The organism is Diplocloster agilis (assembly GCF_019042275.1).
In the GTDB taxonomy this organism is placed as follows: Bacteria; Bacillota; Clostridia; order Lachnospirales; family Lachnospiraceae; genus Diplocloster; species Diplocloster agilis.
The window spans coordinates 1-57671 of record NZ_JAHQCW010000035.1 but is presented as its reverse complement, the minus strand read 5'-3'; the positions used below and the strand labels follow the sequence as shown (position 1 = coordinate 57671).

The window sequence follows — 57671 nt, the reverse complement described above, 5'->3', positions numbered from 1 at the left end:
CGCTGTCATTTTTTACATCCGGCGAAAACGAATGGATCAGGGAAGACAGCGGCATATCCAGATAGAAATTCATGCACATCAGGCCGATAATCCTGCCGCCCTCACCGCGGATCGCGATGGTGCTGGCTTTTATGGGCGCACCGTTTTTATTTTTCGCAAAATAAGTGGCGTAAGGCATCCGCTCGTCCTGACTGATATTAGCGAGCATAGTCAACGCCAGATCCGTAATCGGAGCTCCTTCTTTGCGGCCGGTATAATGGCCGTTGATGATTTTGATTACCGACTGGTCCAGGTTTTCCAGACTGTGCAGGACAATCTCATACCCCTCACCCAGATAATCAGAGAGCCCTTCCACATATGTTTTAAAAGCTTCCAGGATTGCATGGTCTGTCTCTGTCAACACCATATTCTGCTCATATTTCATTATGACCCCTCCTGCCAGATTATCCTAAGATTAACAATAAAATATTACAGCACGAAACGCCTTCTTGTCAATTCCGGACGGCAAAGGGCCGCTGCTCTGTAGATCTGTCATCTACTTTGCAGCAGCCCCTGTATTTAGTATGTTATGAGACGCCTTTGTGCTGTAGCCTCATTTTCACTCGATGGCATTCGCAATTACAAAGAGCATATCGCCCGGCTCCACACCGCCGTGCACCACCATATTCGTCATCAGGCCATTGCACGGACAGATATCCCGGTGTATGACATCACCGTTCCAGTCAATGGTGTAGCCTAACTCCTGGCCCTCATAGACCAGATCGCCGCTCTTGATATTGATGAAGTGAAGCCCGCCTTTCTGAGCGAAGAGCACATTGCCTCCGGAATACACCGTGGGCTCTACCACCACAGGTTCGCCTTCCAGCATACCGATGGATTTCATTACATTTCTCAGCGCGTCGCAGGCAAAATCCACATGCTCCTTTACCAGCTTGCCCTCTCCGCCGATCTCGAAGAACACGGAGGGAATCCCGCGGTGATTGGCTTCCGCAACGGCGCAGCCGCGGCCGGGATAGTTGGGCATCTGCGGGATCGTGCCCTGGGGTACTTCCCAGATCTTCTCGGACATGAACATTCTGGCCAGTTTTCTCGTCTTCTCATCCACCGGCTCTCCGATGGGCAGAATCTCGATATTCATATCCAGATCCTCATGCAGTTCACCGCCGTGCATATCCACATGCCAGTCAGCGATAGAGATAAAGGTATTAAAGATCCGTTCAGCAGCCTGCTTCGTGGGGGATATTCCCAGGTGCAGCTGATCCTTACCGGAGTCCTCGCCTTTCTGCTCACCCGTAGGGAATGCCGAGTTCATATTCACGCCGTCCAGCGGGGAACGGTTGGCATACTTGAACTGCAGCCCCATTACATTTTCTACGTGGACCAGGATCAGGGTTCCCGCCACGTCCTTCGGATCGATCTCGTTGGAGAGACGGAGCGTCGCCGCCATGCCGATCAGCTCATTGGGATGAACCCCCGCCGTGATCGTCAGGGTCGGACCGTCCTTCGCCCCGTTGATGACAGTGACCGGAACTTCGATCTTATTGACCGTCATTTCAGCGGCCAGGAAGTTCCATTTTAATTTTGTTCCCTTCGGTATTTCCCGATTATCAATTAACACGAACTATCATTCCTTTCTGATTTAAACTTTTTTATCCTGCGCTTATGCGCCAAAGATGGTGCCGATCAGGATTCCACAGATATTTCCGATCACGTTGCCCAGAGTACCTACCAGGATTCCGGGAACAACCAAGCTGTCCCATCCTTTCGCGATAGCCAGGGCCGCCGCGGTGGAAGCTCCGCCCACATTGGCATTGGAGGCAACCATAGCGTCCTCGATTCCGAATTTGAGCAGTTTTGTAAATACCAGCGTCACGATAATATTTACGCCGACGATGATGATACAGCACACGAAGAAGATAGGCGCGTCATTTACCAGCAGACGCAGGGAGACCGGCGCGCTCATGGTAGCGAAGAACATATAGATAAAATAGGTTCCGAATTCCTGCGCTCCCTTTATTTCATTCAGCTGTTTATGGAAAACAGTTGCCGCCACCACCGCAATGAGCGTGATGATCAGGTACTTGCTGCCCAGCAGCGCGTTACAGAAATTCAGGAAGAAATTGCCGGTGGGGATCGCCGCCGAGAAGAAATCCGCCAGGGGCGTGGACACCGCCACGATAACCACGGAAATGCCCAGTGCCAGCGCGATATCCTTCAGGGAGATTTCCTTACGGGACCAGTAATTCGCGGCGTTGGTTTTGCCGTTTGCGTTCTGTCCTTCAACGGTTGCCAGATGATCTTCGATGGGATGACGGAAATGCCGTTTAAAGAATGCCATGCTGGGAATCGTCATCAATGCAAAGAAGAAAAACATCATGGTGATCGCGTCCGCCACATTGGCTGTGGAAACCATAGTTCCGCTGGCGCCGTAATTTTCCGCCATAGCCACAAAGTTGATTCCTCCGCCTATGTAGGAACCGGTAATCATTGCCAGGAATTTGCCCACTTCAGGGATAAACCGGCCTACCGTGAAAAACGCAATGACAGAGCCCAGCATCGTGCCGCAGGCGCTGAGCAAAAACAGGATTAACAGCCGTCCGCTGTTTTTCGCAATTTCCCGGATATTCGCCCTGAACAGCAGCAGCGGCAGGGCCATGGGAACCAGATAGGTGCCCACAAATCCGTAAGCAGGCGCATCCTCCGGTATGATCCGCAGGTTGGATAAAATCAGTGTCGTCAGCAGCACCAGGATACAGCCGGTCAGCTTCGCGGCCCATTTGTACCTCTGCTCCAGACAGATTGCAAGGGCGACAATGCCACACAGCACCGCCATCAAACCAATATTGTTGTCTACTGAAATCAACGTACTTGTACTCATGCTTTCTCTCTCCTCCACTTCCTCATTTGCCTAAAAACTCATCTCATTGCTTAACTTCCCTTTCTCCGGCAATCCCGTTCAGAACCCCGGCGATACGCTTAAGGGCCTGACGGGCCGCTTCCTCGTCCCCAAGACAACCGTGGATAATCCGCAGACAGCCTGCACCCTGGCTTCCGTATGCTTTGCCGTCGTTGACCGCCACACCGGCCTCCTTAAGGATTCTGTCCACGATCTCGGTGGAATCCCCCAGGGCAGATACATCAAGCCAGCAGTAAAACGCCGATTCAGGCCGGTACATCCGAACGCCCGGAATACCGGACAGTTCTTCCCAGGCCATGTCTCTGCGCCGCTCAAAGGCCCGAATATTTTCCTGCAAAAACGCGGGATGCCGGAAAGCCTCCAGCGCCGCGATCTGAGAGAGGGTATTCGTCGCCCCGAGAACATTCACCGCCGCTCCGTGGAACACATCCATCACCCGGTCGTCCGCAACCAGATAACCCACACGGAACCCGCTCAGTCCCATTCCTTTGGAAATAGAGCATACGGTCACCGTCCGCTCCCACATTCCGGGAAGCGCGGCGGGGGAGACAAACTCTATCCCATCGAACACCGAATCCTCAAAGGCCTGATCCACAATAAGCGCCAGGTCTTTCTCCACCACAAGCCTGGCCAACTCTTCCAGCCCTTCCCTGCAAAAAACGGTGGTGGTCGGGTTGTTGGGATGGGTCAGGACGATAGCCTTTGTCTTCGCCGTTACCGCGCGGGCGAAGGCGTCCACATCCAGCTGATACCCATTTTCCCGGTCTAACGGTACCGGAACCGCCGTAGCGCCCAGCAGCTGTACGTTCAGAAAATTATTCGGATAGCTTGGATCCGGCACCAGCACTTCGTCCCCAGGACCTATAAACGCGCTCATGGCAAAAAACAGGCCGGAATCCGAACCAGGGGTGATAATAATATTCCGTCTGGGGTCCGCACAGATCCGGTTGAAATTCTTTAACTTCACCGCTAATTCCTGCCGCAGCTCCAGAGAACCGATGGGCATGGTATAGTGGGCGGGAAATCCGGTTTTTACAGCTTCCGTCAGAACCTTCTGAATGTGCGGCGGAATAGCCGGGTCCGGATAAAAAGGATCCGCCCATCCCATCAGCGTGACCTGTCCCTCCATGGAAGCAAAACTGTCGCCCACATCAGCCTTCGTCACTTTGGAAAACAGGCCGCCTTCCACTCCCCGGTACCGCTCCGCAATCTTAACTGACATAGCAGGACCTCAACAAAGTGCGATGGCGTCAATCTCCACCAGCGCGTCTTTCGGAAGTCTGGACACCTCTACCACAACCCGGGCCGGGGGTTCATCGGGGAAGAAACCGGCGTAAACTTCATTGATCGCGGAAAATTTATCCATGTCCCGGATAAACAGGCAGCATTTCAGAATCTTTGAACGATCTGAACCGCCGGCCTCCAAGATCGCCATAACATTTTTCATCGACTGGGCCACTTGTTCCTCCACCGTTTCCGGCATCACCCCGGTCACAGGATCCAGCGGCAGCTGCCCCGACACACACACAATGCCGGCTCCCTTCGTTGCCTGGGAATACGGCCCGATCGCTCCCGGAGCCTTCTCGGTGGATACAATTTCTTTTTCCATGATTTTCTCCTTTCGTGCGTTTTCCCGCACACAGGGATGGATGAACATTTTGTTCAGCCTTGGTCCCCTTCTTTTCCTCACTAAATCATTACAGTGTTACTATTTTCATTATAGGTCCCCCTGTACAAGATGTCAATTAAATACGTTATTATTTTTTATTCATTGTGCATTTTTTAAGATACATTTCCCTATCCGCTGAATTTTTTTGCAATGATGTGAATCTCTTGTATATTGACCGCCACTGTGCGGCCAATGAAGTTTTTACCCCATAGGCGCACTTTTCTACAGAATAAAACCCCCTAGAGGGCCAGGTGCAAACAACCGCATCCTGGCCCTCTAGGGGTTTCTTTATAAATTTATATCGTCAAAAAACTTATCTAACTAATTTGAACTGCGGGCCATAGGCTGCGCATGCTCTGAAATCCTGTCCTTCTTTGTCCATGCCGAATGCGTTCCAGCTGGCGGGACGGAAGATCTTGTCGTCCGGTACGTTGTGCATTGCTACCGGGATGCGGAGCATGGAGCACATGGTGATCAGATCCGCGCCGATATGTCCGTAGCTGATCGCACCATGGTTAGCGCCCCAGTTGTTCATTACATCATAAGCGGTCTTGAACGCGCCTTCTCCGGTCGTTCTGGGAGCGAACCAGGTACAAGGCCATGTATAGTCGGTTCTCTTCCATAAAATGTCGGTCACTTCTTCAGGAAGGGCTACGGTCCAGCCTTCTGCGATCTGAAGCATCGGCCCAAGGCCTTTAACAAGATTCAGACGGATCATGGTGGCAGGCATTTCTGCTTTGGTTACGAATCTGGAGGAGAAGCCGCCGCCACGGAAATATCCGTTGTCAGCCGGGTTCCAGGTAGTCGCTTCCATGATCGCTTTCTGGTCTGCTTCGGTTACATCCCACCACTGTTTCATAACTGCGTTGCCGTTCTCATCTTTTGCTTCTCCGCAGGCATCCAGGCAGGCTGCGCCGGAGTTGATCAGATGGATGAATCCGCCGGCATCTTTCGCAACGCCTTCCAGATCATATCCGGTAGCTTTCTTAACTGCCTCCGGGCTCCAGTAGGTACGCACGTCAGCGAAGATCTGAGGACGGTTGGTCAGAAGTTTCATGAACATCATGCCAAGGCCGTTGAGAACGTCATTCTCCGTAGCCAGTACGTAGGGCTCTCTCGCTCCCTCCCAGTCGAAGGAGGTATTTAACATCGCCTCTGCGAAATCGCAGTTGGGATAGAAGTCTGTCCACTGTCTCTGTCCCTGGAAACCGGCAGCCAGAGCGTTGTGTCCGCACATTTCTTCCTCGCGGCCTGCCGGAAGGTTCGGATTGCCGTTCATCAGGTCTTTGATGATCACCATCATCTTGACTACGAACTCCCATGCTTCGTCTTTCTCTTCTCTGGTCTTCTGCAGACCTTCCGGATTCTTGTCGAATCCTTCTTTGCAGTTAGCCTTTGTCCAGGCCAGAGCTTTCTGGAATTCCGCTTCGTCATAGATGCCTTCTGTCATACGGCGGATGATCTCCACCTCATCGACAGATTCCACACGCATGCCAAGATATTCCTCGATAAACGCAGGATCAATGATAGATCCGCCGATACCCATACAGATGGAACCGATCTGCAGATAGGACTTCCCTCTCATGGTAGCGCAGGCTACTGCCGCACGGCCGAATCTCAGTAATTTTTCTTCAACATCAGCAGGAATGCTGGTATCGTCTGCATCCTGAACATCATGTCCGTAGATGCCGAACGCCGGAAGGCCTTTCTGCGCGTGAGTTGCCAGAACGCTGGCCAGATATACGGCTCCGGGTCTCTCTGTTCCGTTGAATCCCCATACGCCTTTGATGGTATTGGGATCCATGTCCATCGTTTCCGCACCGTAGCACCAGCAAGGGGTTACGGTTAAGGTAATGTCAACGCCTGCTTTTTTAAATTTCTCAGCACATGCGGCGGTCTCGCCCACACGGCCGATGGTTGTATCGGCGATGATAACTTTTACCGGTTCGCCGTTGGAATATCTCAAGTTCTCTTCAAACAATTTCGCGGCAGCTTTTGCCATGTTCATGGTCTGATCTTCCAGAGATTCTCTGATCTTTAACGCACCTCTACGTCCGTCAATGGTGGGTCTGATACCAATCACAGGATAATCACCAATTAATCTGCTCTTTGCCATTTCTTCTTACCTCCATAATATTTTTCTTTCAACGTTTTCCACAATGGATATGTAGAAATCTTTAACCAGATATGCTAATTATACAACATGTCTGTCAAAAACACACGTAAAAAATTGTTCGGATATAGACAATTTTTGTGATGATTCTCTGGACTTTTCTATACACTCCTGCTATAATCAAGGAAATATCCCAGCAGGGGCGGGATACCCGCGCCCGGGAGGTGCATGATGAAAGCATTTCACGAAGTGCGCAGATACGCCACAGAATTCATGGTTTGGCACAAATCGTACAAAGACATCAGTTTTTTGGCGCATTGGCACAAAGAAATCGAAATGATCTATATTCGCTCCGGCAGCGCAAAGTTGAGCGTTACCGATCAGAGTTTTTATGCCAAAGCCGGGGATTTGGTCATCTGCGACAGCGGGGATATTCACTACAGCGATTCTTATCAGATGGACAATTGTTTGGATTTCTTGATATTTGATACAAATCTCATCAGTTCCCACTATACAAATTCACATTTTCAGCACCCGTGTGTGACCAGAGAACAGCTGGAAGCATACGGTTTATTTGACATGCTGGAACGTCTGCTGGATCTGATTGACGATGAAATGGAAAGCCAAAAGCCCTATTATCAGGATGTGGTAACCGCGTCGATCCGCCAGTTCTGGTATCTGCTGAAACGCAATGTCCCGACCAGCGACACAGCCATGCAGAGTCAGAACCGCCGGCTTGTCATGTTGGATGATCTGCAGCAGCTGCTCTCCTATATGGAAGAGCATTATATGGAGAACATCACCTTGGAATTCGCGGCGGCCAGGATGCATTTCAGCGAGAGCCATTTCTCGAAAATATTCAAGAAGCTGACCGGCATTAATTTTGTCATCTATCTGAATATGATCCGTGTGGAAAAAGCCGCGGATCTTCTCAGGACCTCCAACGATAAGATCACCGACATCGCGTTCAACTGCGGTTTTAACAACGTCAGGACCTTCAACCGTGTCTTCAAGGAAATGACAGGCTATACTCCCACCGAATTTTCCGCAATGCCCGATAAAGGCGCCTACAACCTGACCTACTATAAGCATAAATCAACGGAAAAGCAGTACATGGACAAAGAGCCCATGACCATCATCAAAAATACCGAAATCATGCAGTAAGGAGTGCTTATGGAAATGGAAACCCAACCGATTCTCTACCGGAAACGCCTCATCCCCTCTGAATGTTTCGAATTAAAAGACGATCAGATCCTCTACCGGGATGACCGGATTATCGTAACGAAATGGAATACCATCCGTCCCAAAAAGGACCTGGATCACGGGTATTCCTGCTATTTTATGAAAAAGGGATTCAAGGTCAGCCGCTTTTACGGCCATGAAAACCAGCACGTCTGCTGGTATTGCGACATCATCGACACCGCCTACGACGCGGAGCTGAACGCCTATACCTTCACCGATCTGCTGGTGGACGTCATCCTAACCCCTGACGGAAGCATCAAAGTCGTGGACGTGGACGAGCTGGCCGACGCCATGGAAAATAAATTAATCTCCCAGAGCATGCTGCTGCGCGCCCTGCGGCGGCTGGATTATCTGCTGTCCATCATCTACCAGGACCGCTTTGGCGATCTCCAGCGCGAGATCTTAACCCGGGAATAACCAAAAGGCCCAAAAGGGGACATGTCCATTTCGGTTTGGGACATGTCCATTCCAAAATAGACATGTCCCAAATTAATCAAACGCTTAAGGAATGCGAGTACCTATTATGAACTTCGAGCAATGTTTTAAAGAATCCCGGACTATGTTAATGGAAGCCGCTCTGGGAGAAAGACTAAAGAGAGAATACGGTCTGGCCATCGATGGCCCAGTTGCGATGGCAGATCTCATCTGTCACAAAACCGGCAAATCTGCCCTGTGTAAGTTATGGCTGGAATATTTATCCATTGCGGAAGAATACCATCTGCCTTTCTTAGCCACCACCCCGACCAGACGCGCCAATCAAACCCGGGTTCTCTCGGCCGGCTATGATTCTGCCCTCTTGTATGAAAATGTCAGTCTCCTGAAAGAGATTCAAAGTACTGCCGCAACTCCAATGTTTGCAGGCGGCCTGATGGGCTGCAAAGGAGACGCCTACACCGGCAAGGGCAGTCTTTCTGCTCAAGAAGCATATCGTTTCCACGCATGGCAGGCGGATGTCTTCGCCCGGGCCGGCGTGGACTTTTTATTTGCGGGAATTATGCCCGCATTGGAAGAGGCAAAAGGCATGGCGATGGCAATATCCGACACCGGACTTCCCTACATCATCAGCTTTACCATCACACCGGACGGGCGTCTGATCGACAATACAACGATCGACAGCGCCATTCGTTCCATCGATCAGCACGTGAAACGCCCCCCGCTCTGCTACATGACCAACTGCGTACATCCCGACATCCTGTCCCGCGCCTTATCCCACGACTTTAACCGTACATTAAATGTTCAGACACGTTTTCTGGGTATCCAGGCCAACGCCTCCCCCTTAACTTACGAGGAACTCGACGGCTCCCATGATTTAAAATGTTCGGACCCCGTCTCCCTGGCGCAAAGCATGATTCAGGCAAAACGTAAATTTGGCCTGCGCATATTAGGCGGCTGCTGCGGGACAGACGGGAATCACCTGCGGGAAATCGCGAAATCCTTGGGCGGATGACAGCTGCCAGCCCTTGCTCTCCCAAGGAGACACAAAAGAACCCCAGAGCCGGAAGCATCCCAGGATTCCATCCGCTGGCCCCAGCCGGTAACGGAGAGTTCCCTCATACCTGAGAATGAACCGCTCCTCTACCCTCTAAACGCTAAATCTTATCTCCCGGTTAGTCCTCTTATACTGGTAATACCGCACCCCCGCCGCATCCAGCATTCGTTTCGAAGCCAGTACGGAAGGCGTGTCGGCGTATTTATCACAATCATAGACGATCGTCTTGATCCCGCTTTGAATAATCGCCTTGGCGCATTCGTTGCAGGGAAACAAAGATACATAGAGTTTCGCCCCCTCGAGGCTGCCTCCCCGGTAATTGAGGATCGCATTCAGCTCGCTGTGGGTGGTATAGAAGTATTTGTTATCCAGCGGATCGCCTTCCCGGGCCCAGGGGAATTCGTCATCTGAGCAGCCAATGGGAAATCCGTTGTATCCCATGGAAAGGATCTTGTTGTCCGGGCTGACGATACAGGCCCCTACCTGGGTGCTTGGATCCTTGGAACGCATTCCCGACAGAATCGCAACTCCCATAAAATATTCATCCCAGCTTATATAATCTTCTCTTTTATTACTCATGCACCTGCTCCTTTATCCAAAACAAACATCAACGGACGGCTTGTTGCTTATTTCGTTCCGAATATGCGGTCTCCCGCGTCTCCCAGTCCCGGAACGATATATCCATGGTCATTCAGATGATCGTCCATGGCTCCAATGTAAACATCTACATCCGGATGGACTTCCTGCATCTTCTTCAGCCCCTCCGGCGCCGCGATGATACACATGAACCGGATATTATTCACACCCTTGTCTTTTAACATCTGGATCGCCGCCACAGAGGAACCTCCGGTGGCCAGCATCGGATCTACCACGAACACTTCTCTCTCGGAACAATCCGCAGGAAGCTTGCAGTAATATTCTACGGGATTTAACGTCTCCGGATCGCGGTACAAGCCGATATGTCCGACTTTAGCCGCAGGAATCATGGTCAGCATACCGTCAACCATACCCAATCCTGCACGGAGGATCGGCACAATCGCCAGCTTCTTTCCCTGAAGTTCCTTTACCGTAGTGGTACAGATCGGCGTTGTGATTTCCACATCCTGCAGTTTCAGGTCCCTGGTCGCCTCATAGCACATCAGCATGGCGATCTCGCTGATCATCTGGCGGAAGTCCTTCGAACCCGTATCGATCTTGCGGATTAAACCGATTTTGTGCTGGATCAGCGGGTGATCCATTATCATTACTTTTGACATGTGTCTCCTCCTGATTGTATATTTTTAATTTTTATCTACTTCTTATAATAACTCTCATCCGTACAAAATATCTTTCTCATTACATTCAGATATCTTCTTCTATCTGCCGGATTCTTCTCATATGCCGTTCGTCGCCGGAAAATTCCGTGTGCAAAAACGTATCCACGATTTTCACAGCAAGGCCGGGGCCGACGACCCGTCCTCCCATCGCCAGTATATTGGCATCGTTGTGAAGCCTGGTAGCTTCCGCGCTGAAACAGTCGGAGCAGAGCGCTGCCCGTATTCCCTTCACTTTATTTGCCGTAATGGAAATACCGATCCCGGTTCCGCAGATCAGGATTCCCTTTTCACACTCTCCGTCCGCCACCGCGTGTGCGACTGCTTTGGCGTAAACCGGGTAATCGCAGGCTTCCTCGTTGTAACTGCCGAAATCCTTATATTCCAGTTTTTGGTCCTCCAGATATTGCTTAATTTCCTGTTTCAGCTCATAGCCGCCATGGTCACTGCCCAATGCGATCATTATGGTTCCTCCTCATTCCAATTTTCTACCAACAGGGTAACCAGACGATACAGTTCCTCATAACATTCCCCGTAATCCGTAAGCGGTCCGCCGTAAGGGTCCGGGATTTCTCCTTCTTCTCCTACCAGAGATTTCAGTGTATATACATTTAACGCCTTCGTATAGCCCATTAGTACCTTCTGTTTCTGCTCTTCATCCATAGTGATGATCAAAGTATCCTCACCGAAGTCCTCTTCCTCCAGCGGCGAAGACATATGCTGTTCCATCTTAAGCCCGTTGCTGATCATCACGGCTTCCGCCTTCTGATTCAACGGTTCCGGGAACAGGACCACCAGCCCCTTGGACTGGATTACGACCGGAGCCGTCACATGCTTGCTCTTCATGATCGCCTCCGCCATTGGCGCCCTGCAGGTATCGCTGGCACAGACAAAGATTACCTTTCGATAATTCCTAAGTTTAATCTCATTTTTTACATTTATCACATGATAACCGGCGGCTTTTAACAGCCGGTTCATGACTGCCTGTCCCAGTTCGGGCAATTCAAAGGCCTCGGAATAGATGCTGCTTACTTCTTCCCGGTCAAACTCCCGCAGAATCCGGTACAGATTCCTGGATATGGAGATCTCTTCCCTGCGGCTCCCGATACTCTTTACATCCGCGCCGATATATCTGGCTTTGGTTTCATCTGTGGCAATGACGCCGATCTTCGCGCTCTTATCCTTGCGTATCAGCTCGTTGATCTTAGCGATCACAGCCGCCTCCGATCCCTCCACGATCATCATGTCCGCCTTGGGCGCGTAATGGCGGTATTTCATGCCTGGCGCCTTGGGTTTTATATCCGGATCATCGCCCAGCAGGGACTTGTCCTCTTCCACAGTGCCGATCACTGCTTCCAGCATGTCTCTGTTAATATAACCGGGCCTCAGGATCATAGGCGGCTCTACCGTCATATCCACGATGGTGGATTCGATACCGATACCCACCGGCCCGCCGTCTATAATCAGCTCAATCTTATCACCCAGGTCCTCCATGACGTGCTCCGCCATGGTGGGGCTTGGCCTGCCGGATGTGTTGGCGCTTGGCGCGGCAATATAGCCGCCCCCCTCCCGGATCAGGGTGAGGGCAACCGGGTGGTCCGGCATCCGGACCGCCACCGTATCCAGGCCGCCTGTGGTCTCATAGGGGATCTCCTGGTTTTTATTCAGAATCATGGTCAGCGGGCCAGGCCAGAACGTCTCGGCCAGCCGCACAGCCTTTTCCGGTACCTCACTGACGATGGCCCGCAGCGCCTGGAACTCTGCGATGTGGACGATCAGCGGATTGTCCGAAGGCCGTCCCTTGGCCGCATAAATCCGGGCAGCCGCATCCTTCTGTCTGGCATCAGCTCCCAGCCCGTAAACCGTCTCCGTCGGAAATGCCACCAGGCCGCCCATACGGATAATCGAACCCGCCTGCCGCATGACTTCCGGATCTATATTTTGTTTATCCACTTTTATTATCTTTGCTTCCATTCAATTACCTCAGTTTTTTGGCTTACGCCATCCTTCGTTATTATACCACTTCATTATCGAAAGGGAAACTATTGATTTCTTCCAAATTCTTTCCGCCGCCGGCCGTTTTAGTCAGTTCGCGGCTATGTACTGCATCACGGCCATATGGACCGCCCAGGCCAGTTTCTCCTGGTAATAATCGTCCTCCAGCTTTGCCGATTCCACCCAGTTTGACAAGAATCCGCATTCGACGATCACCACCGGCGTTTCCGTCCGTTTCAGCAGATAATAACTGTCATTCGCTTTGGCCACCCGGTGATTCTCAGGATCCACAGTCCCGATCAGAGACGCCTGTATCATCTCCGCCAGTTCCTTGCCCTCGGCCGAATGAGAATAATAGAACGCCTGCGCCCCGTGCACTCCCTCTTCATGATAACTGTTCTGGTGAATACTCACCGTACAGATCGGCTTCGCACTGTCAATCACCGAGCAGCGCCGCTGCATATCCTGCACCTTTTTATTGCTGGCGCTGGAATCATACAGTCCGCCGTCACTATCCCGGGTCATGACCACCTTGATGTCATTTTCCTCCAGAAATTCCTTTAGCTGAAACGCAATTTTCAGATTTATATCCTTTTCCAATGTTCCGCTGACGCCGACTTTGCCCGGGTCCGCCCCGCCGTGCCCTGCGTCAATCACCACTACCTTCTGCTGAGCCTGTGCCTGTTTCATATTTGATACCAGAACAGCGCCCTGTCTGGACAGAAACAATACTCCCGCCAGCATCAGAACTCCCATTCCGATCTCCAGAGTCTTTCTTTTCACAAAAGCAGCTCCCACACACATTTTATATAATATATGTGGGAGCCCGCCCGATTCATGACAACAGAACGGCTGCCGTCAGTTTACATATTTCAAAATCACATCCCAGGTACTGGGCCGCTCCAGTCCCAGCCGCCACGCGGCGATACCGGCCAGATTATATTCCTTCACCAGACTTGCCTTCAGATCGATGGACTGGTCATCCTCGATCCACATTTTATAAGTAGATCCGTCCTTTTCGTACTCCACATAGTTCTGACCGATATCCTCCTGCCAAACGGGCTCCAGACCATTGACACTGATGATATCCTGCTGCGCCTGCATCCCCATCGCCTCGCTGCTTAAGTGATACGGCACGTATTCCTCGGTCAGATCCTCCGCGGCGATCTCCTCCTCCGTCTTCGGCGTCTCCTTCCACAGCCGGCTGAAGAACGGAACCGCGTTAATTACCTTATCCGCCGGAACCTCCTCCAGCGTTTTCTCGATCCCTTCCCGGACAAACGACATCGAGGCCACGGATCCAGATTCCTTGGAACCGCTGTAGTGTTCATCATAGCCCATGATAATCACATAATCCGCCACAATCCCCTGCTCCCTGCGGTCATAATGAACCGTGTGAGCCTTGGGCACATAGTTATCGACCGACAACACGATCCCATTTGCCCTGCATTTGATGGATAATTCCCGGATAAATTCTATGAAATGTTCCCCGGTCTCACCGGACAGCTCTTCAAAATCAATATTCAGGCCGTCTAACTGATACTCGATGGCGGCCGCGATCAGCTGATTGATCAGCGTCTCCCTCCTGGACGTATGGGACAGCACCTCGAAAGTGCTCACTTCTTTATTAAAATTATCCACCAGTCCCCAGACCTCCACTCCGATCTGGTGGCACTGCGTCACATAATTCTTATCCGCCAGAGAAGAGATATTTCCCTCGTTGTCCGACAAAGAAAACCAGGTAGGGGAAATCGTATTCACTCCCTTGGTATTGGTAATCAGTTCTAAAAGCTTCCCGTTGGCCTGGGCGTTGGTCACCTGATGCCAGACCAGATTGATCGGATAATCTTTGGAAATATTCGTATAGACCGGCTCTTCAAATTCACGGCTGGTAGTCTCCGCGCGCGTCTCTCCGATCTTCTTATTCAAAACATAGCCGATATAACCGTCCCCGGTCCGCACCTTCGTCCATTCCTCGATCTGCGCTTCCTCCGGCAGAACAAAAAGCTTATCGCCCTTCAACACATCCGTCAGAATCGGGCTCTTATTCCCCGCTTTCACCCGGACCTGGGTATCCCCTTTGACGTCCGCCACCTGAACCTCGCCCCACTGATAAGTGATATGGACCCGGTTCGGCTCCTGAAACGTCTCATACCCGATATTGGTAAATTTCTGAACATAATCCAGCGCAATGAACGCCTGATCTCCATCCACCTTTACGATCGCATAGCTTTCCGTATTCTTATTTTTCGAAACATAGTAATCCCTGCTTCCCACTTCCGCCTTAATAATATCCGTAGGCGTCGTATACAGCAGAACATTTTCATTAGCATCCCAATAGAACCTGGAATTGAAGTAATTCTTAACGGTATTATAATTCAGATAAACTTCTCCGTCGATCAGCTTTCCCTTATCCTCAACCACCTCATCCTGGAGCACCAATCCCACCTGATCCTCCGCCTGCAGATTAAAGTAACCTTTCAGGTCCGCACGTTCATCCGTAAAACTATATTTTTTAATCAGGCCGCTGGCCAATGTAATCGCCACAACGATCACGATCAGCAGCAGCGCTGCCAATATCGGAATCAGTTTCTTCTTCATCCCGTCAATTCCTCCTATGATAAATGTCTCAATCTCTCCCGCGTCAGATATAATGTCTCTCGACATTATATCATATTTTCCAACAACTTCATTAACTTTTTTACATGTTTACAAAAAATTAAGAGAAATTCAAAACCAAATTCAAAAGTCCCTCCAAAACTCAAATCCACAACAAATAAATTGCAAAATCACCTCAAACCACATCCCCCCGCACCAGACCCGGAACCCGGGTGATCCCGGACGGGCGGCGGAGGCCGGCTGGCCAGTCTGCTGCGGCTCCGGCCGGATACGGTTGTCACTGCCAGGGCGCCTGCCCGCGGGCTCTCCGACTACGGCTGCAGTACTGCCGGCCGGGCCGGTCTGCGTCTGTCTGCCCTTTTCCGGCATAGGGCGGCTGTGCTGCTGCTTAGTGAAATCCGAATGGTGGATTCAGGATGACCGGCGGACTTCACGTCCGACGGGCAAGAGCCTCTGAGCCGGGAACGCATCATGCGTTCCTGGCGAATAGGCTCGGTTCCTGAATCCACCATTTGGATTTCACTTAGCAGCAGCCAGCGGCAAGCCCTCCGCCGGAAAAGGGCAGACAGACGCAGACCGGCCCGGCCGGCAGTACCGCAGCCGTAGTCAGAGAGCCCGCGGGCAGGCGCCCCGGCAGTGACAACCGCATCCGGCCGGAGCCGCAGCAGACTGGCCAGACCGCCCTCCGCCGCCCGTCTGGGATCACCCGGGTTCCGCCCTATCGGGTTCCACCCTCATACTCGAAAAGCAGAGCGGCATAAACAGCCGCTCTGCCGTCCTGGTAAGGATATCCATATTTTGTTAATTCTATTCTTTAATCCAGGTTTCCATTCCTGATCCTGTCAAAACGGATCTCTTTTAATTCCCCCCTTTCATCGGTAATATAGTCGCGCATGTAGGAATTGCTCTCCTCCTCCACCGCGCACGCTTTTGCAATCTCATAGGGACTGCTGACAGTCCCCTCAAGCCAGACCGTAACGCCGCCGTTTTCATAGCCTTCCAGCTCCAACAGCAGGCCCACTCGGTCCGGGTAATCTTTTGATTCGTACATAGAAGATGCCTCCTACTTCTGAATTTACGGACGTCCCCTGTATGATCCTGACCATTCAGGAGGTTTCGTGATATATTATTCAACAGGTTCCATCCTTTTTCTTCAGGACAGCAGCTCCCGCACAAACCTCCGGCTTTCCTCATTTAGGGCAAAGGGATTTGGCGCAAACGGGACCGGCCGCATCCGAATTTTTGTCAGACGGGCGATTTCTTTGATTTCCCGGCTGCTGGCGAACTGCGCCGTATATAGAATCGAAGCGTTACCCTTTTCCTTTGCTCTGTCTTCCAGGAATCCAAGATACACCTCTCTCTTCCAGGCGCACAAGCTGCCTGTCACGATTTGTCTGTCACACCGTTTGAATTCATCCCGGTTCGCCTCATAGCCGCTTCCAAAATCAATGATTACCATCTCATAGGATTCATTGAGTAAATCGGTCAATTCCCTATGTGTGGCATTGCGGCAGCATGTGAAGCCAAATACCGGAAATACTTTTTGCCGACCGGCTTCTTCCGTCTGGCCCTGGCAGGCGCGCTGCAGCCTTCCATAGGCCGGGTCCGCATCTCTTTGAACCAGCAGGGTCTTTTTATGCCGGCCCCCGGATAAATATCCGGCCAGCATAAGCGCCAGATGCGTCGTGCCGGTCCCCGGCCCGCATCCCAGGACTCCGATTACCGTAGCTTTTAGTTCCATTGGAAGCAGTTTACGATAGCCATTCCCGGTAAGATAGGACAGGGTGCTGTTTAATCCGGATATCAGAGAAGATATTCCGCCATTTTTATTTGCTTGTCTTTCATACTTTAATGCGGTTTTTAATGCTTTTTTCAATTCTGCTACTGAGTCATACCGCCCGGCCGGATCGTGATGCAGACAGGTTTTTATGACGGACCGAAGCTTTCCGGATGCCGGAATCCGCTCTGCCTCATTTGACAGATTTTCCTCATAAGCCTTTCCGGCAGCCATATAAAACAAAATTGCCCCGATCGCATAAATGTCCGTCTTTTCATCCGGCAGCCCGCCATCATACTGTTCCGGCGCAGCGAAGCCCGGCGTTCCCAGAGAATAGCTCTCGCAGTCTGATTTTCGGCACACCGCGCCAAAATCGATCAGTCTCACCTGTCCGTCGTTGATCAGCAGATGGGACGGCTTCAAATCCAGGTATAAAACTGGCTCCGGACGCATATGATGTAAGTACATGATAATTTCGCAGAGTTGAATTCCATATTCAATTATTGTAGATTCTGGTATGTATTGCTGATGCAGCATGATTGTCTGAACAGACTCACCCTCGATATATTCCTCTATAATATAGAGGTTTTCCTCCTCTTCTACCAGATCGTAGATCAGGGGTATCCCCGGGTGCTTTAGATTTTTCAGAAGCATAGCTTCTTTTAGAAACTGACGGTACATAACATGTTTTCTATTGATGCACTTCACCGCGCGAAGCGCCTGCAAACCGGTATGTTCTGTCAGAAATACGGTGCCGCTGTAGCCTCTTCCCAGAACTCTGAGAATGCGGTAACGGCCTGCAATTATCTTATCCTCCTGTAATAGAACCACTCCTTTCCATTTTCCATGGCATAATATCTTCTCTATAGAATAGTATAGGGAAAAAGAGGAACATTTTCAAGGAAATTGTAAAATTTTATATTTTTTTACAAAATGTTTATAAAATTGAAAGATTTGTTCTATTGACTTCATATACTATATTGGATATACTTTTTACTACCAAATTATACTTATGGTAATCGCTTTACTTATCGGGCATTTTTGTTTATACTATAGGTAGGTAGTCCGACAGTTTCTAATCTCTTTTAGAATAGGAAGTGATTTTATGAAGATAGAAAAAGTCAGTGAAAACCAGATCCGTTGTACTTTAACCAGAGAAGATTTAGCAGATCGTCATATAAAATTGAGTGAACTGGCTTACGGAACAGAAAAGGCGAAGTCCTTGTTCCGGGATCTTATGCAGCAGGCCTCCTATGAATTTGGTTTTGAAGCGGAGGATATTCCTCTGATGATAGAAGCAGTTCCGCTCTCAGCGGATTGCATAGTATTAATCGTAACGAAGGTGGAGGACCCGGAAGAACTGGATACCAGATTTTCCAAATTTGCCCCCCTGCTTCGGGACGAAAGCGAAAGCACGCTGGATTGGGGAAGCGCCATCCGGGAAGGCGCCGACGAGATCCTGGATCTCTTCAAGAAATACCGGGAAGACCGTCAGAAGAAAGAGGCCCAGACCGGCACCGCTAAGGAATCTGCCGAGCATACGCCGAATGTGACGAAGCTCTACCGGTTCCGGCAGCTGGATAATCTGATTGACGCCGCTCACGTGCTGGATCATTTTTATAACGGATATAATACTTTATACAAAAATCCGGACAATGGAGAATACCTTTTGACATTAAGCCAATCCTCCCACACTCCCGTTGCATTCAATAAAGTATGTAATATATTATCCGAGTACGGCCGGAGCGACAAATTCACAACCGCCGGCGAAGCTTATTTCAAAGAGCATTACGAGGTCATGATTTCAGATCAGGCGCTGCAAAACCTGGCTCTGGTATAACCACAACGATCAAAACGGCACAGCCACTTGGCTGTGCCGTTTTTTCATTCGGAATTATTTCGTTGCCAGATATTCGTTAATCTGATTCACCAGCTCGTCCGCGTCCATTCCGTGTACGAATGCGGCTTCTTCCAGGCTCTCCCCCTGTGCGGACGGGCAGCCGATACAATGCATTCCGGCCCGCATAAGAATGGGAATAATATTGGTGTCAATTCCGATAATGTCGGAAATAATCATGTCCTTCGTCACTTGTGCCATTTTCGTTTCCTCCTTATAGTATTCAGTTTACTCATTATAATACTTCCGTGAATATTCGTAAAGTATATTTTATACGAAAAAGGGGCTTATATACATGTGAAAGTTTATTTTTTGCCCTTACGTTTTCACATATATCTGTTTATCTCTTTATATTTTTGCATCCGTTGGTTTCGTAAATTTGGGTGCCGTATTCACTTTTCTTTTAAGTAATAAGCGATAATTCACTGGCAGCATCTTTCGAAAACTGAACAAGCTCTTTTTCAGGAATGATACTCTTCAACGATAACAGGTATTCCCGTAATTGATTCTCAACATCTAACGCTTTCAAAAGCTGGTTGTACTCATCAACGAAAGGGCGATACAATTCGTTAGCTTTTGCAATAAAAAGTTTTTGATATTCAGCAGGCCATATACCTTGTGTTTCATGCCCGGTAAAGGGATCCATTATTTTGGGCGTGTAACATATGTTCCACGGAGATTCAAACATAAATACATTCTTGGTGTGCCCCCATATATGTGACACCTGATAATTGTATATATCTTTGTTCCGTTTTAAGCCTGTAATACGCTGTATTAACTTATGCGGAACAGCATTGTTCGCAGGGTCTTTTTCAATATTTGCATTATTCAATAATTTCGCATATAAATCTTTGTATAATTGTGTTCCGTGTGCATCCCGGCCGTATCCGCGAATATAAACGGTTTGATTATTAAATATTCGTTTTTTTAAATCCTCCCATTCGTAAGCCACCTTATCAATAGGCGGAAAGATTGTGGAAGCTATGCCCCATTCAAAAAATGATGTTCTGTCAATTCCAAAATGAGTCAAAAATTCTTGGTATGAGTCTATCTTTGTTGGCGATGTAGTAATTCCCTGCTTTACATCTTTCTTACCGCAATTCTTGATAGCGGCAGGGGCGCCGCCCCCTTGACAAAACTCAAAATACTTGCTTACAGCAGTTTTTAGCGACCCCATTCCCGCACGCAAATCGGAACCCGCATTAAAATATATATCACATTTCAGGGGACGATTATGCGCTTGGTCATCCGTTGTATAGGTCAATTTTGTCAGCAGAGATTTTCCGTTGTCTTTGACAAACTCGTCATCAAGATCAATATGTAAATTATCCTCTACCCGCTGACATCTTTTTATATAATTTGCAATTACCGCATGAGTCACATAAGCCTGTAACCATTTGGAATATTCTTTATTACGCATCGCAATAGATCTCCTTAAAAGTATATTTAACAGTACCCCATTCACATTCATATGTCCTACGGACAGATTCGCAGTATTCACCGCCCAATAATATATATCCTAAGTATATCAAAAAAATTGTAGCCGTGGTATGATTTTGCATTGTTAAACATAGATTGCGCCTTATCTGCCAGATTATGGAATTTTGTATACTGTATTCAAAAAAGTACAAGCGAAACTATTGACCTGCACCCGTTATTTCACTTATAATGTGGGCACAATAAGATTTATACTATTGGTTTTTCGTTACCAGATTAACACTCATCTGATTTTGCCGGAAGGTTCATTTCCGCTGAAATCATAAGGAACAGGAGGACAAATATATGAGTCATCAATTAGAAGCCCAGTGGCATGGTTTTCATCCCGGAGCATGGATCCGCGAGGTGGATGTCAGGGACTTTATTTTAAAAAATTATACTCCCTATGAAGGGGATGAGGAATTCCTGGCCGGGCCTACGGATGCAACCAAGGCGCTGTGGGATCAGGTGATGGAATTAAGTAAACAGGAACGGGAAGCCGGAGGAGTACTGGATATGGATACCAGGATCATATCCACCATCACCTCCCACGGCCCCGGATACCTGAATAAGGACAGCGAGAAGATCGTCGGTTTTCAGACGGACAAACCATTTAAGCGTTCCCTGCAGCCTTACGGGGGCATCCGTATGGCTCAGAAGGCCTGCAAGGACAACGGTTATGAAGTGGACCCTGAGATCGTGGACTTCTTTGCCACACACCGGAAGACACACAACGCAGGCGTGTTTGACGCCTATACCCCGGAGATGCGCGCCGCCAGATCGAATCACATCATTACCGGCCTGCCGGACGCTTACGGACGGGGACGGATCATCGGCGATTACCGCCGGGTAGCCCTCTATGGCGTAGACAAGCTGATTCAGGATAAGGAAGCCCAGAAGGACAGCACCCGTACCATCATGTATTCGGATGTTATCCGGGAACGGGAAGAGCTCTCGGAACAGATCCGGGCGCTGCAGGATCTGAAGAAACTGGGTCAGATCTACGGCCTTGATATCTCCAAACCTGCCGCAAATGTTCAGGAAGCGATCCAGTGGCTGTATTTTGGTTATCTGGCCGCTGTCAAAGAGCAGAACGGAGCCGCTATGAGTCTTGGCCGCACCTCTACGTTCCTGGACATCTATGCCCACAGGGACCTGGAGAACGGTACGTTTACGGAAGAGCAAATTCAGGAATTCGTAGATCATTTTATTATGAAGCTGCGGCTGGTGAAGTTCGCCAGAACCCCTGAGTATAATTCTCTGTTTTCCGGAGACCCGACCTGGGTCACGGAGTCCATCGCCGGGGTCGGAATCGACGGCCGCCACATGGTAACCAAAATGTCATACCGCTACCTGCATACGTTGGATAACCTGGGCACCGCTCCGGAACCGAACCTGACCGTTCTGTGGTCTACGAAGCTTCCCCAGACGTTCAAGCGCTACTGCGCGAAGATGTCGATCAAGTCCTCTTCGATTCAGTATGAAAACGATGACCTGATGCGGGTTACCCACGGTGACGATTACGCCATCGCCTGCTGCGTGTCTTCCATGCGCGTCGGTAAGGAAATGCAGTTCTTCGGGGCCAGAGCGAACCTGGCCAAATGCCTGCTCTACGCCATCAACGGCGGTGTGGATGAGATTTCCAAAAAGCAGGTGGGGCCGAAATTCAGGCCCATCACCTCGGAATATCTGGACTATGACGAAGTGATGGAGCGCTATTACGATATGATGAAGTGGCTGGCCCGGCTGTATGTGAACACCTTGAATGTCATCCACTATATGCACGATAAATACTGCTATGAAAAAATCCAGATGGCGTTACACGATAAGTACGTGAAACGGTATTTTGCCACCGGGATCGCCGGACTCTCCGTCGTAGCCGACTCTCTGTCCGCGATCAAATACGCGAAGGTAAAAGCCATCCGGGATGAGAACGGGGTCGTGGTGGACTACGAAGTGGAAGGCGATTTCCCCAAATACGGCAACAACGATGACCGGGTAGATGAAATCGCCAGAGATATCGTCCACACCTTTATGCAGATGATCCGCGGAAATCACACCTACCGCGGCGGGGTTCCCACCATGTCCATCCTGACGATCACCTCCAATGTGGTCTACGGAAAGAATACCGGTTCTACACCGGACGGGCGGGTACAGGGCCAGCCGTTCGCTCCCGGGGCGAATCCCATGCACGGCCGGGATTCCCACGGCGCGATCTCTTCCCTGGCCTCCGTGGCCAAACTGCCGTTCAAAGACGCGCAGGACGGTATCTCGAATACCTTCTCCATCATTCCGGGGGCTCTCGGCAAAGATGACCTGATCATCTCCGGCGATCTCTCCATCGACCTGGAATCCGGCTGTGACTGCGGTCCCGATATGTCCTGCGGCATTCCGAACCTGATGGAAGGCATCGACGACAACGAAGCCGGTAACTGACCACCGGCGGACCATTCCTATGCAACTATAAATGTTAAAATAGAATTAAACAGGAGGAAACTATTATGACTAACCCAAGCCAGGCACAAATCGACAATCTCGTAAATATGCTGGACGGCTATGTAGAACAGGGCGGCCATCACCTAAACGTGAATGTATTCTCGAAGGAAACCCTGCTGGACGCCCAGCAGCATCCTGAAAAATATCCGCAGCTGACCATCCGTGTATCCGGCTACGCGGTCAATTTCACAAAGCTTACAAAGGAACAGCAGGACGACGTGATCTCCAGGACCTTCCATCAGGGCATGTAAATGATAACTGCACAGAGGCGATAACTATGACAGGTAAAATCCATTCGATCGAAAGCTTCGGCACCGTAGACGGTCCCGGAATCCGCATGGTCATTTTTTTCCAGGGATGCCCCATGCGCTGTCTGTATTGTCACAATCCGGACACCTGGAATCCGAACGGTGGCCGGGAAGTGACCGTGGATGAGATTTTAAAGGAATATGAAACGAACAAAGCATTTTACCGGAACGGAGGGCTCACCGCCACAGGCGGCGAGCCGCTGATTCAGATTGATTTTCTCACGGAGCTGTTCCGGGAAGCGCACGGGAGGGGAATCCATACCTGCCTGGATACCTCCGGCATTACCTTTCGCCGCGATTCCAAGGAGCTGATGGAAAAATTCGACCGGCTGACCCGCTATACCGATCTGGTTATGCTGGACATCAAGCATATCGACCCGGAAGCACATCGGGCGCTGACCGGACAGCCAAATGATCCGGCGCTTAACTTCGCCCGCTATCTGGGCGAGAGGGGGACCCCGCTTTGGATCCGACACGTGGTCGTTCCGGGAATAACGGATGATCCCCAGGCGTTAAAGCGGCTCGGCGCATTCATCGGCGCCCTTCCAACGCTTAAGGCTCTGGATGTACTTCCTTACCATTCCATGGGGGCCGCCAAGTATGACGCGCTGGGACTTGATTATCCGCTGAAAGGCCTGCAGGATATGCCTAAGGAGGAAGCGAAGGTCTTAAGGTCCTATATCCTTGAGGGTATCCGTTCTGTTCGAAACCAGAAGGAGTAACCGTTTTGGAATCCCAGGTTACTTCTTAGCCTTGGTTATTTCTTAGCCCAGGAAGCTTTTATCCGGTTTGTTCCGGTTAACCCAGGTTTAGCCTGGTTAATCTCGGCTTATCACGGTTTAGCCTGGTTAACCCCGGCTTAGGCACGGTTTAGCCCGGTTAACCCCGGTATGTCCCGGATTTGAGCCCTCAGTTTTCACCCGGATCTCTGTCCGTTCTCCCAATATTGTCCTAAATAAAATGCACATAATTTACTTGTATAATTGATATGAATGTATTAGAATAATTCTAAGCATATCGCGAGGATAAGCTAATTTAAGAAAAGTTTATAGAAGGAGGATACGCATTATGGCACATGTAATTAACGATAGCTGCATCAGCTGTGGAACCTGCGAGGGCGAATGTCCGGTTGGTGCTATCAGCGAAGGAGATGGCAAATTCGTTATTGATGCAGATAGCTGCATTGATTGCGGTGCTTGTGAAGGCGCTTGCCCGACCGGCGCTATCTCAGCTGAATAATATCGAATCACCAAAGAGTCTGTTGTAACCCGTCACGCATTGGGGTGCAGCAGTCTCTTTTTATTTCACCGAATGTCTTTCTATATTAAAATCCCGGAATGAAAAGTCCGGACGCTTTAAGTCCCCCCTATTTCTGATCTGTGGGAACGTCCGGCCTTTTTCTCATTAATTTTAACCCCAGGTAAATAAGCCCCGTCCCGATCAACAGGCAGCACAGGATTACCGCAGCCGCTTTCCACGGGGAGATCCCCGGCCGGGTCTGATCTGTTTCACCGCCCGTCTGGCCGGACGGTTCCGCTGCTTCCCCTGTTTCCCCTGTTTCCTCCCCCTCCGGTGGGAACGATTCCTGAACACCGCTCTGTCCGCTGGAAGTTCTGAGCTTCTTCTGGACGCTGACGGCTGCTTTGTTTGCTGTGGTTTCCGTTGCCTGATCCGCCTGTTCTTCCTGGTTGTGGTTCGTGCTGCTTTTCTGTTCGCTTTCTGCATCCTGGTTCTGCGGCGGGGTATTCTCCTGGTCTGCGGGCGCGGATGGCTCCGGCGTCACCTGGCCGCTGCCCGGAGTATCCGGTTTATCCGGGACATCCGGTGCATCCGGATTTCCCAAGATATCCTCAGGCTTGCCGCCTTCTCCGTCCCCTTTGCCCGGATCCCGGTCCGGGGGATTGACTCCGGCGCCGCCTCTGTCCCCTTCACTTGAACCGGACCAGACCGGAGGGATCGTCTGCGTGCTGGTAAGATCGAGAAGCCACAGATCTCCCAGCTCCTCATAACTGCTCCCTGGCCCGGTCAGGAATCTGACATAAAGCTCATTCTGCTCACAGGGGATTTCCATATAGAAACTGAATAGACCGAGTTCCGTAGGCACGCTTCCTTTCAGCAGATCGCTGTCCGAATGGGAGAGGCGGTACAGGCTCCAGTTCTCCTTATCTTGGCTATATTCCATCTCAAGCGAGCTGGCTCCATAGGGATAGGGCGTCAGGAAAAGTATCCCGTACGTTCCATCTTCTTTGTCATCCACCTGGTATGATACCGGAAACATACCTTTTTCCTCATTTTTGCTTATCACTGCCATCCGGGGTGTGACGTTTTCAGGATTGAGCACTGTATATGGAAGGTCCGGCGGAAAATAGACGCCGGTAATCTGTGTTACGCCAAAGGCATCCGTATCCGCCCGGGAGGCTTCCCATTGGACCGGCAGTTCCACTTCTATGCGTTCCTTCGTTCCCTTCCGCTCTAGCAGTGTCAGGACCGTATCAGGCAGCATTTCCTGCGTAAGCTCTGTTCCCGCCTGTACGGTCAATGGCTTTGGAATGGTGTTATTTATCATCTGATAGACAGTCACAGCTCCTTCAACCGGAGGCGTCAGGCTGCAGTTTATAATCGTCATCTGATCCATCTGGCTGTATACGCTGACCGCACGCCCGCTCTCGCCGGCGGCAGCTTCTATGATACAGTTACTAGCCGAGACTGCTCCGCTTCCATAGATTCCATAGGCATCACCAGTGCTGGAGACGGCGATATCACAGTCCGCAAGGGAAATGTCCCCCATGAAACTATATACCCCTCGGATCTGTCCGGTTCCTGAACTGCGGATGTATAAACCGGATAATTCAGCGCTCCCTCCCCCCGAGTAGTACACTCCGGTACAGCTTTCACCTGTTGCCTCTATGTGAAAATCCCCTCTTTGGGGATCTGTCCGTATTTCTCCCGATAACAGTATTCCCGTCCCATCGGCAGCTGAGATTTTGCCGTTATATAATGATACGGCTTGACCGCTGTTCACTACCAGGGCGATACCGCCGGTCTCTGTGATCAGCAGATTCTCATTATCCAATACGACCGGACTGGCTGCGACGACGGCATAAGGACCGCATTCGATTTGGATATGACCGGAGCCGTCCAATATGATTGGCTGCTCTTCGGTTCCCAGCGTCAGCCACAGATCCCCTGACAGCACATACCGGGCGTCCTCGTTTTTATGCTCCTCATACCATCTCAGAAACTCTTTTTCATCTTCTTTCACAGGCGGCCATACCGCTGCAAAGCAGTCCATTGTGCGGAACAATAAGACCGCCAAAAGAATAACAATGCCTGCCCATATATGTACTTTTCCGCTCTGCGCTTTATCCCTCATCCGTATCGCCCTTCCCATTATTATGCCGTCTACTTTTTCATACTATAGGTACAACCTGTTACAGTCAATTTGTTTTTTTACATTCTTACATAATTTGTATGGAATTTACAATAATTAACAACAAATAACAACAGATAATTTTTTAGATTGCAGTTTTATTCGGTTATCATTAAAATTAATTTTACTGAATATCTGGACAATTACACCGGTACTGTTTACACTATAAAATAAGGCGGGAAACTATGGAACGGTTATTATTTGTGGATGACGATGCGGATCTGCTGGATATGAATAAGATCTATTTTGAGAAAATCGGTTATTTGGTGGATATCGCATTGGGCGCTGAAGAAGCGCTCCTTCTCCTGTCCGAATATCAATTTAAATGTATTGTACTGGATATCCGAATGGATGATGTGAACGGGCTGGACCTATGCAGGCTGATACGCCAGAAGTACCGGGCGCCCATTATTTTTCTGACCAGCCTGACGGAAGAGGAGATCATGATCGAAGGCTTTGAATGCGGCGGTGATGATTACCTGCTGAAGCCTTACCGCATGAAGGAACTGGAGATGAGGGTACGGGCCAGAATCCGGAATAACAGTCCTCTGTCCCAGACCCAGTCTCTGTCCGGCGGTCTGCAGCTCAATTCTGAGGAAAAGCAGGCATATATAGGCGGCAAGTCGCTCAACCTTACGGTGAACGAATATGAAATATTGCAGTTCCTCGCGCAGCACAAGGGCACTCCGTACCGCCAGGAGGCCATCTATCAGGCTTTGTGGGGAGAAGATTATTATAATACCCACAGCATTCAGATTCTGGTTATGCGGATACGAAGAAAAATCCAGGCGCTTTCCCCCGATAAAGAGTATATCAAAACCCAGTGGGGAAAGGGTTACATTTACACGGAGTAAGCTATGACAAAGGAAGCAGAACGCAATATACGGATTTCCATCCTGATCCTGGCCTTTTCCTTTTTATCGGCCGGGATTTTATTTTGGGTCACCTATCACTACGACAATAAATATACCTCGCAGAGCAAGCGGCTCTGTCCTTTAATCGATCAATGGGAATACTATCCCGATCACCTGTACGAACCGGATGATTTTAAGTCCGGCGCCGTATCTGATCCGGAAATGGTCTATATCGGCCAATTCGGGAATTTTTCACAGGACCGTAACGGCGGTTCCCCTTTTGGTACCGCCACCTACCGCAAGTGTCTGACACTGGCTCATGAGCCCCAGGGATGGCTTCTCGAACTACCCGAGGTTTTTTCGGCCTGCAGAATATTCATAAACGGGGAAAAAGTGCAGGAGATCGGCAATGTAGAACCGGCTCACTTTCAGTATGGGGTCCGCAATACCTTGTTAAGCCTGCCGGACGGCAGCGTGGAGCTGATTATTCAGACCTCGAATTTTTCCCATTACTATAGCGGCATGACCTATCCGCCTTTGCTTGGACGCAGCGATGACATATTGGGAAATCTGGCGGTCCGTTTTATTTTCTATGCGCTGTTATGCTTCTTCCCCCTGGGCGGCGCAGCCGCCTCCATCGCCGTCTGGGCCCACCGTCAGCAGGAGCCTCTCTATCTCACCTACGGTCTGCTCTGCCTTTTCTTTTCCATCCATACGCTTTATCCTTTTATCCACTGGAGCGGTATCGGTCTGGGTGAATTTGCCTATGTCGCAGAGGATTCCTCTTATTTCGCCATGCTCTCCTGTATGGTATTGCTGACTTATTGGCTTACCCGCAGGGTTCTGCCCCGGAGGCTGCATATGGTATTCTATCTGATGTCGGTCATACTGTGCATAATGCCCGCTGTTTCCATATACATACTGTTCCCGCTGTTTCCCAACGCCATCGCGTGGTATGGCACAGTGATCAGCCTGGCAAAACTGGTTATGTGTATTTACCTGATGTCTTCCGCCTTCTACGGCGCGTTAAAGAGAAGCTCTTCCGTCTGGCTTCTCTCAGGCAACGCGGTTTTCGGGTTCGGCATTCTTTTGGATTTTATCACCGGAGGACAGTTTGAGCCGATCCGCTTTGGCTGGCAGAATGAGTATTGCGGTTTTCTGATGGTCGTGCTCTTTACCGGTCTGATCATCCAATACAACCGGAAAATCATATCGGAAAATCAGCATCTGACCCAGCATCTGCAGGAAGAAGTCTCTTTGAAAACCGCATCCTTAACCAGTATGCTGAATGAGCGGAAGAAATTCCTGTCCGCCGTGGCTCACGATCTGAAAGGGCCCGCTGCCGTTATCCAGACCTATATTGATTTTATACGGGAGAGCGAAGTAGATATGGACGAGGAAATGGAGCGGTATCTGACGGTGATCGACAATAAGTCCGCACAGCTGCGGGATAATATTCAGACGCTCCAGGTCTTCAACGCCCAGGACCGGATATCGGAAACGCCTGAGTGTATCAGCTGCCTTTCATTTTTCAGGCTCTTCTACGAGGAAACCCGCTCATACACGGATGCCAACGGGATTTATTATGATCTGTCCCTTCCGGATCAGGATGCTGTTCTTTATTGTCAGCGCAACCGGCTTTTCCGGGTATTTGAAAACATCATCCTGAACGCTGTGGAGCACACGCCTTTGGGCGGTAAGCTTACCGTTGGCATCAGCTATTTTAAGGAAAGTGTGGAAGTGACGATCATGGATACCGGCGAAGGAATTTCCCCAGAACATATGGACCATATCTTTGAATATCAGTTCAGCACGAAGAATCATCAGGGAGTACGGGGGCTGGGGCTTTATTTTGTCAAAACATCGGTGGAAGAAATGGGCGGGTCCATAACAGCCGAATCCGATCCGGGCATATATACATGTTTTACCGTTACCCTGCCGCTTCATGTACAGGGATAGCAGGCGGCCGCTAGATCGTTTATTTTTGATTCATCAGATATTGATAGTAAATATCCCGGATCTGGCGTACCTGCCCTCTGCGGATCGGGATCGATATACCGGTGGCCAGAAGGAATTTTGTATTTACCTCCTTTACATGTTCCATGTTAATCAGAAAACTCTGCTGGCAGCGCAGGAACCTGGAATCTTTCAGGCTCTGTTCCACACGATTCAGCTTATCGTAGATCTGGTACACGGCGCCGTCCAGCTGATGGATCATCACAATACGGTTCTGGCTTTCCATATATAAAATATCATGGTATGGAATCCGGCGGCATTCCTTTTTCATCTTAATCTCGAAACTCTTATCCGCCTGCGGAAACTCCCTGCGGATCAGCCTGCACAGCAGCGCTTCGGCTTTTGACCGTTCCAAAGGCAGCAGCAGATAGCCGGATGCGTAGACTTCCTGGCTTTTCAACGCGAATTTCCTGCTGTCCGAAAAAAAGACCATACACTGGTCATCGTCCAGTGCCCGAAGCTTTTCGGCGGCCTGGACTTTTTCAGGCTTGTCGGCGTGAAAACCCAGAAAAATAATTTGAAATTCCTCTTTCTTATACTGTTCCAGAAGGTTATTCATTTCTTCAAATACACGGATTGCCGCTTGTATGTGATCCTTGCTCCATAAATCTGTCAGAAAATCATACATTTCCCTTCTGCTGTTTCCTTGCTCATCACAGATCGCTATTCTTAACATGATGTCACCTCTCTATACTCTGTCCTTCCATATAAAATAGATTCTGCGATGGCGGAGGCTTATACGAAATGTTGTTATTTGTTGTTAAAGTGCAGAAAGGGACATGTCCAAACCGATTTGGGACAGGTACATTCCGGAATGCACCTGTCCCAAATCGGTTTGGACATGTCCCCATTTACCTTAGATCAGTTCGCTGCGCAGCGCTCTTTTTTTGCGCTTGGCCATTTTCATGCGGTGCCGTCTCTGCTTTTTCTCCTCGGACTTGGCTGCAGCTACTTCCCGCCGGGATCTCTGCACGTTCCGGATAGACTCGTCCAATTTTTTGAATCGCTCCTCTTCCCGGTCTTCTTTCATGCGCAGCAGATAATCCATTTCTTTGATTACATTGTCGCTGACCTGGGTGCTGACTTCTTTTCCCAGCTCCTTGTTGTTTTCCCGCAGGACTTCGGTGATCATGCTGCCCAGGATCATACGGAACTGGTTCATCTTCTGGCCCTTGTCCATATTTTTTACCGGGGAAGACTGCTCGACCACCACAATCTCTTTTTCGATTGGTTCCGGTTCTTTTTTCACTTCCGCTTTTGGCGTGGAGGCGGCCACTTCTTTCATCGCCGTTTCTTTCAGCGTCTGCTCCATCACCTGCCGGTTCAGCTCCTCTTTCAGGATGATCAGGCTGTCCATATTTTTACCGCCGTTGGAGATTAATTCCGGTATCAGCATTTTAATCGCCTTCAGCTGGAACCCCTGATTTTTCAGTTCCTTTATATTCTTAAACAATTGAATGTCTTTATCCGTATAGTATCGATGTCCCATTTCATTTCTGGCGATGGTGATTTCCAGCTCTTCTTCCCAGTACCGAAGAACATGAGCTTCTACCGACACCTTCTTGGCCGCGTCAGAAATCATGTAGCGTGTACCTCGTTCATTACTCATACTTGTCCCTCCAGGATTGTAAAAATTTTACAATTTTTTCTCTTTCCAATTATAACATACCCGCTATTTGGCGCAATAAAATTCGCTCGACAGAATTCTCCCGGGAAGTGCGCTGAATTCGTCGTTTTTTCACAGGCGCCGAAGCGTCCCGGGAAGGCTCTTCCTCCTTAAGGAGCAGATTCCACCCGTTCCTTATCAACCGAAAACATCTGCGTTAAGCTGCTCAAAAATGCTCCAAAACGTTGTCCAAATGCCCAAATACCAACAGTTCCGACGCCGTTTCCACGGTTATCTGAATCTCCCCCGTAACCGTCCGGCATCTTCGGTTCCGGCAGCCCATATTTAAAGAACAAGGCCCTTCCAGCAAAATTCAGGGGGCCTGCCGCTTACTTCGAAGAAAGTAAAATTCCCCCGATTGCTGCGGTAACTGATGTTATAAGAAATAGCATCTTTTCGTAAAATGTTACGTTTATCCCCGCATATGGCAATGTAAACCTGCCCTCTGCGTCCGCGCAAGCCCTGACATCAGGTAAACCCGACATCAGGTAAAAGGCCAAAAAAAATTAACTGCTTCAAAACCGGCAGCACGCAATAGCAGTTCTTCTTAGTTTGTCTAAGGGGCTGTGAAAAAACTTTCTGAATTCAAGAGGGACTTACGTCTCCATGATGGTAAGACGGTAAGCCCCCCTCTGTAATCAGACCGTTTTTGCACAGCCCCTTTAGTATTTTCTTTTCCCGCATGAACTATGGTTTAACAGCCGCCGGTAGTTAAGCCGTCAGACTAAGCCGTCAGCATGGATTCCACCATTTTCACAATCAGCAGCTTATCCCCCGGTTTTATCTCATCGCTGGCCAGCTCATTGGCGGCCATGATCTTTTCCACCGTGGTATAGTATTGCTTCGCGATACTCCACAGACTGTCGCCGGGCTGCACACAGTAGCCCACGATTCCCGGCAGTTCCTGCAGCTTATTCATATCCAGCGGTTCCACTTCCACATCCACGATATTGTTTCTTTTCCGCTTGCGCAATACCAGCGTGTTCAGGTTAATCGTCAGTTTGACTTCGATTTCCTCGCTGTCGATCATGGTCGTGGATAACTGTTCTATATCCGTTCTCAGGTTATACACACAGTCCGGGTCAATTCCCGGCGCTTCTATCGTATGATGGAACGGGACCATCCCTTTCATGGAATTAAACGGCATGGTATCGTCCGAAGTCACATACAGCAGCTGTACCTCCACAGCGCCTTCGATCTCGATTCCATTTTCCACCACCTGGATGTCGTCGATCTTAACATCCCCCTCGCTGTGGCAGACCTGCAGGATTCTCGAATCGTTGCTTCCGATGCGGATACGCTCCGAAGCCCGGCACTTTGAGAAATTTTTGATCAGGAGGGTGTCAAAAACCGCCGGCTGTACGACCGGTTTTAACTCTTTGCTTGGCATGTAGACATCATCGAGAATACCCACCTGTTCTTCCTCGTAGAGCTTCATATCCAGCTCCAGCACCACGTCCACATTTAACAGCCGCTCTTCTCCGTCGTAATCCGGTTTTGGCTCCAGCTCAATATGAGGTACGGCCACCTCGATATCGCCGATCATCTCCGCGTTGCAGCCATAACACTCCAGTTCCCCGTGAAACGGAACGCTGGTTTCCAGCCACTGTACCTGATTCTCCTCGTCTTCACCCGTATAGAGCACGAACAGCAGTAATTCTCCCTTGATACTGACCAGATTCTCCGCCAGCCGCAGATCCAGTCCTCTTACCTGCACGCTGTTCCAGAGCATTTCGTAGATATTCGGCTTATTGGAGGGAAGCACTACTTCGTCTTTGATCCGATAGGTATCTTTTTTGCTGACCGCCAGCTGCAGAACATCCATTGTCTCATTCCGGAACGCAACCGTCTCGTCATCGTGTACCTCAACCGCGGTCTCCTCGTCATAGAGCTCTTCCAGCGCCATCATAAAGGTAACCAGCGTTTTTACGCTCAATTTCCTGGAATTGATCAGGTTGGTGCTTAAATCCTCCAGATCCCATTTCAGGCGGATATTATCCCCATCCGCAGCTCCCTCCAGGTTCATAACTTCCTCAAAGGGCAGTTTGCCATCCAGGCTATGTACCAGCTTATCCTCGGTATCACTCATATAGAGAATCCGGAATGTGAGATTCCCCTTGATACCGACGTGATCGGCCGTAGGCTTGACTTCGTCAATGTTCACCTCGCCTTTTTGCTGTATGATTTTCCCGATGTCGGGTTTACTGTCCGGTACATTATAATCGTCATCCAGGGTCAGCTGGCTGACGGCCTTATTTTTGAGTTTATTCATATGAATATTTTTCTTAATTAACTCCATAGCTATACCTCCGCGCGAGTATCCTTCTTTTTATTGTATTCCCGTCCACATCTATTTATGCTTACTGAAACACCACAGATTTGTCTAAAAATTCGGTCTTGATCACGATATACGGGTAGCTGGCCGCTTCCGTGATTTTCTCCTCCTTGGACGGGCCGATCAGGTTCGTATCGATATAAATGGCATTGCTGGTCAGAAACAGTTCCTTTACCGCGATGCTGTAACCTCCTGTATTCTGTTCCCCGTAGCCCACTACAATATACAAATAGCCGCCGTCCTCGTAGGTCAGCTTAAAATTCGCCGATTTTTTTTCTTCAATAATGGTCAGAAGCTCTTCCGGAACCTCCGCATTTTCCACAACGGTAAACTCCAGATCCTTAAGCTTGACCGGATCCGTATTTTCCACACTGCAACCGGTCAGAAGACAGGCCAGGGCCAGCAAAGCGCACGCAGAAGCAAGCAGCGACGCCCGAAGGCCTGCCCGCAGGGTATGTGTTACGGAATTCGGGAAATGGTATCGATTTTTCATAGCAGCAATCCTATCACCTTTTTAACCATTTTATTAAGTGACTGGAAAATTTATACACCATTTGCTTGTAATTTCCCAAGGGGTTTTCTATAATAAGACTGTATGTACTTTAGAAAAGAAGAGGTATGAGATATGTTCCGATTTATCTTGATCGTAATCACTGTGGTAGGCTTTCTGATCCTGTCGATTCCCATCCTGATCGCCGAATGGATTCTGGGAAAATTCAATCCCCGCGCCAGGGATATCAGCTCTCTGCGTATTGTACAGGGGGTATTCCGTTTTATTCTGCTGCTAACCGGACTTAAGCTGACCGTCATCGGGGAGGAAAATGTTCCGAAGGACCAGCCGGTTCTCTATATCCCCAACCACAACAGTTTCTTCGATATCCTGATCACTTACTCCAGATGCCCCCGGCTGACCGGATATGTGGCCAAGAAATCCATGGAAAAGATTCCGCTTCTGTCCAATTGGATGAAGCTTCTCTATTGCCTGTTCCTGGACCGCGACGACATCAAGGCCGGACTAAAAACCATATTAAAAGGCATCGATCAGATCAAGTCCGGAATCTCCATGTGCATTTTCCCGGAGGGAACCCGGAATAAGTCCGGGGAAAAACTGCTTCCCTTTAAGGAGGGCAGCATGAAGATGGCGGAAAAGACAGGCTGCCCCATCATACCCGTAACCCTGAATAACACGGCCAATATCTTCGAAAACCAATTCCCGAAGATCCGGCCTGTCCATGTGGTCCTGGAGTACGGCGCGCCCATTGACCTTAAGTCCCTGTCCAAAGAAGAACGCAAGCATGTGGGGGCTTATACAAGGGATATCATTCTGGCAACCTTTGAAAAAAACGAGGCTTTGGTGTAGGCTTCAAAAAAATAACAGGGCATCTGCAAACGCAGTGACCCTGTTTTTTAATCCATATAATTATTATTTTAAATCCGTGCATCCCGCTTTGAATTCCCATCATAGACGTTACCTTTACAGTTAACTCGGCCCAGGCACCCTCACGGCACACAGGAGGTTCTACTTAGTGCTGCTTCATTCCTGACCTGACACGGTTCATAGATTCCTGTTGCGTAAGACCCAGACGTCAACGCCACTTATAAAGGGCTGCTCCACAAGAAGGAACCCTGGGCGGGATATCACCCCTGCTGTAGCGGATTGCAGGTACAGGGCACCGCTAACTCCCCGGCTGCACGGAAACTTTATAACATGATTCAACCATTCTAAAACAGAATGGGAATTTTAGTATACCTTGTTTTGCCCGGTTTGTCAATCATTGCGTATTTGTTAATCAGGGCTGCTATTCAGGCGTTATTCAGGGAATTATTCAGGGCTCAGCACCGTCTCCAGGCTGCTGTCCTGGAAAAAGGTATTCGCATTATAAAGGAATAACAGATCCGTATAATTCCCGGTCTGCATCAGCTCCTCGATGTTGCCTGTATAGTACCTGGGGTCCAGCATGGTGATTTCCCCGAAATACGGCGCCAGAAACGGCGCAAAACAGTTGGCATAAGAATCCTTGATCAAAAGCAGCTTTCTGTTTGGGTCCGCCGTACTCTCTATCTGCACCAGCGGATGGTTTCCTCCAAAAAACACCTCATATTTATCTTTGATCTCCAGTTTGGATTCCTCATAAAAGGTAGCGGTCTTCTGCTTTTCCTCCACATAGGTCACCACGTAGTCCAGCGGTTCCTTGGGCAGGAACACACTGATCGTATCCCCGTTGTTCAGATAATATCCGCTTTTGGAGGCCAGAGAACCGATGAATTCATTGGTCACCGGGTAGCTGTCGTAAGCCACCGCGTCCGGGTCCAGAGACAGCACAGGCGCCAGCTGCCGGAAAGCGTCGTAGGCTCCCTGCGTCGTCCAGTGATGATCCGTCTTATAATACATCGGGTTCACCGAGTCCCGCTGCAGCGCCCCCTTCACATCCACGAAAGTAACCGCAGGCGACAGGGAATCTTTGACCTGGCCGATAAAGGCGTCCTGATCCTTCACCGGGGCATAAGGAGGCAGATAATCCCGCAGCACATTGGCCGCGTCGGGAACCAGCATCACCGCCGAACGTATCTGGGGATAGCGGGCCGCGAACTCGTTCATGGCGTTTATTTTATTTGCCAGGCTGTCCGGATCGGGAACCGCGATATCCTCCAGCAGATACTGCTGATCCCCGTAATAAACGCCGTTTGAATAGTTTTTGCCCACCAGGCGGTCAACGGTGGTCTTAACCTCCACCCAGAACGGCCGGAAGGCGAACTGATCCGTCGTGTACTTTTCATATTTTTTCGGATACCTGCCGTCCAGGAAACCGGCGGCCGTAAGCACCGGGCGTTCCGCCAGCATACGGTTTTCCGTTTCCGAATAAGTCTGATCCGGTATCAGCAGATTCACCACTGTGATGACCGTCAGTACCAGCAGGAAACTGATGAACAGTAATTTATAAAAACGTTGATTTTCTCGCTTCATAGATCGTCTTGCTCCAATGTCAGAATCTGAAATATAGGAATGGATTATAGGTTTCCGTTACGAGGAATGCGATACACAGTACAAAAATCAGGATATGAAGGGCCACCGCCGTCTTGGAGCGCCCTTTGCGCCCTTCAAACATCAGCCATTGGAACAGGCGGTGCACCGCCTTCGTGGAACAGACCGCCGCCAGCGCGAACAGCACCGCGTTGGTAAGCAGATAATAGATACCGGCGGTATCTGTAAGCGGCGCGCCGTTTTGGCCAAACATGACGGCCAGATACCGGCCGGCATAGCCAAGATCCGGGCTGGCAAACAATACCCAGCCGATCACCACAAAAAACATCGTGTACACATGGACAAAGACATCCGGAAGCTTATCGAACACTTTCCGCAGCACGAATTTTTCAATCAGCAGCAGAATACCGTAATACAACCCCCAGGCCACAAAATTCCAACTGGCTCCGTGCCAGAGGCCGGTCAGCAGCCAGACGATGAGAATATTGCGGACCGTGCGAAACGTCCCCTTCCGGTTACCTCCCAGAGGGATATAGACGTATTCCCGGAACCAGGTGCTAAGGGAGATATGCCACCTTCTCCAGAAATCCGTAATTCCTTTCGCCTCATACGGATGGTCAAAGTTCTCCTGGAATTCAAAGCCGAACATCTGTCCCAGGCCGATGGCCATATCCGAATATCCGCTGAAATCAAAATAAATCTGGAAGGTAAAAGCCAGAATTCCCACCCAGGCGCCCAGCACCGAAAGCTGCTCCAGCCCCAGATTGCTGATGCTCTGGTAGACGCTCCCGATGGTGTTGGCGATCAGGACCTTCTTGGCCAGTCCCTGCAGGAATCTGGAAATACCATAGCCGAACTTGCTGAAGCATTCCCTTCTCTCCTTCAGCTGATTTGCGATATCCTTGTATTTTACGATCGGTCCTGCGATCAGCTGGGGAAACATGGAGACATAAAGTCCGAAATCAACGATATTCTTCTGGGCGTCCACAACACCCCGGTATACGTCGATGATATAGGACATGGTCTGAAAGGTATAGAAAGAAATTCCGATCGGCAGCGCCAGACCCTCGACCGGGATATGAAGGCCGAAAATGCCGTTGACATTTTCCACAACAAACCCGTAATACTTGAAAAATCCCAGGATAAAAAGATTTACGGCCACCGCGAAGATCAGGTTTAACACCGCTGCTGCTTTTCGTCCCCGGCATCTCTGGATATCCAGGCCGCACACGTAGTTAAAACAGATGGAAAAAATCATCAGGAAAATATAGACCGGTTCTCCCCATGCGTAGAAGATGAGGCTTCCGGCCAGCAATACAAAATTCTTAAATTTTCTGGGGGAAATATAATAAACCAGCAGCATGGCCGGTAAAAAAGTAAAAATAAAAAAGACACTGCTGAATATCATTCCTGCTTCCTCATTCTTTCTTACTGTTGTCGCTGATCAGGCTGTCCAGAAACGCCTTCTTCATGGTCTCCGCGCCCGGAGAGATTGCAAAGAAGACATAGTTTCCCTTGACCAGAGTTTCCGCGTCTCCGATCTGTTTCATCTGCTCCAAGCCATAACCGTCAAAGTTCTGTTTCTGTGCCTCGATACGCTTCGTTATGGCCTGTTCCACAGCGTCCGCCTGACTGTCATTTTCGGTCTTTACAAGCAGGATCTCTTTTACATCCATACTATCGGCAGAGGTGTACAGAACAAACTCCTCATAGCTTCCCTTATCCAGCCCATAGAGTTTTTTAAGCGTCCTGGCGTCGGCCTCCTGCATAGCGCTTAAATCGGCCGCCTGTAAAATGTTCTGTTTCACTTCCCCTATCGGTTTGGCGCTATACGCATTATAGTGCAGCATGGCCGTTATGAAAAGGCCCAGGATCAGTACCAATCCGATTTTTATTATATTATAAAGATATTTCATAACTCAGATTCCCGCTTTCGATGCCATATTTTCAAGCCAGCTAGGGTAATAATGAGGCTTGGGATGAATTCCGTCCTCCTGATAAATATCCTCCTGCTGCATCAGCCCGCTGTTATCGATAAAGGGAAGCCCAAGGCGCGTACACATTTCCACCAGCGCCTCATTGTATGCGTCCACATTGCCGTACAGAGGTTTTTTATCAATTGCCTTTTGTTGAATCGGCAGGATACCGTTTATGTAAATCTTCGTATCCGGCAGGCTCTCCTGAAGAGTGCGGACCGCATTCTCATAGAGCTCTTCAAACTTCTGGGGATTGCCCCACAGATACTCCAGATCGTTCATCCCGTATGACATGAAGATGTTCTTCGGGTTCAGCTCCACCGCACGCTCCAGTTCCGGCTGGACATGGGCCAGGTTAATCCCGTTCTTCGCCACTACGCTGGTACTGTCCAGGAATTCATAATCCTCCAGCGCCTTGGTAATCGAATCGCCCATCACCACAGAGTTGGCAAACCGTGTTTTCATATCCGCCCGCGGCGCCGCCTCCGCCTGCGTTTCCGCCGTTTCCGGCTGCTGTGCGGATGCCGCCCTGCTATTCTGAATCGCATTTTCCACCGACGCCACATCCCGGGCCGCCAGCTCGTCTAATTTATGTATACCGGCCATGTCCGTATTCCCGGCCCGCAGTTCCTGTTGATATGATAGAATCATTAATCCAAACCATGCCACACAGACAAACACGACCAGGGTTGACATAATCCGTGTTATATTTGCCAATACCTGTTTCATAAGGTTATGCCCCTTTATTTGATAAAATACTACAACAAACTAATATAATCATAACATAATATATATTTCTTTTGGTTTAAATAATATTAAATTATAGTTACAATTACTGGAATTTACTCTAACCCAAAACACCGGCCTTTCATATATTAGAAATAAAAAGGAGTCTTCCTAATGTATTATATCACCACCAACGACCACGTGAAAATAGCCGTTTATGATCTGAATCCCCGTTCGGAAGAAGCGATTCTCCTGGTGCACGGCTGGCCCTTAAACGAAAAGATCTATGAATATCAAAAACAGATGCTGCTGTGCGCCGGTTACCGTGTGATCACCATGGACCTGCGGGGGTTCGGCAATTCGGATGCCCCTGCCGGCCCTTATGATTATAACCGGATGGCCGATGATATCTATACGGTCGTCTGCAAGTTAGGCCTCCGCTCGTTTATCCTTGCCGGTTTCTCCATGGGCGGCGCCATCGTCAGCCGCTATATGGGACGTTATCATGGGTATGGCGTGAAAAAGTTATGTCTGCTGGCGGCCGCTGCTCCCCGCTTTACCCAGACGGCGGATTTCCCTTATGGAGAAACCGTTTCGGAAGTGAATCGGCTGATCCGCCTGGCCGAAACCGACCGTCCCCAGCTCAGTGATAATTTCAGTCAGATGCTGCTGTATTCTCCACACAGCGAGTCCATTAAAAAGTGGTTTGCGGACCTGTCCCTGAGCGCCTCCGGGATCGCTACGGTTCAAACGGGATACGCCTTGCGGGACGAAGACCTGCGGGAGGATCTGCGGCAGATCAAAGTGCCGACGGGCATCTTCCACGGAACCCGGGATCAGATCGTCCCCTATTCTCTGGCTCTGCAGCAGAAGCAGCGGATCGCTGATTCCACCTTATTTACCTTTCACAAGAGCGGTCATGGTATATTCTATGATGAACTGGAATGCTTTAATCAAACTTTTTTAGCTTATTTAAAAGAGGGTTAACGGAATCAGGCCATGGCGCAGAATATTTTTATATTCTCCCTCATGGCCTGATTATATTATAAAGCCTGATTGTAACTAATTTGTAAATATGATCCGATCCGTTCCCCTATCCGATAAACAGGATGGAAGAAAAATCCGACCAGAAATGGATAACAGCGGCCGGCAAAATGGATTTGCTTTTTCTGAACAGATAGCCGAATACCAGTCCCAGTACAAAAACATAGACTGCCTGGGTCAGCATTGCGGACAGCGCCAGCGTACCGTCCAGATACCAGTGGATAAAGTAGGAAGGAAAATGCAAGAGGACAAAATACAGGGAAGCCCATATATTCGCCTTTTTTTCCTTCATACAGGCGGCAAACGCATTCATCCCCCAGCCCCGATAAACGATTTCTTCCACAAAACCCACAATCAAAAACTTGGGCAGCTCCTGCAAAATATTGAGATCCGGATTCAGCCAAAAGCCGCCGTGGTTTAGAATCATTCCCGCAATCGCATAAGCCGTTATTCCAAAAAAGAATCCCAGAAAAGATTTCCAGTGTATTTTATGGAGGAACAGTTCTTTGCTATTGACGGAGATCTGAGCCGAATAGCGGAAGATGAAGATAATAAATGGGACTGCCCAGACCAACCTGCTGAGATAGCCATAGATATAACCGCTCCAGCCATCCGGCATGTTTCCGAATAGCAAAGAAGAATAACCCCAGGCATCCGTAACGATGGCCCACAGAACTACAGACAGCAGCATTGACAGGTGAATTTTTTTAACTTTCATAATGACCTCCGGCGACGCGTTTACTGCTTATAGGTTCAGGTATGGACGGATGTCTTTTTATCCTGCCTTCCCGGTACGTCCCCTTTTTTGACGTTTTTCTATTAGTCTAGCCTCTATTCGTCCGGATGTCAATTTTATATGGGCTGTCTTAAGTATTTCTTCCGATTCTTAAGAACTCGTCAGATTTTGCTCACAATATTTTCTATTTTTCTTCACAAACTGTTGACAATTCATTCACACGTTTTTCACAGCTGTCCTGTATATTAATAATCAAACAAGGCAATAACCTTTTCATATAAAACTTCTTTTTCATAGAGCCGGTATCAGCTAGATACCGGCCCCTCCTTTTTTCAGGCGTGTTTTTATTTCCGCCATCTTTCTATTCCTCCAAAATATTTCCATCCACAGACATGGTGATGATTCTCCATGGGATGAACCGGCCGCTGTCCTGCAGCGCCTTTTTTACCGCCTGCTCGATTCCGCCGCAGCAGGGTACCTCCATTCTTACGACTGTGACGCTTTTTATTTCATTTCCTTTTATGATCTGCGCGAGCTTTTCACTGTAATCCACGGAATCCAGTTTCGGGCAGCCGATCAGGGTGACCTTTCCCTTCATGAATTCCCTGTGAAAATTACCATAGGCGTAAGCCGAACAGTCCGCAGCGACCAGCAGATGCGCCCGGTCAAAATACGGAGCCTGCATGGGCGCCAGCTGAATCTGAACCGGCCATTGCCTGAGTTCCGTGTCCGCTGCTTTTTCCGCCGCCCCGGGGGCCGGATTTCCTTCCGGCCCTGACAGACTCCTGGCTCTGGAACCCGGACAGCCTGTGAATGATGGGACCGGGTCCCTGCGCTTTGTTTTCCTCATATTATTTTCCACCGCCTCCCTGTTATAACCGGCAGCTTCTCTTTCCTCAAAGGAAATCGCCCCGGTAGGGCAGACCGGCAGGCAGTCCCCCAGACCGTCGCAGTAATCATCCCGAAGCAGCTTTGCCCTGCCGTCTACCATCCCAATGGCTCCTTCATGGCAGGCGTCCGCGCACAGGCCGCAGCCATTACATTTTTCCTCATCGATGTGAATAATTTTTCTGATCATATTTGTTACCTCCTGTAGTAAAATTCTCTTTCTGGATTCAGTTTAAGCTATGAGGGTAAATATGTCTGTTGTTTTTACAACCAAATCGCAAATGGACATGTCCCAGACCGAATCGGACATGTCCCAAACTGAATCGGACATGTCCCAAACTGAATTGGACATGTCCCAAACTGAATTGGACATGTCCCAAATTGTATATTATGACCAGCTGCTATGGATCAGCGCCCCCACATGCATGCCGTCCAGCGCCAGCACTTTTTGAAATTCCGCGCCGGCCTCCTTCTCCTGACCCAGGCCCAATAATCCGAGTCCCATCAGGAACCGGCAGTGGATCTCGTTTTTCCGGTTCAGGTCCTCATCAAAGATCTGAAGATCCGGAAGGCTGACCGCGAAATAATCTATTTTGACATCGTCGAAGATATGCTTTTGCCCATAATCCAGCAGTTTGTGGAATCTGCTTCGGGCTTCCTTTTCCCTGTTAAGCTTACGAAGGGCCATCCCCTGATAAAAGATCATTTCCGGCGGCTGGTCATTGTAATACATCATGCCGGCAGGCTCGCTGATTCCCACCGCGGCCTTTTGGAAACAGACAGCCGCTTTGTCGGGCTGATCCGCCCCCTCGTACGCGCAGCCCAGATAATAGTATATGTTGTTCTCCTGCGCGCCGGCCAGTTTTCCTTCTCCCAGGTTATACGGGTAGGAGCCGGCAGCCTGCTTGAGAACTTTTATAGCCGCTTCACAATCACCCTGGCGCAGATACTTCTTGCCGGTCTCCACCAGACTGAACAGATACTGCGCGGGTACCTTGCCTTCGCCGCCTTCCCACGGGTGGAAGTTCCTGCGGCTTATGTACTGCAGCGCCTCTTCGAACCGGCCGCAGGCGTTTAGAAGGGTTGCGTACTCCAGATACAGGTCATCTCTGATCTCCACTAATTCCATGTGGTTCTGCAATTCTTTCAGCCGCTCTTCTTTGGACATGCCCATCTTTTTACGCAGCTGGTCCAATTCCATGAAGACTCTGGCGTCGGTGGTGTCCAGTTGGAACGCCTTCTCAAGCTCTGTTCTCGCTCTTTTTGCGTCGTGGAGCTTATTATAGCAGGCAAGCGCCAGATTCCTGTGCACGGTAGCGAAGTCATCACAGATCGCCGCAGAACGCTCAAAACAGCTGATGGCGTCGCCGTACTGCTTTTTATCATACCATAGGTTCCCCAGATAATACGCAGCGCGGGAATCTTCGGGGTTTTTCGCAATCGCCCCGGTCAGGATGCCTATGTCCTCCAGCCGGTGCGGGAAACAATAACTGCTGTCCGCCGAAGCCGCCCGCCGAAGCGCCGTCTCCTGGGCTTTTGATTGGTTCAGTTTCCCGTAGCAGCCCGCTACATAGTAGTACACTAACGGATAAATCTCATCTTCCTTTTTCCCTTTCTGCATTTCTCCGGAAATAAACAGCTCTAACCATTCCGCAGCTTCCCGGTACAAGCCCGCTTCCACTTTATCGATTGCCAGTTCGATTGCTGTGTTGAAGTTGCCGCGCAGCCTTCGGACCGCTTCCTGTAACAGGTCTTTACCGCAGGGAACATCTGAATTTTGTATCTTGTCTTGTAACAGGGCTTCTTCATAGACCGTTCCAAGATCCAGCGGATCGATCTGCTCGTTTTCCTTCAGCAGATTGCCGCACGCTTCCCATTTTTCTAATTTTCTTAATAGGGAAGCTTTTAAATTTCTGGCCTTCATATTATGATAGTTCCGCACCAAGGACCGCTCCACATGGGACAGTGCGGTTTCCAGGTCATCTCCCGCCGTACAGATACAGGCCATCTGGTAATAAGCGGCATCCTGCCATGCAGCGCTCCAGGCCGCTTTATAAAAACGGTCATACGCCTCCGCATCTTTCCCCATGTAGCGCAGCGCCAGGCCCAGCTGGAAATAGGCTTCCCCGTCATAGGGATTCGGATTCGACCGGGTCAGTTTGCTGATGGCCGCCTCAAAAAACGGGACACTTTCCGCGAACCGCCCTCTGGACATCAACAGCTTTCCGTAGGCGGTGTTGATGCGGGAGTCGGTCGGGTCTCTGCGAAGCCCCTCCAGATAATAGTCCGCGGGTTCATAGGTCGCATGCCGGTATTGTTCCAGGTGCAGGCCATAGAGATAGAGATCTTCATTGGTCTTTACCTCCTCAGGCAGCGGCACCGGGCTGGCCGGGTCGGGAGTCTTGTGGATCGTCTGTTTTTCCGGCCTGTAGGCGACCAATCTGTTTCCGTCCTGATCCAGAACCGTTACTTCCAGACGGGTCTCGTCTTCAACAGGATCTGCGTCCTTCCCGATCTTTGCCTCAAACGCCTGCTCCGGCGACAGGTCCAGCGCCTTGCTAAAGAGGATTTCCTCATCCCTGGTTAACCGGATCTCTGCCTTCGGGTATTCTCCTGTCACATAGGCTCTAATGGTAATTCCTTCCTCATCCTCTTCCAGACCGACAGCCGCTTGAACCGTGGCGTTTTTGATCTGTCCCACACCTTTATAAGGCATAAAATATTGGGTAAATACCTTTTCTTCATAGGGGGCCATCCAAGTGAAGTCCGGCTGGTTATCCGTAAAGCATCCGGTCATCAGCTCCACATAGGGGCCGTCTTCGTCCGTCAGATTCCGGTCCCAGGCTTTTCCGAACTCTCCGCATCCCCAGGTCCACTGTTTCTTTCCCGGTGCCACATGGTGGTCGGCCACATGTAAAATGCCCGCCTTCTCCTGATAGTCATAGCCGCCTACAAAATCATAGTCCGAATGATCCGCCATATAGGAAGTAGGCACCGGAATATTTTTATATCTGGAAATGTCAACGCCTTCCGAATAGTCCATTTTATAATAAACGCCGGTTGCGATGGGGAAATTGGACACATCTCTTTTTCCGTGATCCATCACCGCGTGAACATCGGGCGGAAAAATAGACTGGGTATGATCATTAACCGGTACGGCCGGATTCGCCCACCACAGGAAGGTCTGCGGCCGGTTGGTGCGGTTATATAACTGCGCGGATATTTCCAGGTACGCCTTGTCAGGATGCAGGGTAAACGCCGCCATCCCCTTTGTGCGGAACATATTTTCTATCTCTCCCACCAGAACCGTGCAGCTGCCGTCGGAATTTTCCATAATCCGAAAATCCACCGGATCAAACGTGCTGGGTCTGTGATGCTGCGGCCAGTTGAATTCGATCCCGCCGGAGATCCATGGCCCGGTTAGCCCCACCAATGCCGGTTTGATTACATGATTATAATATACGAAATCATAATTGTTGGTCTTGTCCGTGGCTCTCTGGATTCTTCCGCCCAGCTCCGGCAGAACCATAATTTTCAGATATTTGTTTTCCAAATATACCGCATGATAGGTCTTATTCACTTTCTCGTCGTAAATTTTGTCAATGACACTGTGGGGATATACCTTACCGGAGCTCCCCTGATATACCCGTTTTTCCAAAAACATGGGGTTCTTATCCGGTTTCCCCACTTCATAGGTAGGAATTTCAATATCCTGCTCCCAGACCTGAACTTTTTTCTCCCATACATCCATGGTGATTCCTCCTTGCAAATTTATTATAAACCCTGATATAATGCAATTATATAAGAGGGGCGGATAAAATACATTCTTTTAACCTGCTCACTTATTTCGAATTCTTGCTCTGCTAATATTTTAAATCAATTCATATTCATGCGATAGAATAACTAGCAGTCTGTTCTTCAAATCCTTGTGCGCAGAGTACCTGATATTCGCGTCAGGTGTGCGATTGCGAAGCGACGGCGCAGCGGGTCCTACGGTTAGCTTCGCAATCGTGCACCTGGCGTGAATAGCGGGTGCTATATGCACAAGGACTTGGAGAAAGGACTACCAGGGGAGGTGTTCCCATGAAATGCATGGAACCAGGAGTTTTGGAATGCTCGGATTATTATTTCAGCACGCCCAGCGGAATCGCCAAAAAACTATTTTTTTATGGAATCTGCTGCGGAGAATTCAGCTGTAAAGTGCCCTATCATGTCAACCGGGACAGCTATAACAGTTATCTGTTAATCCAGATCTTAGACGGGAGCCTGACCGTTAAGCTCCCCGGAGAGAAGCGCTATGAAACGGCGGAAACAGGCGAACTTGTTTGGATCAACTGTTACCAGCATCATGAGTATTTTACGAAGCGGGATGTCCGGTTCCGTTTTATTCATTTTGACGGCAACGCATCCGGGGATTTTTACCGGGAAATCCTGCATTCCGGCGGGACTATCTTGCGTCCGGCGGATATCGGCCCTTACGATGAGGCGTTTTGCCGCCTGGTCTGCCATTACCGGAAAGAAAAGCTTCTGACCGAGTGCGAAATTTCCCTGCTGCTTCATACCCTGCTGGCGCTTCCCTTTCAAATGTCCGGCGCTGCCGCCGACGCCGGCCAGGACCGGCAGATGATTCAGCAAATATTGGATTATATCAAGGATCACTATATGGAGGATCTGGACGTGGCGGCCCTGGCCGGCACCGTGAATTTAAGTATCTACTATTTCTCAAGGATGTTCAAAAAGGAGACCGGCTATTCGCCTTATGAATACCTGATGCACTACCGGCTGGACCGGGCCAAGAGGCTTTTGAAGAATTCGGCTATGACCATACGGGAGGTTGGATTTACCACCGGTTTTAAAAGTGAATCGAATTTTGTCGCCTGTTTCCACAAGAATGAAGGGATGTCCCCGGGAAAATTTCGGAAGCTTCCGTTCTAGACGCGCCTTTATGCAACTTACAATTTTATTGTATTTACTTTGGAAATTTACGAAGAAACATAATATTTCAAATTTTTTAAAAAAGTTGGAAAAAAAGCTTGCTTTTTAAAAAACTTTCATATATAATAACTTTTGCGTTGCAAATAATATTTTCTTAAATTTGCGCTGCTAGCTCATTTGGTAGAGCACCTGACTCTTAATCAGGGTGTGCAGGGTTCGAGCCCCTGGCGGCGCATCGAGGTACTGTTTTTGTAGTCACAGAGCTACGGGGACGGTACTTTTTTTGTCCCCGGAAACCACTGTTTTTGAAAAAATCAGTTTTCCCCAAAGAACACTTTATCCAGGTGGGATATGTTCATTTTGGAGACTATAATCTGGTTGGCGTGATGCAGATACACACGGGTAGTTTCTATGTCCTCATGGCCCATTAAAAGCATCAGCTTATATATATCAATCTGACCGGTTTTTTCATACTGATCGATGCAGTAATTCGTCGCAAAGTTATGACGAAGTTTGTGAGAAGAAAACTCGAAAGGAAGTTTCCGCTGGATACTAAACATCATGTGTTTCACCGCATTACAGGTAAGCTCTTTCCCTGTGCGGCTGACAAAGAGCCGGATCGAATCATAGGGACACAGATTTAGATAATCTTGTATGTAGTGCGCAGACAGGGAGCCAAGCGGAACAATACGTTCTTTACTTCCTTTCCCGAAGACTTTTACCATGCGATCTGCAAGAGAGATATCACACCGTTTTATGGTACAGACTTCATTTTGCCGCAAGCCTGAATCCAACATAACCGAAACAATCGCCTTATTTCGAGCGGTAAGCCAAGGAGACTCTACCTTGATCGTTTTAAAAATAAGGAATATTTCATCATCGCTGTATATCCGCAAAAGCTTCTTTGGTGTACGCGGAATGACTATTTCCCGGGCAGAGAAGGATAAGCCGTACTTTTTCTCAATCCACCGGAGAAACACCTTTAAATTCCGAATATACGTTGCCAGAGTAGCCCTTGAGATCGGTTTGTCGTATAACATCGAAATATAGCGGTTTACACGTTCCTGTGTAAGATCGGACAAGCTGGTTTGAGAGCCTATGAAGTTGACAAATGAATGAATAAACAGATCATAATTGTATAACGATTTATCAGCAAGACCGGCCAATCGCTTGGCGGACATAAAGTTTTCAAAGATTTCCTGAAGCTCCATATCATACCTCATAAGCACTTTCAAATATCGTCATTTTCCTACTGTCATCCCAAACCTGATAATCAACTACTGTAACGTGATGCACATCCTGAACCAAACCGTATGTCATAAGTCTTTGGTAACATATTTTGTTTAGAAGTAAGACATAAAGCATATTATTTGGTATAATTAAAAAACTGAGATAGACGGATATTGCAAAGTATGAAGGACTTCTTGAGATTATGGTAAACGCACGGCTTACCTTTTATTCTATCATTAAAACGCTGGATAGAGACCGCTAAAAACTTAATTATATATCAAGGATTAGAAAGGATTATCTATATGGTAAAAAAAGCAATCAAAGAAACGATTCATGCCAAAGGTATTGATATTGGTATTTATACGACAGATTTTGAAAATGAATTTATTTCATTAACAGATATTGCGAAATTCCGAAATGAGGATGATCCTAGATTTGTTATTCAAAACTGGATGAGGAATCGGAATACGATCGAATTTCTTGCTGTATGGGAGGAATTACATAATCCGGATTTTAACCGTGTGCAATTCGAGGCGGTTAAAACTGAAGCAGGCCTAAATCGTTTTGTCATGACTCCAGCAAAATGGATTGAACAAATGAATGCAATTGGTATTATTTCAAAAGCCGGCCGTTATGGCGGAACCTTTGCTCATAGCGATATCGCAATGTCGTTTGCGACCTGGATTTCTCCGGAATTTCAGCTATTTATTATGAAAGATTACAGGCGTTTAAAGTTTGATGAAAACAGTCGTCTATCTCTGAACTGGAACTTGAATAGAGAGATAGCAAAACTGAATTATCGAATTCACACTGATACAATTAAAGAAAATGGTGGCAGTTTCAATACCAGTTACACACAGGCCGAGGGCCTGCGCCGGCATCCGTTAAGCGAACCCATTTCCGGTTCCCTTTCGTATACCAGCGCTGGCCCCCGGCCTGTGTGCTTTTTATTCCATAGGAAAGTGCGCCTATGGAATAAAAAGCCCTTCGGGGGATCGCACTGCGGCGGGAAGGAAGATGCCGCTTACACGGCCCGCCGCAGGCGAAGAGTTTCGCAAGCGAAACTCTTTTATAATTATAAATTACTGAATAGAGTCTTTGGTCAATACCGATACTCCCGTATCTACATTAGTCTCGGGAATAGGCTCGCCTTTTACTGCGGCTACCGCTGCATCCATACCCATTTTTCCCATAACATCGGGATTCTGAGCCATGCAGGCTACCAGAGAACCATCTTTGATTAAGCCAAGGATCGCATCGGATTTATCAAATCCTACGCCGATCACACCGCCGCCTGCTCCTTTGATGGCGTTGCCGGTACCAACTGTGGCGCCTTCATTGCATCCGAAAATGCCTACGCAGCCGTCTGTGATATAGTTGTCGGCGATATCCTGGGATTTTGCGGCATCGCCCTCACCGTACTGGGTCTCAAGGATTTCATAGGGGGTTCCTTCAAAAGCTTCCCGGAAACCGGCCTCACGGTTTGCGGTTGAATCGGTGGATGCGCTGATGTTTACGATACCGATTTTGCCTTCTTCTTTACCGGCTGCTTTTAATGCCTTTAACATTTCTTCTCCGGCAGTCTTGCCAGCCGCTTTGTTATCGGTGGAAAAGGTTGCCATCGCTTCCGTATTGGCGGGGGAATCTACATATATGATCTTCACGCCCTGGGACTTAGCGTCTTCCAGAACCGCGGTGATCGCATCGGGGCCGTTAGCCGCGATCATGATCGCATCCGCGCCGTCGGCTACCGCATTGTTCACACGCTCGATCTGCTGCGCGTCGTCTTTTTTGTCCGGCGCCATCCACTTGTAGTCTACATTGCCAAGTTTTTCCGCTTCTTCTTTTGCGCCTTTGTCAACCGAAACCCAATGCTGGTCGGAACTGTCCATAGTTATCAGGATAACTTTTACCTTTTCACCTGAGTCTGCAGTTTTTTCCGCATCGTCTGCGGCTGGGGCAGCTGTCTCTTTTGCAGCGGCGTCATCCGCGGCGGGCGCGGCAGCCTCCTCACTCTTCTGACCGCATCCGGATACCATGGCGGCAATCATCCCCACGCATAACAGCACTGATAATAATTTTCGTTTCATATTTGAAACCTCCCTTTTCGTTTTATAATCAAAGCACTCTGTGCTTTAATCACCCGATAGACACCACATCAAATGAACCACTAATGAACCGCTAGTTTGCTTTTTTTCTCGGTTTTCTTCCCGTCCGGATGATTACATCCAGCAGTACGGAAACGATAACAATAAACCCAATCACTACATTTCTCATGCCCACGGGCGCCCCGACGAACTGAAGCCCGTTCTGCAGTACGCCCCAGATAGACGCGCCGATCACAGTACCAAACAGTAATCCCTGACCGCCCAGAGTGGATACACCGCCGATTACGGAAGCGGCGACTGCGTACATTTCATACATATTACCAGCATCCATGGTACCCATACCGGCTGTCGCGCAGGTGATCAATCCGACCACGCAGGCGCAGAAGGAACTGACCAGATATACTTTTAGCACGGCCGCAAATACGTTGACGCCGGATAGCTTGGCGGCCTCTATATTACTTCCGACCGCGTAGGTGTGACGGCCGGTCCTGGTCCTGCTCAGTATAAAGTTAAAGATCAGGAACAGTATGATGGCAATCCATACCGGATTATATATTCCCAGGGTTTTTCCGTAATAGAAGAAATCCCGGAATCCCTGCGCAGCGTCGCCGATGGCGTCTGTGTTATAGTTGTTATTCACAATCTGGGCAATACCTCTGGCCACGGTCATGGTACCCAGGGTAGCAATGAAAGGCGGCAGATTAAACTTTGCGACTAACGTCCCGTTGACTACTCCCACCACCAGGCAGGCCGCCAGGGTTATGATAACCGCCAGCCAGGGATTCAGCCCTCTGGTCATCAGGGTAGCGGATATCATCGTGCTCATTCCGATGACGGAACCGATGGATAAGTCAATGTTCCCGGTAATCAGCACAAAGGACTGTCCGATCCCCACCAGCAGGATAGGCGCCACCTGGCGAAGCAGGTTGGTCACATTGCGGCCCGAAAAGAACGTGGGGCTTAAGATCCCGAATACAATACACAATATAATCAGGCCGATGGTTACGGTTATGACCTGCCCGATCCCGCGGATGGCCATAAAACTTTTAAAAAAACTATTTTTCTCTTTCTTTTCCATTGTTTTTATCTCCTTAGCTCCTCTAATTTTGTGACGCAGCATCACTTTCTATTTTTTTATCAAATCTGGTGGCATATTTCAGAATCATATCCTGGGTGGCTGTCTCTCTGCCTAATTCTCCGGTGACCCGTCCGTCGCACATAACGATAATACGGTCACTGACTCCCATAACCTCCGGCATTTCCGAGGATACGAATAAGACGCCGATTCCCTGCTGTTTTAATTGATTCATCAGATTATAAATTTCAACCTTTGCCGCTACGTCAATTCCTCTTGTCGGCTCATCGAAAATAACTACTCTGGAATTTCTGGCCAGCCATTTGGCCACTACTACTTTCTGCTGGTTTCCTCCGGAAAGTGTCGCCGCGTTTACTTCCGCATTCGGCAGTTTGATTTTCAGATCCACTACCGCTTTTTCTGTCATCGCGCGCTCTTTCTTACGGTTCACCACACCGCCTTTGTTGCACAGGATATCCAGGTTCGGAAGGGCGATGTTCTCCCGGATGCTGAGCTTGGTGCACAGGCCGTCCTTTTTCCGGTCCTCCGGCGCAAGCACTATCCCGGCCTTGATGGCGTCCATAGGATTGTGTATGGTCACCGGCTTCCCGTCCAGGATAATTTCCCCGCTCTCCTTCGGGTCCACGCCAAAGATTGCCCTGGTGGTCTCCGTCCGGCCCGCGCCCATTAGTCCGGCGATTCCGACGATCTCTCCCTCGTACAGCTCCATATTTACATTCCGGACCATCTTTCCGGCGTTTAATCCCTTGACTTCAAAGATCTTTTTTCCCCGCGCGCACTGTACCCGCGGGAATTTCTCTTTGATCTCGCGGCCAACCATCAGGGAAATGATTTCTTCCAGGTTCGTGTCCGCGAAGTTCATATCCGTGATATATTTTCCATCCCTCATAATGGTTACCCGGTCAACAATGTGCTGCAGCTCTTCCAGCCGGTGGGAAATATAGACAATTCCGCACCCCTGCGCTTTCAGCTTTTGAATAATACCGAATAAATCATCAATCTCTTTGGAGGTCAGCGCGGATGTAGGTTCATCCATAATCAGGATTTTCGCGTTGGTGGCCAGCGCTTTCGCGATCTCCACCATCTGCTGCTTGGACACCTGCAGGTCCCCCACGATCGTGTTGGGATCGATATCGATATTTAACCGTTCCAGTACCTCCCGGGCCTTTTTGCACATCTGCCGGTTTGCCAGCACTCCTGTATGTATCTCTTCCCGTCCCAGGAATATGTTCTCCGCCACAGACAAATGCGCGCACATATTCAATTCCTGGTGAATAATAGCCACTCCTAATTCCTGCGCCAGCTTCGGCGTCATATCACCCTGGGGTTTGCCGAAGATTTTCACTTCGCCGCTGTCCCTTGTGTATACCCCGCTCAGCACTTTCATCAATGTGGATTTCCCGGCTCCGTTTTCACCCAGCAGCGCCATGACTTCTCCCGACCGCAGATTGAAGGAGACATCGTCCAGGGCTTTTACACCAGGGAACGTCTTACTCACATGGTTAATCTCGACTATATAATCCTGCATTCTTCCATCACCCGACCTTACACTTTCTCTTGTTCTGTGTAAACAGTATAGCAAACAGCCCCTTGATCCGTAAGGGGGATGGATTTTGAATTATAGGGCTTTTCTTCTGGTATTCTTGTTCTACATGTACAATATTGCCAAATGTAGTTGTGATTTTTTGGTAGATTTTCACATTTAGAAATGTTAGAGAACGGTTGCGTCCTGGCTAAAATGATAGAACTGGGACCGGTCGTATTCCTGTCTTAATTTCCCGTTTTCCACCTGGAGCATCCGGTCGGCTGCCATCAGGGAATCCGAAAAACTGGTCGCCAGGATGACCACCGCGATGCCCTTCTTTTTCAGCTGCCGCAGCAGCAGGATGATCTGGGAACGCAGCGGCATATCCGCGTCCGCGAATGGCTGGACGCAGAATAAGATCTTCGGGCGGTAGACGTGAACCCGGTAATAGACGAGCTTGTAGAGGGAACTAAGACTTAATTCGGTAATGTCTTTGGCGTGGATGTCCGGTCCTATGAGCGGTTCATACTCTTTGCCGACACTTTTTTGGACTTTCCGGTCGGACCATATCCCCTGCGTCTTCTCTCCCAACAGAAAACATAGATTTTCAATGTAACTCATATCCTCGAACAGCATACCGGGCACCGGATACTGGCCGATGAAGGCAACTCCCTCCCGCAGAGCTTCCCTGGAGGAATTCACCTGGTAGGATTTCTCATCCACGCAGACCTCTCCGGATTCCACACTCATTTCGCCGTTCATAATCCGGACGATATCATCCATCACCGTCCGGTCCATATCCAATAGGATCACGCACTCCCCTTTTTCAACGTGGAAGCTTAAGCCGTCCATAGTATCCGTCACCACATCCCGGAAACGCAGTACGCCTTTTCCCTCTTTATAGGGAATCTCTTCCCGGTGGAAGGCGTCCACATAATACGGCTTGATGAATTCCCTGCGAAACTTGGAATTTTCCAAGACTTTTAGAATTTTACCATTTTCCATCAGGGAGATCCGGTCACATATTTTGAACCCCTCCTCATGGTGGTTGCAGACATATAAAAAGGAGACTCCCTGAGCGGTATAATGCCGCAGCAGTCTCTGGAATTTTGCCAGATCGGCCGTGCTGATAAAGTTGCTGATATCTTTCACCACGATCAGCTTCACGCCCATGGTCACCGCCTTTAAGAGTTCCACGGCGCATTTTTCAAAGGGAGACAGATCCTCCACCAGGGTTCTTCCGTCAATCCGGATTCCCAGCCCGTCCATCAGCCTTCTAAGCTGCCGGTTCAGCACATGGGAATTGATGATATATTTCCGGAAACCTCTGCGCAGTACAAATACATTATCCGCCACAGACAGGTCTTTTACCAGCTTGGTGGGATCCTCGATCACATAAACCTTATTCCGCGTATACGAACTATGGGCGTAATTATTGACCAGCTCCTCATGAAAATAAATCCGCCCGTAAAGGATCGGCAGATTCTGGCTAATCAGTTCAATTAAACTCTCCTGTCCATAACCGTTTAAGCTGATGACTCCCATGATCTCCCCGCGGAAAATATGCAGGTTCAGATTATCCAGAAGTACCACGTCATCCACTACCCGGGTTACGTTCTCGAGTCTTAGAATTTCTTCTCTCATAGAACTTCCTTCATCATATCTTTCTTAATCAGGGGCAATGTGATCTCCACATCCGTCCCCACGTTCCTGGTGCTGTAAATACAGATGCCGTATTCTTCCCCGAACAGCAGCTTGATCCGGCTGTTTACATTCACAATGGCGATGCCGCCCTTGGCGTCGGTGTACGCCTTGACGTTGTCTATGGAACTGCTGTTTAATTTTAAGTTCAGTTCATCCAGGTACTCCCGCTCGATCCCAAGCCCGTCGTCCGACACGGTAATAATCAGACGCTTCGGAGTGGTCTCGATCTTGATTTCCAGGGTTCCCCTGCCGATCTTCCGCTCGATCCCATGGAAGATAGAATTTTCCACGATCGGCTGCAGCGTCAGTTTAGGAAGCCGGTACTGCATCGCTTCCTCCTCTTCTTCCGTCCGGTCTTCGATATGCAAAGACAGCCGTTCACCGAAGCGGTACTGCTGGATAATATAGTAATTCCTCACGTTTTTCAGCTCATCCTCCAGCGTCACCAGATGCTCCACGTTGGAAATGGTGTAGCGGAAGAAGGTAGCCAGGGCTTCCGTCATTTTTGCCACATGCTCCAGCCCCGCGTTCATGGTCTCGCCCCGGATTCCCTCCAGCGTATTGTACAGGAAATGGGGATTGATCTGGTTCTGCAGCGCCAGATATTGCGCCTGTTTCTTAGAAGCGCTGATCAGCTCGTCGGTTTTGATCATATCCCTGAATTTGTCCATAGCCTGGGATGTCTCCGGGTTCATGTCCACCCGTTGGTCAAATACCCCTTCAAAGAGGTAGCCGGTCACGAAAAGGTGCAGCACCTTGGCATTCTCCTTATAAGGGCGGTACAGCCAGTTCAGACAGATATATCCCCAGGCAAAGCTTAAGATCCAGGAAAGGATCGCAGGGATCACGAACACACTGTCCCGCAGCGCGGCGAAAGACAGCGCGGTCAGCAGCAGCAGGAGGATCGCTGCCAGGCCGGCGGACATGAATTTCATGCGGTAAGACAGGTAATGGGTCGGCTTCTTTTTCATATGGACATCTCCTACGAGTACAGTTTCCGGTACTCACCCGGCTTGATGCCGGCAGCCTTCTTAAAGCTCTTGGTAAAATGCTTCAAATCGTTGTAACCGACCGCTTCACAGACAGCCGCGATGCTCATATTCGTCTCCTTCAGAAGATCCTTCGCGCGGTTCATGCGGATCTCAGACAAATACTCCACAAAATTACTGCCCGTCTCTTTTTTGAAAAGCGAGCTGAAATAGGTCGCGTTGAATCCCGCCACACTGCTCACATCGTCCAGCGTAATGGACTTCATATAATTCTGCTGTATGTATTGTTTCGCCTGCCGGATGGGCCTTATATTTTCCTCCTGCTTATCCTTTAAGATGGAATCCATGGATTCGGATATCAGATCGGATAAATACCGGAAGATTTCGTCCGGTTTGCCGCACCGGAGCGCGTATTTTTCAAATTTCTCCGGTATTCCCGCGTTCGAAAACGGAAGCTGGTTCTTTTTCACCAGCATCACGTAAGTGTTACAGGCTTCCATTACTACAGCGATAATATCGACTCCGTTTATTTCAGGGATCGATCCCACCGACTCCTCAAGCTGCGAGACCGTTCTCAACACCGCGTCCTTATTCAGGACCTCCAGCGCCTGATCCATGGCTTTGTTAAAGGCTGACAGCAGAACGTCCGTATGCTCTTTCTGATCATGAATCTCCACATGATCGATCAGCCGTCCGGTCCCCTCCACCAGCCGTTCCGCAGCTGCCCGGCAGGCATTTTCATAGGATTCGGCTATGCCGCCGATACGGTCCGCCGCATCTCCCGCACCGATCGTAAATTCCACATACCCAAACGCGCTCTTTTGCACGCTCAGCTCATCCAGCACTTCTTTTAGCTGCTTTCTGATCTGTTTCTTATGGGCCGGGTCGTAATTCAGCAGATAATAGCTGCTGTTTTCCAGTCCGAAATGCTCCATATCGAAGCATTCATTTCCAAGCAGCCGGTTCATAATCTGAACGACCTTCTCTTCCAGCACCTTAATGCTGCTGTCATACTGTTCATCCACGCCACAGTCATATTTTACGACAACGACCTGGAAACAGCCCTCCCGAAAGTGATAATGGTAATCTTCGTTCACCTTCTCAAGAGTCAGGCTCTCCATATCGTGTTTTTGCATCACTTCCATAAATAAATTGGCCCTCAGCCTATCGATATCGCTTTGCAGCCGCATTTTCAGACGTTCTTCCTTGCTGATCCGCTCGGTTCGAAGCTTATGTTTTTCCGCTATCTGTTCCAGTGTATGGGTCAATTCTTCCTTCTTAATCGGTTTGAGCAGATAGTCGCCGACTCCGTATTTGATCGCATGCTGCGCGTATTCAAAATGCCGGTAGCCGCTGATAATGATAAATTCCAGTGTGTCGCTGACCGCCTTGGAACGTTCGATCAATTCCAGCCCGTCGTACCCCGGCATCCGGATATCCGTAATCATCAGATCGGGTTTTAACGACTCCACCATTTCCAAAGCTTCCAGTCCGTTATGGGCGATCCCGGCCACTTCCATTCCCAGCGCCTGCCAGTCGATCAGCCCATATATAAGCTGGCATACTTTATCCTCATCATCCGCGATGACAACTCTTAACAGCATCCATTTTACCCCTTTTTATTAGAATCACCCAAAAAATTTTATTGCAAAATTTTCCAAAAACCAATTATTGTAAAACTTCTTTACTAATTTATTGTATTGGGATTTTTTCTAATTGTCAACTTAATATAAAGGTATATTTGCGGGATGCAGGCTGCCTGCGGCAGCCGCCCAATTCGGATGTCTCCGCGAAAAGGGAAAGGATCTGTCGTACTAACTTCGCGCTCTTCCTGGGGGCTTCGGATGCCGCTGCTTACAGCTTGGAACCGCAGGCGGTATCCGGGGACGCTCCGGGCGGCCGGGACTTTTGTATCTCCCTGGGGGCTTCGGTTGTCCGCTGCTTACGGCTTGGAACCGCGGGCGGTATATGGGGACGCTCCGGGCGGCCGGGTTCTTTTGTATCTCCCTGGGAGTGCATGGGGCGGCTGTGAATACGCTTAGTGAAATCGGAAAGCCGGGTTCAGGATGCACGGCGGACTTCACGTCCGACGGGCAAGAGCCTCTGAACCGGGAACACA

48 protein-coding genes, 1 tRNA gene, 1 other RNA gene and 1 pseudogene (1 of these 51 running past the window's edge) are annotated in these 57671 nt (G+C 49.3%); 15 read left to right on the top strand and 36 right to left on the bottom strand.

Features of this window, described 5'->3' with window-relative positions; all coding sequences use genetic code 11:
- The 6 genes from KTH89_RS18210 to KTH89_RS18185 all read right to left on the bottom strand — a co-directional run.
- Nucleotides 1–424, bottom strand: partial view of a helix-turn-helix transcriptional regulator gene (locus KTH89_RS18210; protein WP_158348187.1) — the 5' portion only. 233 nt of this gene lie to the left of the window's left edge; only the first 424 of its 657 coding nucleotides appear in the window; the start codon lies at nucleotides 422–424; its stop codon lies off the left edge, out of view.
- Between the two features lie 174 nt (nucleotides 425–598).
- Nucleotides 599–1618 (bottom strand): succinylglutamate desuccinylase/aspartoacylase family protein, encoded by a 1020-nt coding sequence (locus tag KTH89_RS18205; protein ID WP_158348189.1) that lies wholly within the window; start codon nucleotides 1616–1618, stop codon nucleotides 599–601.
- A 42-nt stretch (nucleotides 1619–1660) separates the two neighbouring features.
- Complete coding sequence (locus KTH89_RS18200; RefSeq protein ID WP_158348191.1) at nucleotides 1661–2878, bottom strand: DUF819 family protein; 1218 nt, start codon at nucleotides 2876–2878, stop codon at nucleotides 1661–1663.
- A 43-nt stretch (nucleotides 2879–2921) separates the two neighbouring features.
- The gene (locus tag KTH89_RS18195; RefSeq protein ID WP_238722631.1) at nucleotides 2922–4139 is read right to left on the bottom strand and encodes a pyridoxal phosphate-dependent aminotransferase; all 1218 of its coding nucleotides are present in this window, start codon (nucleotides 4137–4139) and stop codon (nucleotides 2922–2924) included.
- Nucleotides 4140–4148: 9 nt separating this feature from the next.
- On the bottom strand, nucleotides 4149–4526 hold the full coding sequence (locus KTH89_RS18190; RefSeq protein WP_158348195.1) for a Rid family detoxifying hydrolase: 378 nt from the start codon (nucleotides 4524–4526) through the stop codon (nucleotides 4149–4151).
- A gap of 373 nt (nucleotides 4527–4899) precedes the next feature.
- Nucleotides 4900–6702, bottom strand: a complete 1803-nt coding sequence (locus tag KTH89_RS18185; protein ID WP_238722629.1) for an L-fucose isomerase — start codon at nucleotides 6700–6702, stop codon at nucleotides 4900–4902.
- Nucleotides 6703–6927: 225 nt separating this feature from the next.
- On the opposite strand from KTH89_RS18185, the gene KTH89_RS18180 reads away from it, so the two are divergent.
- From KTH89_RS18180 to KTH89_RS18170, 3 genes are all read left to right on the top strand, one after another.
- Nucleotides 6928–7863 (top strand): AraC family transcriptional regulator, encoded by a 936-nt coding sequence (locus KTH89_RS18180; protein ID WP_158348199.1) that lies wholly within the window; start codon nucleotides 6928–6930, stop codon nucleotides 7861–7863.
- Nucleotides 7864–7872: 9 nt separating this feature from the next.
- A complete protein-coding gene (locus tag KTH89_RS18175) occupies nucleotides 7873–8358 on the top strand; it encodes a DUF402 domain-containing protein (protein ID WP_238722628.1) in 486 nt (161 codons plus the stop codon).
- Between the two features lie 106 nt (nucleotides 8359–8464).
- A complete protein-coding gene (locus KTH89_RS18170) occupies nucleotides 8465–9388 on the top strand; it encodes a homocysteine S-methyltransferase family protein (RefSeq protein WP_238722627.1) in 924 nt (307 codons plus the stop codon).
- Between the two features lie 135 nt (nucleotides 9389–9523).
- Here the strand turns inward: KTH89_RS18170 and KTH89_RS18165 are convergent, their stop codons facing one another.
- The 8 genes from KTH89_RS18165 to KTH89_RS18130 all read right to left on the bottom strand — a co-directional run bounded on the left by KTH89_RS18165 (nucleotide 9524) and on the right by KTH89_RS18130 (nucleotide 17965).
- Nucleotides 9524–10009 (bottom strand): deoxycytidylate deaminase, encoded by a 486-nt coding sequence (locus KTH89_RS18165; protein ID WP_158346535.1) that lies wholly within the window; start codon nucleotides 10007–10009, stop codon nucleotides 9524–9526.
- 47 nt (nucleotides 10010–10056) lie between these two features.
- A complete protein-coding gene (gene upp, locus KTH89_RS18160; protein ID WP_158346537.1) occupies nucleotides 10057–10686 on the bottom strand; it encodes a uracil phosphoribosyltransferase in 630 nt (209 codons plus the stop codon).
- An 85-nt stretch (nucleotides 10687–10771) separates the two neighbouring features.
- Complete coding sequence (rpiB, locus tag KTH89_RS18155) at nucleotides 10772–11206, bottom strand: ribose 5-phosphate isomerase B (protein WP_158346539.1); 435 nt, start codon at nucleotides 11204–11206, stop codon at nucleotides 10772–10774.
- A complete protein-coding gene (locus KTH89_RS18150; protein WP_238722626.1) occupies nucleotides 11206–12717 on the bottom strand; it encodes an L-threonylcarbamoyladenylate synthase in 1512 nt (503 codons plus the stop codon). Before KTH89_RS18150 ends, rpiB begins: the two co-directional genes overlap by 1 nt.
- A gap of 111 nt (nucleotides 12718–12828) precedes the next feature.
- Nucleotides 12829–13521, bottom strand: coding sequence for an N-acetylmuramoyl-L-alanine amidase (locus tag KTH89_RS18145; RefSeq protein WP_238722624.1), 693 nt, complete (start codon nucleotides 13519–13521; stop codon nucleotides 12829–12831).
- A gap of 75 nt (nucleotides 13522–13596) precedes the next feature.
- Nucleotides 13597–15339 (bottom strand): glycosyl hydrolase family 18 protein, encoded by a 1743-nt coding sequence (locus KTH89_RS18140; protein WP_238722623.1) that lies wholly within the window; start codon nucleotides 15337–15339, stop codon nucleotides 13597–13599.
- Between the two features lie 832 nt (nucleotides 15340–16171).
- Nucleotides 16172–16408 carry a hypothetical protein gene (locus KTH89_RS18135; RefSeq protein WP_238722621.1) on the bottom strand — a complete coding sequence of 79 codons (237 nt, stop codon included), beginning with the start codon at nucleotides 16406–16408 and terminating at the stop codon, nucleotides 16172–16174.
- Between the two features lie 102 nt (nucleotides 16409–16510).
- Nucleotides 16511–17965, bottom strand: a complete 1455-nt coding sequence (locus tag KTH89_RS18130) for a serine/threonine protein kinase (protein WP_238722620.1) — start codon at nucleotides 17963–17965, stop codon at nucleotides 16511–16513.
- 274 nt (nucleotides 17966–18239) lie between these two features.
- Here KTH89_RS18130 and KTH89_RS18125 point away from each other — a divergent pair, with 274 nt between their 5' ends.
- Complete coding sequence (locus KTH89_RS18125; protein WP_158346549.1) at nucleotides 18240–18974, top strand: adaptor protein MecA; 735 nt, start codon at nucleotides 18240–18242, stop codon at nucleotides 18972–18974.
- A gap of 54 nt (nucleotides 18975–19028) precedes the next feature.
- Here KTH89_RS18125 and KTH89_RS18120 read toward each other — a convergent pair whose 3' ends face one another.
- Together KTH89_RS18120 and KTH89_RS18115 are read right to left on the bottom strand one after the other, a co-directional pair.
- Nucleotides 19029–19232: a DUF1858 domain-containing protein gene (locus KTH89_RS18120; protein WP_158346551.1), complete on the bottom strand. Its 204-nt coding sequence runs from the start codon at nucleotides 19230–19232 to the stop codon at nucleotides 19029–19031.
- A gap of 202 nt (nucleotides 19233–19434) precedes the next feature.
- Nucleotides 19435–20451 (bottom strand): hypothetical protein, encoded by a 1017-nt coding sequence (locus KTH89_RS18115; RefSeq protein ID WP_238722619.1) that lies wholly within the window; start codon nucleotides 20449–20451, stop codon nucleotides 19435–19437.
- Nucleotides 20452–20813: 362 nt separating this feature from the next.
- Between KTH89_RS18115 and pflB the strand changes: the two genes are divergently transcribed.
- From pflB to KTH89_RS18095, 4 genes are all read left to right on the top strand, one after another.
- Nucleotides 20814–22943: a formate C-acetyltransferase gene (gene pflB / locus KTH89_RS18110; protein WP_238722618.1), complete on the top strand. Its 2130-nt coding sequence runs from the start codon at nucleotides 20814–20816 to the stop codon at nucleotides 22941–22943.
- Nucleotides 22944–23005: 62 nt separating this feature from the next.
- The gene (gene grcA3, locus KTH89_RS18105) at nucleotides 23006–23254 is read left to right on the top strand and encodes an autonomous glycyl radical cofactor GrcA3 (RefSeq protein WP_267287873.1); all 249 of its coding nucleotides are present in this window, start codon (nucleotides 23006–23008) and stop codon (nucleotides 23252–23254) included.
- A gap of 26 nt (nucleotides 23255–23280) precedes the next feature.
- Nucleotides 23281–24033, top strand: coding sequence for a pyruvate formate-lyase-activating protein (pflA, locus tag KTH89_RS18100; protein WP_238722616.1), 753 nt, complete (start codon nucleotides 23281–23283; stop codon nucleotides 24031–24033).
- A gap of 346 nt (nucleotides 24034–24379) precedes the next feature.
- Nucleotides 24380–24550, top strand: coding sequence for a DUF362 domain-containing protein (locus KTH89_RS18095; RefSeq protein WP_158346569.1), 171 nt, complete (start codon nucleotides 24380–24382; stop codon nucleotides 24548–24550).
- A 127-nt stretch (nucleotides 24551–24677) separates the two neighbouring features.
- Here KTH89_RS18095 and KTH89_RS18090 read toward each other — a convergent pair whose 3' ends face one another.
- Nucleotides 24678–26684 carry a right-handed parallel beta-helix repeat-containing protein gene (locus KTH89_RS18090; protein WP_238722615.1) on the bottom strand — a complete coding sequence of 669 codons (2007 nt, stop codon included), beginning with the start codon at nucleotides 26682–26684 and terminating at the stop codon, nucleotides 24678–24680.
- A gap of 242 nt (nucleotides 26685–26926) precedes the next feature.
- Between KTH89_RS18090 and KTH89_RS18085 the strand changes: the two genes are divergently transcribed.
- Nucleotides 26927–27595, top strand: a complete 669-nt coding sequence (locus KTH89_RS18085; protein ID WP_238722614.1) for a response regulator transcription factor — start codon at nucleotides 26927–26929, stop codon at nucleotides 27593–27595.
- 3 nt (nucleotides 27596–27598) lie between these two features.
- A complete protein-coding gene (locus KTH89_RS18080; RefSeq protein ID WP_238722613.1) occupies nucleotides 27599–29554 on the top strand; it encodes a sensor histidine kinase in 1956 nt (651 codons plus the stop codon).
- A 19-nt stretch (nucleotides 29555–29573) separates the two neighbouring features.
- On the opposite strand, the gene KTH89_RS18075 is transcribed toward KTH89_RS18080, so the two are convergent.
- The 4 genes from KTH89_RS18075 to KTH89_RS18060 form a co-directional block, all read right to left on the bottom strand.
- A complete protein-coding gene (locus KTH89_RS18075) occupies nucleotides 29574–30287 on the bottom strand; it encodes a LytR/AlgR family response regulator transcription factor (protein WP_238722612.1) in 714 nt (237 codons plus the stop codon).
- A gap of 180 nt (nucleotides 30288–30467) precedes the next feature.
- Nucleotides 30468–31220, bottom strand: a complete 753-nt coding sequence (locus KTH89_RS18070; protein ID WP_238722610.1) for a helix-turn-helix domain-containing protein — start codon at nucleotides 31218–31220, stop codon at nucleotides 30468–30470.
- Between the two features lie 781 nt (nucleotides 31221–32001).
- Nucleotides 32002–33576: a DUF3794 and LysM peptidoglycan-binding domain-containing protein gene (locus tag KTH89_RS18065; RefSeq protein WP_158346590.1), complete on the bottom strand. Its 1575-nt coding sequence runs from the start codon at nucleotides 33574–33576 to the stop codon at nucleotides 32002–32004.
- A gap of 61 nt (nucleotides 33577–33637) precedes the next feature.
- Nucleotides 33638–34105 (bottom strand): protease complex subunit PrcB family protein, encoded by a 468-nt coding sequence (locus KTH89_RS18060; protein WP_238722608.1) that lies wholly within the window; start codon nucleotides 34103–34105, stop codon nucleotides 33638–33640.
- Nucleotides 34106–34237: 132 nt separating this feature from the next.
- Here KTH89_RS18060 and KTH89_RS18055 point away from each other — a divergent pair, with 132 nt between their 5' ends.
- Nucleotides 34238–34972 carry a lysophospholipid acyltransferase family protein gene (locus tag KTH89_RS18055; protein WP_158346591.1) on the top strand — a complete coding sequence of 245 codons (735 nt, stop codon included), beginning with the start codon at nucleotides 34238–34240 and terminating at the stop codon, nucleotides 34970–34972.
- 74 nt (nucleotides 34973–35046) lie between these two features.
- Here KTH89_RS18055 and ffs read toward each other — a convergent pair.
- From ffs to KTH89_RS18030, 5 genes are all read right to left on the bottom strand, one after another.
- Nucleotides 35047–35308: signal recognition particle sRNA large type (gene ffs / locus KTH89_RS18050), an RNA gene on the bottom strand.
- Nucleotides 35309–35434: 126 nt separating this feature from the next.
- Complete coding sequence (locus tag KTH89_RS18045) at nucleotides 35435–36577, bottom strand: DHHW family protein (protein ID WP_238722606.1); 1143 nt, start codon at nucleotides 36575–36577, stop codon at nucleotides 35435–35437.
- Between the two features lie 19 nt (nucleotides 36578–36596).
- On the bottom strand, nucleotides 36597–38003 hold the full coding sequence (locus KTH89_RS18040; protein ID WP_238722605.1) for an MBOAT family O-acyltransferase: 1407 nt from the start codon (nucleotides 38001–38003) through the stop codon (nucleotides 36597–36599).
- A 10-nt stretch (nucleotides 38004–38013) separates the two neighbouring features.
- The gene (locus KTH89_RS18035) at nucleotides 38014–38511 is read right to left on the bottom strand and encodes a DUF4358 domain-containing protein (RefSeq protein ID WP_158346597.1); all 498 of its coding nucleotides are present in this window, start codon (nucleotides 38509–38511) and stop codon (nucleotides 38014–38016) included.
- 3 nt (nucleotides 38512–38514) lie between these two features.
- The gene (locus KTH89_RS18030; protein ID WP_238722604.1) at nucleotides 38515–39300 is read right to left on the bottom strand and encodes a GDSL-type esterase/lipase family protein; all 786 of its coding nucleotides are present in this window, start codon (nucleotides 39298–39300) and stop codon (nucleotides 38515–38517) included.
- Between the two features lie 171 nt (nucleotides 39301–39471).
- Between KTH89_RS18030 and KTH89_RS18025 the strand changes: the two genes are divergently transcribed.
- Nucleotides 39472–40284 carry an alpha/beta fold hydrolase gene (locus KTH89_RS18025; protein WP_238722603.1) on the top strand — a complete coding sequence of 271 codons (813 nt, stop codon included), beginning with the start codon at nucleotides 39472–39474 and terminating at the stop codon, nucleotides 40282–40284.
- 106 nt (nucleotides 40285–40390) lie between these two features.
- Here KTH89_RS18025 and KTH89_RS18020 read toward each other — a convergent pair whose 3' ends face one another.
- The 3 genes from KTH89_RS18020 to KTH89_RS18010 all read right to left on the bottom strand — a co-directional run bounded on the left by KTH89_RS18020 (nucleotide 40391) and on the right by KTH89_RS18010 (nucleotide 45716).
- The gene (locus KTH89_RS18020; RefSeq protein ID WP_238722602.1) at nucleotides 40391–41059 is read right to left on the bottom strand and encodes a CPBP family intramembrane glutamic endopeptidase; all 669 of its coding nucleotides are present in this window, start codon (nucleotides 41057–41059) and stop codon (nucleotides 40391–40393) included.
- A 379-nt stretch (nucleotides 41060–41438) separates the two neighbouring features.
- Nucleotides 41439–42155, bottom strand: a complete 717-nt coding sequence (locus tag KTH89_RS18015; RefSeq protein ID WP_238722601.1) for an ATP-binding protein — start codon at nucleotides 42153–42155, stop codon at nucleotides 41439–41441.
- A 198-nt stretch (nucleotides 42156–42353) separates the two neighbouring features.
- Entirely contained in the window at nucleotides 42354–45716 is a 3363-nt protein-coding gene (locus KTH89_RS18010; RefSeq protein WP_238722600.1) for a DUF5107 domain-containing protein, read from the bottom strand.
- Between the two features lie 332 nt (nucleotides 45717–46048).
- On the opposite strand from KTH89_RS18010, the gene KTH89_RS18005 reads away from it, so the two are divergent.
- Nucleotides 46049–46900: a helix-turn-helix domain-containing protein gene (locus KTH89_RS18005; protein WP_238722599.1), complete on the top strand. Its 852-nt coding sequence runs from the start codon at nucleotides 46049–46051 to the stop codon at nucleotides 46898–46900.
- Between the two features lie 162 nt (nucleotides 46901–47062).
- Nucleotides 47063–47135, top strand: a tRNA-Lys gene (locus tag KTH89_RS18000).
- A gap of 79 nt (nucleotides 47136–47214) precedes the next feature.
- Here KTH89_RS18000 and KTH89_RS17995 read toward each other — a convergent pair.
- On the bottom strand, nucleotides 47215–48111 hold the full coding sequence (locus tag KTH89_RS17995; RefSeq protein WP_238722597.1) for a tyrosine-type recombinase/integrase: 897 nt from the start codon (nucleotides 48109–48111) through the stop codon (nucleotides 47215–47217).
- A 321-nt stretch (nucleotides 48112–48432) separates the two neighbouring features.
- Here KTH89_RS17995 and KTH89_RS17990 point away from each other — a divergent pair, with 321 nt between their 5' ends.
- Entirely contained in the window at nucleotides 48433–49374 is a 942-nt protein-coding gene (locus tag KTH89_RS17990) for a KilA-N domain-containing protein (protein ID WP_238722596.1), read from the top strand.
- Here the strand turns inward: KTH89_RS17990 and KTH89_RS17985 are convergent.
- The 6 genes and pseudogenes from KTH89_RS17985 to KTH89_RS17960 all read right to left on the bottom strand — a co-directional run.
- Nucleotides 49336–50022, bottom strand: a pseudogene (locus KTH89_RS17985) (substrate-binding domain-containing protein); the annotation flags it as partial. The gene KTH89_RS17990 and the pseudogene KTH89_RS17985 sit on opposite strands and share 39 nt — an antisense overlap.
- A gap of 289 nt (nucleotides 50023–50311) precedes the next feature.
- On the bottom strand, nucleotides 50312–51316 hold the full coding sequence (locus tag KTH89_RS17980) for an ABC transporter permease (RefSeq protein ID WP_158346615.1): 1005 nt from the start codon (nucleotides 51314–51316) through the stop codon (nucleotides 50312–50314).
- A gap of 22 nt (nucleotides 51317–51338) precedes the next feature.
- A complete protein-coding gene (locus KTH89_RS17975) occupies nucleotides 51339–52862 on the bottom strand; it encodes a sugar ABC transporter ATP-binding protein (RefSeq protein ID WP_238722595.1) in 1524 nt (507 codons plus the stop codon).
- 183 nt (nucleotides 52863–53045) lie between these two features.
- Nucleotides 53046–54503 carry an ATP-binding cassette domain-containing protein gene (locus KTH89_RS17970; protein WP_158346618.1) on the bottom strand — a complete coding sequence of 486 codons (1458 nt, stop codon included), beginning with the start codon at nucleotides 54501–54503 and terminating at the stop codon, nucleotides 53046–53048.
- Nucleotides 54500–55534, bottom strand: coding sequence for a sensor histidine kinase (locus tag KTH89_RS17965; protein WP_238722594.1), 1035 nt, complete (start codon nucleotides 55532–55534; stop codon nucleotides 54500–54502). The genes KTH89_RS17970 and KTH89_RS17965 overlap by 4 nt, the downstream gene beginning before the upstream one ends.
- An 11-nt stretch (nucleotides 55535–55545) precedes the next feature.
- A complete protein-coding gene (locus KTH89_RS17960; RefSeq protein WP_238722593.1) occupies nucleotides 55546–57156 on the bottom strand; it encodes a response regulator in 1611 nt (536 codons plus the stop codon).
- Nucleotides 57157–57671: the final 515 nt, after the last annotated feature.

What these genes read in the sequence shown, in the direction of transcription:
- KTH89_RS17975 (WP_238722595.1), bottom strand. Translation starts at nt 52,862, where the DNA reads ATGCAGGATTATATAGTCGAGATTAACCATGTGAGTAAGACGTTCCCT.
- KTH89_RS18165 (WP_158346535.1), bottom strand. Translation starts at nt 10,009, where the DNA reads ATGAGTAATAAAAGAGAAGATTATATAAGCTGGGATGAATATTTTATG.
- KTH89_RS18060 (WP_238722608.1), bottom strand. Translation starts at nt 34,105, where the DNA reads ATGAAAAATCGATACCATTTCCCGAATTCCGTAACACATACCCTGCGG.
- KTH89_RS18115 (WP_238722619.1), bottom strand. Translation starts at nt 20,451, where the DNA reads ATGCGTAATAAAGAATATTCCAAATGGTTACAGGCTTATGTGACTCAT.
- KTH89_RS18175 (WP_238722628.1), top strand. Translation starts at nt 7,873, where the DNA reads ATGGAAATGGAAACCCAACCGATTCTCTACCGGAAACGCCTCATCCCC.
- upp (WP_158346537.1), bottom strand. Translation starts at nt 10,686, where the DNA reads ATGTCAAAAGTAATGATAATGGATCACCCGCTGATCCAGCACAAAATC.
- pflA (WP_238722616.1), top strand. Translation starts at nt 23,281, where the DNA reads ATGACAGGTAAAATCCATTCGATCGAAAGCTTCGGCACCGTAGACGGT.
- rpiB (WP_158346539.1), bottom strand. Translation starts at nt 11,206, where the DNA reads ATGATCGCATTGGGCAGTGACCATGGCGGCTATGAGCTGAAACAGGAA.
- KTH89_RS18025 (WP_238722603.1), top strand. Translation starts at nt 39,472, where the DNA reads ATGTATTATATCACCACCAACGACCACGTGAAAATAGCCGTTTATGAT.
- KTH89_RS18185 (WP_238722629.1), bottom strand. Translation starts at nt 6,702, where the DNA reads ATGGCAAAGAGCAGATTAATTGGTGATTATCCTGTGATTGGTATCAGA.
- KTH89_RS17980 (WP_158346615.1), bottom strand. Translation starts at nt 51,316, where the DNA reads ATGGAAAAGAAAGAGAAAAATAGTTTTTTTAAAAGTTTTATGGCCATC.
- KTH89_RS18080 (WP_238722613.1), top strand. Translation starts at nt 27,599, where the DNA reads ATGACAAAGGAAGCAGAACGCAATATACGGATTTCCATCCTGATCCTG.
- KTH89_RS18020 (WP_238722602.1), bottom strand. Translation starts at nt 41,059, where the DNA reads ATGAAAGTTAAAAAAATTCACCTGTCAATGCTGCTGTCTGTAGTTCTG.
- KTH89_RS18095 (WP_158346569.1), top strand. Translation starts at nt 24,380, where the DNA reads ATGGCACATGTAATTAACGATAGCTGCATCAGCTGTGGAACCTGCGAG.
- KTH89_RS18070 (WP_238722610.1), bottom strand. Translation starts at nt 31,220, where the DNA reads ATGAGTAATGAACGAGGTACACGCTACATGATTTCTGACGCGGCCAAG.
- KTH89_RS18195 (WP_238722631.1), bottom strand. Translation starts at nt 4,139, where the DNA reads ATGTCAGTTAAGATTGCGGAGCGGTACCGGGGAGTGGAAGGCGGCCTG.
- KTH89_RS18040 (WP_238722605.1), bottom strand. Translation starts at nt 38,003, where the DNA reads ATGATATTCAGCAGTGTCTTTTTTATTTTTACTTTTTTACCGGCCATG.
- KTH89_RS18065 (WP_158346590.1), bottom strand. Translation starts at nt 33,576, where the DNA reads ATGGAGTTAATTAAGAAAAATATTCATATGAATAAACTCAAAAATAAG.
- KTH89_RS18150 (WP_238722626.1), bottom strand. Translation starts at nt 12,717, where the DNA reads ATGGAAGCAAAGATAATAAAAGTGGATAAACAAAATATAGATCCGGAA.
- KTH89_RS17965 (WP_238722594.1), bottom strand. Translation starts at nt 55,534, where the DNA reads ATGAAAAAGAAGCCGACCCATTACCTGTCTTACCGCATGAAATTCATG.
- KTH89_RS18055 (WP_158346591.1), top strand. Translation starts at nt 34,238, where the DNA reads ATGTTCCGATTTATCTTGATCGTAATCACTGTGGTAGGCTTTCTGATC.
- KTH89_RS18190 (WP_158348195.1), bottom strand. Translation starts at nt 4,526, where the DNA reads ATGGAAAAAGAAATTGTATCCACCGAGAAGGCTCCGGGAGCGATCGGG.
- KTH89_RS18180 (WP_158348199.1), top strand. Translation starts at nt 6,928, where the DNA reads ATGATGAAAGCATTTCACGAAGTGCGCAGATACGCCACAGAATTCATG.
- KTH89_RS17960 (WP_238722593.1), bottom strand. Translation starts at nt 57,156, where the DNA reads ATGCTGTTAAGAGTTGTCATCGCGGATGATGAGGATAAAGTATGCCAG.
- KTH89_RS18085 (WP_238722614.1), top strand. Translation starts at nt 26,927, where the DNA reads ATGGAACGGTTATTATTTGTGGATGACGATGCGGATCTGCTGGATATG.
- KTH89_RS17970 (WP_158346618.1), bottom strand. Translation starts at nt 54,503, where the DNA reads ATGAGAGAAGAAATTCTAAGACTCGAGAACGTAACCCGGGTAGTGGAT.
- KTH89_RS18090 (WP_238722615.1), bottom strand. Translation starts at nt 26,684, where the DNA reads ATGAGGGATAAAGCGCAGAGCGGAAAAGTACATATATGGGCAGGCATT.
- pflB (WP_238722618.1), top strand. Translation starts at nt 20,814, where the DNA reads ATGAGTCATCAATTAGAAGCCCAGTGGCATGGTTTTCATCCCGGAGCA.
- KTH89_RS18005 (WP_238722599.1), top strand. Translation starts at nt 46,049, where the DNA reads ATGAAATGCATGGAACCAGGAGTTTTGGAATGCTCGGATTATTATTTC.
- KTH89_RS18015 (WP_238722601.1), bottom strand. Translation starts at nt 42,155, where the DNA reads ATGATCAGAAAAATTATTCACATCGATGAGGAAAAATGTAATGGCTGC.
- KTH89_RS18120 (WP_158346551.1), bottom strand. Translation starts at nt 19,232, where the DNA reads ATGGCACAAGTGACGAAGGACATGATTATTTCCGACATTATCGGAATT.
- KTH89_RS18140 (WP_238722623.1), bottom strand. Translation starts at nt 15,339, where the DNA reads ATGAAGAAGAAACTGATTCCGATATTGGCAGCGCTGCTGCTGATCGTG.
- KTH89_RS17995 (WP_238722597.1), bottom strand. Translation starts at nt 48,111, where the DNA reads ATGGAGCTTCAGGAAATCTTTGAAAACTTTATGTCCGCCAAGCGATTG.
- KTH89_RS18135 (WP_238722621.1), bottom strand. Translation starts at nt 16,408, where the DNA reads ATGTACGAATCAAAAGATTACCCGGACCGAGTGGGCCTGCTGTTGGAG.
- KTH89_RS18035 (WP_158346597.1), bottom strand. Translation starts at nt 38,511, where the DNA reads ATGAAATATCTTTATAATATAATAAAAATCGGATTGGTACTGATCCTG.
- KTH89_RS18010 (WP_238722600.1), bottom strand. Translation starts at nt 45,716, where the DNA reads ATGGATGTATGGGAGAAAAAAGTTCAGGTCTGGGAGCAGGATATTGAA.
- KTH89_RS18200 (WP_158348191.1), bottom strand. Translation starts at nt 2,878, where the DNA reads ATGAGTACAAGTACGTTGATTTCAGTAGACAACAATATTGGTTTGATG.
- KTH89_RS18030 (WP_238722604.1), bottom strand. Translation starts at nt 39,300, where the DNA reads ATGAAACAGGTATTGGCAAATATAACACGGATTATGTCAACCCTGGTC.
- KTH89_RS17990 (WP_238722596.1), top strand. Translation starts at nt 48,433, where the DNA reads ATGGTAAAAAAAGCAATCAAAGAAACGATTCATGCCAAAGGTATTGAT.
- KTH89_RS18075 (WP_238722612.1), bottom strand. Translation starts at nt 30,287, where the DNA reads ATGTTAAGAATAGCGATCTGTGATGAGCAAGGAAACAGCAGAAGGGAA.
- KTH89_RS18045 (WP_238722606.1), bottom strand. Translation starts at nt 36,577, where the DNA reads ATGAAGCGAGAAAATCAACGTTTTTATAAATTACTGTTCATCAGTTTC.
- KTH89_RS18170 (WP_238722627.1), top strand. Translation starts at nt 8,465, where the DNA reads ATGAACTTCGAGCAATGTTTTAAAGAATCCCGGACTATGTTAATGGAA.
- KTH89_RS18125 (WP_158346549.1), top strand. Translation starts at nt 18,240, where the DNA reads ATGAAGATAGAAAAAGTCAGTGAAAACCAGATCCGTTGTACTTTAACC.